The 55,013-nt window shown below is 33.3% G+C and carries 47 protein-coding genes; 17 read left to right on the top strand and 30 right to left on the bottom strand.

Features of this window, described 5'->3' with window-relative positions:
• Nucleotides 1–128: 128 nt before the first annotated feature.
• The 6 genes from DG508_RS10905 to tamL form a co-directional block, all read right to left on the bottom strand.
• The gene (locus tag DG508_RS10905; protein ID WP_108868165.1) at nt 129–2,321 is read right to left on the bottom strand and encodes a polyribonucleotide nucleotidyltransferase; all 2,193 of its coding nucleotides are present in this window, start codon (nt 2,319–2,321) and stop codon (nt 129–131) included.
• 222 nt (nt 2,322–2,543) lie between these two features.
• A complete protein-coding gene (rpsO, locus tag DG508_RS10900) occupies nt 2,544–2,813 on the bottom strand; it encodes a 30S ribosomal protein S15 (RefSeq protein ID WP_103864267.1) in 270 nt (89 codons plus the stop codon).
• Nucleotides 2,814–3,040: 227 nt separating this feature from the next.
• A complete protein-coding gene (locus tag DG508_RS10895; RefSeq protein ID WP_108868164.1) occupies nt 3,041–5,911 on the bottom strand; it encodes a GNAT family N-acetyltransferase in 2,871 nt (956 codons plus the stop codon).
• Nucleotides 5,912–6,160: 249 nt separating this feature from the next.
• Nucleotides 6,161–7,018 (bottom strand): acetyl-CoA carboxylase, carboxyltransferase subunit beta, encoded by an 858-nt coding sequence (accD, locus tag DG508_RS10890; RefSeq protein ID WP_108868163.1) that lies wholly within the window; start codon nt 7,016–7,018, stop codon nt 6,161–6,163.
• Between the two features lie 61 nt (nt 7,019–7,079).
• Nucleotides 7,080–8,147 carry a class II fructose-bisphosphate aldolase gene (fbaA, locus tag DG508_RS10885; RefSeq protein ID WP_108868162.1) on the bottom strand — a complete coding sequence of 356 codons (1,068 nt, stop codon included), beginning with the start codon at nt 8,145–8,147 and terminating at the stop codon, nt 7,080–7,082.
• A gap of 151 nt (nt 8,148–8,298) precedes the next feature.
• A complete protein-coding gene (gene tamL, locus DG508_RS10880; protein ID WP_234418219.1) occupies nt 8,299–10,881 on the bottom strand; it encodes a translocation and assembly module lipoprotein TamL in 2,583 nt (860 codons plus the stop codon).
• Between the two features lie 23 nt (nt 10,882–10,904).
• Between tamL and DG508_RS10875 the strand changes: the two genes are divergently transcribed.
• On the top strand, nt 10,905–11,636 hold the full coding sequence (locus DG508_RS10875; RefSeq protein ID WP_108868161.1) for a TrmH family RNA methyltransferase: 732 nt from the start codon (nt 10,905–10,907) through the stop codon (nt 11,634–11,636).
• 7 nt (nt 11,637–11,643) lie between these two features.
• Here the strand turns inward: DG508_RS10875 and porT are convergent, their stop codons facing one another.
• Nucleotides 11,644–12,354, bottom strand: a complete 711-nt coding sequence (porT, locus tag DG508_RS10870) for a type IX secretion/gliding motility protein PorT/SprT (protein WP_108868160.1) — start codon at nt 12,352–12,354, stop codon at nt 11,644–11,646.
• A gap of 78 nt (nt 12,355–12,432) precedes the next feature.
• The gene (gene ubiE, locus DG508_RS10865) at nt 12,433–13,164 is read right to left on the bottom strand and encodes a bifunctional demethylmenaquinone methyltransferase/2-methoxy-6-polyprenyl-1,4-benzoquinol methylase UbiE (RefSeq protein ID WP_108868159.1); all 732 of its coding nucleotides are present in this window, start codon (nt 13,162–13,164) and stop codon (nt 12,433–12,435) included.
• Between the two features lie 415 nt (nt 13,165–13,579).
• Here ubiE and trkA point away from each other — a divergent pair, with 415 nt between their 5' ends.
• Both trkA and DG508_RS10855 read left to right on the top strand, forming a co-directional pair.
• Nucleotides 13,580–14,929 (top strand): Trk system potassium transporter TrkA, encoded by a 1,350-nt coding sequence (trkA, locus tag DG508_RS10860; protein ID WP_108868158.1) that lies wholly within the window; start codon nt 13,580–13,582, stop codon nt 14,927–14,929.
• A gap of 1 nt (nt 14,930) precedes the next feature.
• Nucleotides 14,931–16,427 (top strand): TrkH family potassium uptake protein, encoded by a 1,497-nt coding sequence (locus DG508_RS10855; protein WP_108868157.1) that lies wholly within the window; start codon nt 14,931–14,933, stop codon nt 16,425–16,427.
• Between the two features lie 26 nt (nt 16,428–16,453).
• On the opposite strand, the gene DG508_RS10850 is transcribed toward DG508_RS10855, so the two are convergent.
• From DG508_RS10850 to DG508_RS10840, 3 genes are all read right to left on the bottom strand, one after another.
• A complete protein-coding gene (locus DG508_RS10850) occupies nt 16,454–16,738 on the bottom strand; it encodes a hypothetical protein (protein ID WP_159090793.1) in 285 nt (94 codons plus the stop codon).
• A 231-nt stretch (nt 16,739–16,969) separates the two neighbouring features.
• On the bottom strand, nt 16,970–18,178 hold the full coding sequence (locus DG508_RS10845; protein ID WP_108868155.1) for a pyridoxal phosphate-dependent aminotransferase: 1,209 nt from the start codon (nt 18,176–18,178) through the stop codon (nt 16,970–16,972).
• Between the two features lie 31 nt (nt 18,179–18,209).
• The gene (locus DG508_RS10840) at nt 18,210–19,304 is read right to left on the bottom strand and encodes a fatty acid desaturase family protein (protein ID WP_108868154.1); all 1,095 of its coding nucleotides are present in this window, start codon (nt 19,302–19,304) and stop codon (nt 18,210–18,212) included.
• A 143-nt stretch (nt 19,305–19,447) separates the two neighbouring features.
• On the opposite strand from DG508_RS10840, the gene rsmG reads away from it, so the two are divergent.
• Nucleotides 19,448–20,077, top strand: a complete 630-nt coding sequence (gene rsmG, locus DG508_RS10835; RefSeq protein ID WP_108868153.1) for a 16S rRNA (guanine(527)-N(7))-methyltransferase RsmG — start codon at nt 19,448–19,450, stop codon at nt 20,075–20,077.
• 130 nt (nt 20,078–20,207) lie between these two features.
• Here the strand turns inward: rsmG and DG508_RS10830 are convergent, their stop codons facing one another.
• Both DG508_RS10830 and pruA read right to left on the bottom strand, forming a co-directional pair.
• Entirely contained in the window at nt 20,208–20,666 is a 459-nt protein-coding gene (locus tag DG508_RS10830) for a GNAT family N-acetyltransferase (protein ID WP_108868152.1), read from the bottom strand.
• Nucleotides 20,667–20,757: 91 nt separating this feature from the next.
• Nucleotides 20,758–22,386, bottom strand: a complete 1,629-nt coding sequence (gene pruA, locus DG508_RS10825; RefSeq protein ID WP_108868151.1) for an L-glutamate gamma-semialdehyde dehydrogenase — start codon at nt 22,384–22,386, stop codon at nt 20,758–20,760.
• Between the two features lie 319 nt (nt 22,387–22,705).
• Between pruA and DG508_RS10820 the strand changes: the two genes are divergently transcribed.
• The gene (locus tag DG508_RS10820) at nt 22,706–23,425 is read left to right on the top strand and encodes an NRDE family protein (RefSeq protein ID WP_108868150.1); all 720 of its coding nucleotides are present in this window, start codon (nt 22,706–22,708) and stop codon (nt 23,423–23,425) included.
• A gap of 23 nt (nt 23,426–23,448) precedes the next feature.
• Complete coding sequence (locus DG508_RS10815; protein ID WP_108868149.1) at nt 23,449–24,438, top strand: DUF6695 family protein; 990 nt, start codon at nt 23,449–23,451, stop codon at nt 24,436–24,438.
• Here the strand turns inward: DG508_RS10815 and apaG are convergent.
• The 3 genes from apaG to DG508_RS10800 all read right to left on the bottom strand — a co-directional run bounded on the left by apaG (nt 24,435) and on the right by DG508_RS10800 (nt 27,326).
• A complete protein-coding gene (gene apaG / locus DG508_RS10810) occupies nt 24,435–24,821 on the bottom strand; it encodes a Co2+/Mg2+ efflux protein ApaG (RefSeq protein ID WP_108868148.1) in 387 nt (128 codons plus the stop codon). The two genes, DG508_RS10815 and apaG, sit on opposite strands and share 4 nt — an antisense overlap.
• Before the next feature lies 1 nt (nt 24,822).
• Complete coding sequence (locus DG508_RS10805; RefSeq protein WP_108868147.1) at nt 24,823–25,977, bottom strand: DUF3667 domain-containing protein; 1,155 nt, start codon at nt 25,975–25,977, stop codon at nt 24,823–24,825.
• A gap of 80 nt (nt 25,978–26,057) precedes the next feature.
• Entirely contained in the window at nt 26,058–27,326 is a 1,269-nt protein-coding gene (locus DG508_RS10800; protein ID WP_108868169.1) for a type IX secretion system plug protein, read from the bottom strand.
• A 231-nt stretch (nt 27,327–27,557) separates the two neighbouring features.
• Here DG508_RS10800 and DG508_RS10795 point away from each other — a divergent pair, with 231 nt between their 5' ends.
• The 9 genes from DG508_RS10795 to DG508_RS10755 all read left to right on the top strand — a co-directional run bounded on the left by DG508_RS10795 (nt 27,558) and on the right by DG508_RS10755 (nt 36,117).
• Entirely contained in the window at nt 27,558–28,913 is a 1,356-nt protein-coding gene (locus DG508_RS10795) for a Na(+)-translocating NADH-quinone reductase subunit A (protein WP_108868146.1), read from the top strand.
• 4 nt (nt 28,914–28,917) lie between these two features.
• Complete coding sequence (locus tag DG508_RS10790; protein WP_108868145.1) at nt 28,918–30,144, top strand: NADH:ubiquinone reductase (Na(+)-transporting) subunit B; 1,227 nt, start codon at nt 28,918–28,920, stop codon at nt 30,142–30,144.
• Between the two features lie 3 nt (nt 30,145–30,147).
• Nucleotides 30,148–30,903: a Na(+)-translocating NADH-quinone reductase subunit C gene (locus DG508_RS10785; RefSeq protein ID WP_108868144.1), complete on the top strand. Its 756-nt coding sequence runs from the start codon at nt 30,148–30,150 to the stop codon at nt 30,901–30,903.
• A gap of 3 nt (nt 30,904–30,906) precedes the next feature.
• Nucleotides 30,907–31,599 carry an NADH:ubiquinone reductase (Na(+)-transporting) subunit D gene (locus DG508_RS10780; RefSeq protein ID WP_108868143.1) on the top strand — a complete coding sequence of 231 codons (693 nt, stop codon included), beginning with the start codon at nt 30,907–30,909 and terminating at the stop codon, nt 31,597–31,599.
• Between the two features lie 73 nt (nt 31,600–31,672).
• A complete protein-coding gene (nqrE, locus tag DG508_RS10775; protein ID WP_108868142.1) occupies nt 31,673–32,389 on the top strand; it encodes an NADH:ubiquinone reductase (Na(+)-transporting) subunit E in 717 nt (238 codons plus the stop codon).
• A 4-nt stretch (nt 32,390–32,393) separates the two neighbouring features.
• On the top strand, nt 32,394–33,704 hold the full coding sequence (gene nqrF, locus DG508_RS10770) for an NADH:ubiquinone reductase (Na(+)-transporting) subunit F (protein WP_108868168.1): 1,311 nt from the start codon (nt 32,394–32,396) through the stop codon (nt 33,702–33,704).
• Nucleotides 33,705–33,817: 113 nt separating this feature from the next.
• On the top strand, nt 33,818–34,696 hold the full coding sequence (locus DG508_RS10765) for a DUF4846 domain-containing protein (RefSeq protein ID WP_108868141.1): 879 nt from the start codon (nt 33,818–33,820) through the stop codon (nt 34,694–34,696).
• A 38-nt stretch (nt 34,697–34,734) separates the two neighbouring features.
• The gene (locus DG508_RS10760) at nt 34,735–35,112 is read left to right on the top strand and encodes a Na(+)-translocating NADH-quinone reductase subunit F (protein WP_108868140.1); all 378 of its coding nucleotides are present in this window, start codon (nt 34,735–34,737) and stop codon (nt 35,110–35,112) included.
• 6 nt (nt 35,113–35,118) lie between these two features.
• The gene (locus DG508_RS10755; protein WP_108868139.1) at nt 35,119–36,117 is read left to right on the top strand and encodes an FAD:protein FMN transferase; all 999 of its coding nucleotides are present in this window, start codon (nt 35,119–35,121) and stop codon (nt 36,115–36,117) included.
• A gap of 85 nt (nt 36,118–36,202) precedes the next feature.
• Here the strand turns inward: DG508_RS10755 and DG508_RS10750 are convergent, their stop codons facing one another.
• The 5 genes from DG508_RS10750 to gpmI all read right to left on the bottom strand — a co-directional run bounded on the left by DG508_RS10750 (nt 36,203) and on the right by gpmI (nt 43,819).
• Complete coding sequence (locus DG508_RS10750) at nt 36,203–39,715, bottom strand: CHAT domain-containing protein (RefSeq protein WP_108868138.1); 3,513 nt, start codon at nt 39,713–39,715, stop codon at nt 36,203–36,205.
• 200 nt (nt 39,716–39,915) lie between these two features.
• The gene (locus tag DG508_RS10745; RefSeq protein ID WP_108868137.1) at nt 39,916–40,683 is read right to left on the bottom strand and encodes a class I SAM-dependent methyltransferase; all 768 of its coding nucleotides are present in this window, start codon (nt 40,681–40,683) and stop codon (nt 39,916–39,918) included.
• 47 nt (nt 40,684–40,730) lie between these two features.
• Entirely contained in the window at nt 40,731–41,549 is an 819-nt protein-coding gene (gene map, locus DG508_RS10740) for a type I methionyl aminopeptidase (protein ID WP_108868167.1), read from the bottom strand.
• 152 nt (nt 41,550–41,701) lie between these two features.
• Nucleotides 41,702–42,253, bottom strand: coding sequence for a thioredoxin family protein (locus DG508_RS10735; RefSeq protein WP_108868136.1), 552 nt, complete (start codon nt 42,251–42,253; stop codon nt 41,702–41,704).
• A 48-nt stretch (nt 42,254–42,301) separates the two neighbouring features.
• Nucleotides 42,302–43,819: a 2,3-bisphosphoglycerate-independent phosphoglycerate mutase gene (gene gpmI / locus DG508_RS10730; RefSeq protein WP_108868135.1), complete on the bottom strand. Its 1,518-nt coding sequence runs from the start codon at nt 43,817–43,819 to the stop codon at nt 42,302–42,304.
• 313 nt (nt 43,820–44,132) lie between these two features.
• On the opposite strand from gpmI, the gene DG508_RS10725 reads away from it, so the two are divergent.
• Both DG508_RS10725 and DG508_RS10720 read left to right on the top strand, forming a co-directional pair.
• Nucleotides 44,133–44,516 (top strand): ankyrin repeat domain-containing protein, encoded by a 384-nt coding sequence (locus DG508_RS10725; RefSeq protein WP_108868134.1) that lies wholly within the window; start codon nt 44,133–44,135, stop codon nt 44,514–44,516.
• A gap of 210 nt (nt 44,517–44,726) precedes the next feature.
• Nucleotides 44,727–45,113, top strand: coding sequence for an ankyrin repeat domain-containing protein (locus DG508_RS10720; protein ID WP_103866677.1), 387 nt, complete (start codon nt 44,727–44,729; stop codon nt 45,111–45,113).
• Between the two features lie 62 nt (nt 45,114–45,175).
• On the opposite strand, the gene DG508_RS10715 is transcribed toward DG508_RS10720, so the two are convergent.
• From DG508_RS10715 to DG508_RS21185, 9 genes are all read right to left on the bottom strand, one after another.
• Complete coding sequence (locus DG508_RS10715; protein WP_108868133.1) at nt 45,176–45,940, bottom strand: M48 family metalloprotease; 765 nt, start codon at nt 45,938–45,940, stop codon at nt 45,176–45,178.
• 154 nt (nt 45,941–46,094) lie between these two features.
• A complete protein-coding gene (locus DG508_RS10710) occupies nt 46,095–46,571 on the bottom strand; it encodes a CAP domain-containing protein (protein ID WP_108868132.1) in 477 nt (158 codons plus the stop codon).
• A gap of 57 nt (nt 46,572–46,628) precedes the next feature.
• Nucleotides 46,629–47,354: a M15 family metallopeptidase gene (locus tag DG508_RS10705; RefSeq protein ID WP_103866680.1), complete on the bottom strand. Its 726-nt coding sequence runs from the start codon at nt 47,352–47,354 to the stop codon at nt 46,629–46,631.
• A 34-nt stretch (nt 47,355–47,388) separates the two neighbouring features.
• Nucleotides 47,389–47,964, bottom strand: a complete 576-nt coding sequence (locus DG508_RS10700; protein ID WP_255409465.1) for a ClpP family protease — start codon at nt 47,962–47,964, stop codon at nt 47,389–47,391.
• Nucleotides 47,965–48,385: 421 nt separating this feature from the next.
• The gene (locus DG508_RS10695; protein WP_108868131.1) at nt 48,386–49,777 is read right to left on the bottom strand and encodes a hypothetical protein; all 1,392 of its coding nucleotides are present in this window, start codon (nt 49,775–49,777) and stop codon (nt 48,386–48,388) included.
• A gap of 157 nt (nt 49,778–49,934) precedes the next feature.
• Nucleotides 49,935–51,080 carry a gliding motility-associated C-terminal domain-containing protein gene (locus DG508_RS10690; protein WP_108868130.1) on the bottom strand — a complete coding sequence of 382 codons (1,146 nt, stop codon included), beginning with the start codon at nt 51,078–51,080 and terminating at the stop codon, nt 49,935–49,937.
• 371 nt (nt 51,081–51,451) lie between these two features.
• On the bottom strand, nt 51,452–53,593 hold the full coding sequence (locus DG508_RS10685) for a DUF7933 domain-containing protein (protein ID WP_108868129.1): 2,142 nt from the start codon (nt 53,591–53,593) through the stop codon (nt 51,452–51,454).
• Between the two features lie 21 nt (nt 53,594–53,614).
• A complete protein-coding gene (locus DG508_RS10680) occupies nt 53,615–54,265 on the bottom strand; it encodes a hypothetical protein (RefSeq protein ID WP_234418218.1) in 651 nt (216 codons plus the stop codon).
• Nucleotides 54,266–54,338: 73 nt separating this feature from the next.
• Nucleotides 54,339–55,013: hypothetical protein (locus DG508_RS21185; protein WP_199912779.1), on the bottom strand; the 675-nt coding region annotated here is incomplete at its 5' end.

Below are 55,013 nucleotides of genomic sequence, written 5' to 3'. Positions count from 1 at the left end.
AAATTCAAGATTTAAGATACAAAAAAGGAGCGAAAACATTGTCGTTTTCACTCCTCGTATTTTAATCCTTTTAAAGGACTTTTTCAGTGCCCTCAAAATTTTGAGGGCTTTTTTATTTTGATAGATAATTAATTATCTTTTTGCTCTTTGCGAGGAGGTCTTTTGTCTCCTCTTGGCTTGTCACTACCTTCAGGCCTAGGAGGTCTTGGTAGTAATGCTTTTCTAGAAACTTTTTCTTTACGTGTTCTAGAATCGATACCAAAGTATTTTACATCAAAAACGTCACCCATGTTTACAACATCGCTAACATTCTCTGTGCGTTCCCACGCTAATTCTGAAACGTGAAGTAAAACTTCATTACCAGGAGCTTCTAGGTATTCTACTACAGCTCCAAAATCAAGCATTTTTATTACTTTAACTTCATATACACTACCTACTACTGGTTTGAAAGTAATAGAGTCAATCTTGGCTAATACAGCATCGATTCCTTCTTGATCTGTACCAAGAATCTCTACATTTCCTTCTTCTGTAACAGGATCTTCATTGATAACAATAGTAGTGCCTGTTTCTTTCTGTAATTCTTGAATTACTTTTCCACCAGGTCCAATCAATGCACCAATATATTCTCCAGGAATTGTTTTGGTAACCATTTTTGGAGCATGTGCTTTTACATCTGCATTTGGTGTTTCGATAGTGTCTGTTAATTTCTCAAGAATATGCAAACGACCATCAGCAGCTTGTTTCAAAGCATTTACAAGAATTTCATAAGAAAGTCCTTTTACTTTGATGTCCATTTGGCAAGCAGTAATACCATCAGCAGTACCTGTTACTTTAAAATCCATATCCCCTAAGTGATCTTCATCACCAAGGATATCAGATAGAACAGCATATTTTCCTGTTTCACCATCAGAAATTAATCCCATGGCAATACCAGAAACTGGTTTTACCATTTGTACACCAGCATCCATCAAGGCCATAGTTCCCGAGCATACGGTTGCCATAGAAGAAGAACCATTAGATTCTAAAACTTCTGATACTACACGCACAGTATATGGGCAATCTGCAGGGATCATACCTTTTAAGGCACGTTGTGCTAAATTACCGTGACCTACTTCTCTACGAGAAGTTCCTCGAATAGGTCTTGCTTCACCAGTACAGAAAGGAGGGAAGTTATAGTGAAGGTAGAATGTTTCTTCTCCTTCATAAGATGGCATATCAATTTGATTTGCTTCTCTAGAAGTTCCCAAAGTAACTGTAGCCAGTGCTTGAGTTTCTCCTCTGGTAAAAATAGAAGAACCGTGAGTTGAAGGTAAATAATCAACCTCACACCAGATCGGTCTAATTTCATCAGTCTTACGACCATCTAAACGTAATCCTTCGTTTAAAGTAAGATCACGAATAGCAGCTTTTTCTGCTTTGGCGTAATATTTTGAAACTAGATCACCAAAATCTTCGAGTTCCTCTTCAGAAAAAGTTGCAATTATTTCTTCTTTTATTTCAGAAAAAGCTAAACCTCGTTCTTTTTTAGAAGATCCTCCTTTTGCAACAGCATATACTTTATCATACGCCATTTCATGAATTTTCTTAGCTAAATCTTCATCCTCTCTTTCTGGATCGTATTCTCTAACTTCTTTTTTTCCAAAGGCTTCTGCTAGCTTAAGCTGAGCAGCACATTGTATTTTTATATGATCATGAGCAAATTTGATAGCTTCTACCATTTCTTCTTCGCTAATCTCTTTCATCTCACCTTCAACCATCATTACAGAATCTGCAGAAGCACCAATCATCATATCGATGTCTGATTCTTCTAGTTGCGCTCGTGTTGGGTTGATGATAAATTCACCATTTACACGTCCAACACGTGCTTCTGAAATAGCACATTCAAAAGGAAAATCTGATAATTGTATTGCTGCAGATGCCGCTAATCCCGCCATTGCATCTGGCATAACATCTTCATCATGAGACATTAATTGGATCATTACCTGAGTTTCAGCATGATAATCCTTTGGGAATAATGGTCGTAATACACGATCTACTAAACGCATTGTTAGTACTTCACCGTCACTTGGTCTAGCTTCTCTTTTGAAAAAACCACCAGGATAACGACCTGCGGCTGCAAATTTTTCTCTATAATCTACAGTCAATGGTAGAAAATCAACATCACTTTGTTTGTAATTTGAAACAACTGTACATAATAACATACACTTGCCAGATTGTACAACAACAGAACCATGAGCCTGTTTTGCTAATTTTCCAGTTTCGATAGATATCTCTCTACCGTCACCAAGGTCTATGACCTCTTTATAAACTTTTGGAATCATATTTTTTTGATTCTAACATATCAGTTTTAATCATATAGATAAAATCTGATATAGTTAATTAAACATTGGTTTTCCGTCTTACTTGGACGGACAAGGTTGTGTTGTTGTTGTAGTAATTGCGCAACCAATGAAAAACTAAGGCATGCATCTAAACTTCTGAAAAAGAATAGATGTTTTTTAATTTATTACAATAAAAAAAAGAGGCGCGCAGCCTCTCTTTTATTACTTTCTCAATCCTAATTCTTTTACAATAGCACGATATCTCATGATATGTTTCTTGTTAAGGTAGTCAAGCAAGTCTCTACGTTTACCTACTAGTTTTACTAAAGAACGCTCTGTATTATAATCTTTACGATTCTTTTTTAAGTGCTCAGTAAGGTGAGTAATTCTGTGTGTAAACAATGCAATCTGACCTTCTGCTGAACCAGTATCGCTTTTTGTCTTACCGTGTTTTGAAAAAATTTCTTCTTTAACTTCTTTTGTTAAATACATTCCAATATTATTTAAATGATTTTTATGTATTGATAACGTTTTGCTATCAGCGTGCAAATATAGTGTTTTTTGAATTATGATTTACATCTTATGTCAAAAAATGGCGAAGCTTATTAATAACTATACAGATTATAAAATGCTATCAGTGATGGTTTTAAAGTAGTGACTATAAAACGATTTATTAATGTTTGATACATTCTCTTTTTGATAATGTGTTGTAATAAAATTTATTGAACAGGAAATATCATTTTGGTTTTAGTCTCTAAGACCTCTACTACTCTTGCTCCTAGTTTTTTATAAAACTCTATGAGATTGATTCCTTCTTTGCTATGTGTTTTACAGTAGAATAAAGCCTGAGAATATTTTGATAGTTTAGAAATACGCAGCATACTTTTTACAATCAATTTACCGATTCCTTTGGATTGGTATTTTTTTCTGATACACATGGTGTCAAAAAATATAGTGTGATCTAATAAAGAAGGGTCGTAATAACATAAGCTCGATGCAATGGGGATATTGTTATCTTTTATAATAGCAAGAAATATATCGTTGTACTTTGATCTTTCTTTTAATTCTTCTTTGTTATATCGTAAATCAACATCAAATTCTTTTTCAAGATCAATAACTGTTTGAAGCGCATTGTGGTCTAAATTTAATAATATCTCTACTTCAGGAGATGCAATGGTATTTTTTAAGTTGGCTACAAGTTCTTTTTTTAACAGATCAAAATAGACTGTGTTTTCTGGTATTTTTAATGAAAGTGATTTGATTAAAAGATTGCTGTTTGATTTTGAATAATTAGAAGTTACTTCAAATCCATTCTTTTTATAAAATTTAAGTAGGTTTTCAGAATTATTTCCTTTTTCTGTAAGAACATATATTTGCGAGAAACCTTCAAAAAGTGAAAGCTTTGAATATAACTGCAATACAATTTGTCCTAACCCTAGATTTTGTTTTTCTGCAATTATACCTATAGTGTCTAGATATATAATGTCATTTGGTAGGTATGGACTTATGTAGGACAAAATAAAGCCAATAGGTGTTTTGTTCTCATAAATCATTAGTATTTGAGATGCTTTTTGTTGCAGTCTTTTTTTAATATCATCAGAGCAGTATCTTAATTCATTAGAGAAAGAACTTTTTTCAATAGACATGAGTTTGTCTATTAATGCATCATCAAATGTTTTGTCAATAATTTCAATGGAAGGGTTAGAAATTTTTTTACCAAGTGTGATGGTGTATTCATCGATGACTTCTTTTTTTCTTTCTTTAATGGTCATTTCATGATAATCAGGACGGCAATCAATTGACATTGCTGGATTATAAAAACTCGTTTTTTCTTTTTTAGGGATCTGTGTGGTTAATTTATTTTCTTTAATAAAAGCATCTACATCGATTTCAAATACTCCTGTATTTCCATCCTTTAGTTTCTCTACTTTGTTTATGCCAACTTGAGTAAAACCATAATCTATAATGCCTTTTAATGGAACATTATACCCTAGAGCAACGGTGTAGTGATGTTTGGAGGTGTAAGAAGAATGAAGAGCTGTGTTGTTGGGATCTACAGACTCAAAATAGTACTCTTTATGATATGTGATGCTAGATTGTTTCTCTCTATGGTTTTTTATGTAGTTAACAAAATTTATTGGTTTGCCATAGGGAGCGGCAAAGACAATTACTTTTTTACTTCCTGCTTGGTGAGCATCAATTACTATTGAGTTTAGAATAAATTTCATAGTACCATTATTACCTCTTAATTCAAGAAGGCGATTATCATACTCTACCGTATCTACTAATATAGTTTTTTGATCAGATTTGTTTACTCCTAGGTACAATGTGGCTATTCCTAGAAATTCCTGATAAGGTTCCAGCCAAAATTCAATGATTGGGGTTGTTGGGTTAAGAGCTAAACGTGTTATCTCTCCATGAAAAAGCCCTGAAGGCTTGAATATACAGCAAGATAATCGCTTGTTATCAAACAGTAATTCTGGTAAGCTTTTTGAACTTCGGGTTGCATATAGTTTTCTTGGTTTTGGGAGTTCACCATCATAATTTTGAAGAATGTCTTTGAGGTAGTCTAATTCTAACTTAAGATTGTTGATTTGAGTTTCATCATTAAAATCATCTTGTTTTTTTAATATAGAATGACCTTTGTCTAGGGCAGGGGTAATACAATGAATGATTTCTAAAGCTGCATTTTTATCTTTTTTCTCTTTGAGTAAAGAATAAGGTTCTTTGATTGTATTGAATAATTTGTTTCTATTTTGTTTAATGTCTATTTCTGGTTTTTCGTTTTTACCTCCCAATATTTTTTTGATAATGTCTAGTAATCTTATATCCCATTCAGTTTGTTTTTCTAGTTTACTGGGGCCAATACTTTGAATTAAAGAAGAGTTGAAAACTATATAATCTGTGTCATAGCCTTTATAAGATATTTTTCTTAATACTTCTTGGATGATTTTGTCATTTTTATAATAGGAATGTAAGTCTCCATAAGTGCTGATTTTTTGAAAATAAATACCAATAGTAGGATCTTCTGATAGAAATGATCCAATTGATTCCAATAATCGTATTTTACTTCGCAATGTAAGATTGATGTTTTTTGAGAGGGACTCTGTTTTACCAGATAATAACCCCATATATTGAAATAAAACTTCATCAATAACTCTTGTTATTTTTTCACTTTTAATAAAAGCTATTGTATCTTCAGAAAAACTACTATTGTAATAACTCTCTTTGATAAATTTTGATAACGCTTTATAGTGTTTAGAAGGAATTATACTTAGTAGTTTATAGTGTAACAACAGGTTTTCAGGATGATAGTCTTTTTTATTGGTTACAATATTAAGGTAGCCAATGATTTCTGAAATATCATTTAATTCATAATTGGATAGTGAGTTCAAGAATTGTAATGAAGAGATTCCTACACTTTGCAAATCTTCAAGTAGGTTTTTGAACGTGTTTTTATTGTAATTATTTGGGTCTGTAATCTCTGGTTTGGTGAGTAAGGTCTTAAGTGTATTGCGTCTTCTATGAGGTAGAAGTTTTGATTTTAAAATATATGAATCAGATTTCGTGATAAGAGTGCTTCTTTTCATGGTCTTATTATTTTTCGAATTATGAGTAAAATTCTAGATAGGGGACTATGATAAGGGGAGGAAGCTATAGATGAGAAAATAATATTTCTCTTATTATCTAAATGCTTTAGGTAGCAAAAATATAAGATAAATAGTTGATAAGTAAGAGTTTAATATCCCTTTTAGAAAGGGGGAAATCACTGGTTTTGTGATGTTGTCAATAAAAAACCCGGCATAAAGCCGGGTTGCTACTATATAAAAGTAATATATTTAATTTGCTAAAGGTCTGTTTAGAATCAAATCTAAGTACAAATTTATCTTTTGTTTTAATTCATGTCTTGGGGTTATAAAATCAAGAAACCCATGTTCTTTTAGGAACTCAGAAGTTTGGAAACCTTCTGGTAATTCTTTTCCTGTAGTATCTCTTACAATACGAGGACCTGCAAAACCGATTAAGGCTCCAGGTTCGGCAATATTGATATCACCTAGCATTGCAAAAGAGGCAGTAGTACCTCCTGTTGTTGGATCTGTACATAATGATATATATGGTATTCCAGCATCAGCTAATTGTGCTAGTTTTGCAGATGTCTTTGCTAATTGCATTAATGATAATGCAGCTTCCATCATACGAGCACCTCCTGATTTAGAAATAATCATAAAAGGAACTTTGTGTTTGAGTGAATAGTCGGCAGCACGGGCAATTTTTTCACCTACAACGCTTCCCATTGATCCTCCTATAAAAGAAAAATCCATACAAGCAATAACTAAATCTTTACCATAAGATTTTCCTACAGCTGTTCTTACAGCATCTTTAAGGTTTGTTTTTTCTTGTGCTTCTTTGATACGATCGACATATTTCTTTTTGTCTTCGAATTTAAGAGGGTCTTTTGAAGTAATATTTTTATCAAGTTCTTTGAATTTATTGTCGTCAAATAATATCTCGAAATATTCTTTACTACCTATTCTCACATGATACCCATCTTCTGGGCTTACATAGAAGTTTTTTTCAAGTTGTTCTGCATCTACAATTTTTCCTGTAGGAGATTTGTACCAAAGTCCTTTAGGGACATCTTTTTTATCTTCGGTAGCGGTCTGTATACCTTTTTGTGTTCTCTTAAACCAAGCCATAAAGTTATAATTAAAAAAAGCTGAAACGTCATAAATGAGTTTCAGCTTTGGTTTTCAATAGTTATAATGTGTTTACATTATTTAAATCCTCGAATGCCTTTTTTAGACGGTTTTTGAAAGTGACTTCACCTTCTCTTAACCATTTTCTAGGATCATAATATTTTTTATTAGGCTCTTCAGACCCATCAGGGTTTCCTATTTGCGTCTTTAAGTATTCGATATTATTTGTCATATAATCACGAATCCCTTCATTAAAGGCAAACTGAAGATCAGTATCAATATTCATTTTAATAACACCATATCCAATTGCTTCTCTAATCTCCTCTAGTGTAGATCCACTTCCTCCATGAAATACAAAATCGATGTGGTTATGTTCGACTCCATATTTTTCTGAAATATGTTCCTGAGAATTTTTAAGAATTTTAGGTGTTAATTTTACATTACCAGGTTTGTATACACCATGTACATTACCAAAAGCAGCAGCTACCGTAAATTTATCACTTACTTTGCTTAGCTCTTCATATGCATAGGCAACTTCTTCTGGTTGTGTGTATAACTTAGAGTCATCTACATCACTGTTGTCTACTCCGTCTTCTTCTCCACCAGTGATTCCTAGTTCTATTTCTAAAGTCATACCCATTTTACTCATACGAGCTAAGTATTCTTTACAAATCTCTATATTTTCTTCGATTGACTCTTCAGACAAATCGATCATATGAGAACTATACAATGGTTTTCCTGTTTCTTTGTAAAAGATTTCTCCAGCATCTAATAAACCGTCAATCCAAGGTAGTAGTTTTTTTGCACAGTGGTCAGTATGCAAAATTACAGGTACCCCATAGGCCTCTGCCATTAAATGTACATGTTTAGCTCCTGCAACAGCTCCCGCTATTGCAGATTTTTGATTCTCATTAGACAGCCCTTTTCCTGCATTAAATTGGGCGCCACCATTAGAAAATTGAATGATAACAGGAGAATTTAAATCTGCAGCAGTTTCTAAAACTGCATTAATCGAATTAGAACCGATTACATTAACTGCAGGTAACGCAAATGCTTTTTCCTTGGCATATTTAAAAATAGCCTGCACTTCGTCTCCTGTAGCAACTCCTGGTTTGATGTTGTGACTCATAATTTAGTTTTGGTTTATAAGGCTACAAAAATAGTAAAATAATACAGAAACCGACACGATTAGAAGAATCATTGGGTATTGGTGCTAATCTATTGATTTTTAAGTAAAAAGCAATTAGGTTTTTATACTTGTATTATTTGATTGATAAGAATTAAAATGGATAATTGATTCCAAAATTATAGACGGCCTCAGAAAAATTATATCCCTTAAACCATCTTTTGTCTTCATCACTAGCAGGGTTAAATGTCTTGAAGCCAACATCAAGCCTTAGAACAAAAAAGTTAAAGTCGTACCGAAACCCAAAACCAGTTCCAACAGCTATTTCTTGTATGTCATCCAGTCTAGAAAAGACAGCATCTTCTTCTTCTACACTATCAAGAGCGTTCCAAATATTGCCAGCATCAATAAATAATGCTCCATGTAGAGACCCTAAAATATTATAACGATACTCTGCATTTAATGCAATCTTCATATTAGCTTCATTAAATTCATCTCTTCCGCCACTACTTCCTGGTCCTAAATCATAGACTAGCCATGCTCGGTTATCATTAGGTCCTCCTCCAAAGAAACTTCTTGCAAAAGGAATGCTATTGGCATTGCCGTAAGGAATCGCAATACCACCAAATGCTCTAAAAGCAATTATATTTTTTCTTCCCAGATCCCAATGTTTTATATAATCCAGTTCTGTTTTTGCATATTGAGAGAACTCAACACCAAATATTTCAAAACGATCATTAGAATTTTCTTTTAAGCTAGCAATATTAGAAATAGTACTTAGTACATTTCCTGCGAGTTCTACTTTTGCTCTGAATCTAGAATAGCTTTCGTCGTATAAGTTTTCTCTATTGTTTTTTGTGTATGTGTAGCTAGAAGCAAAAATTAAGTTGTCTTCAGTAAGGCGAACTTTTCGTTCATTGATATTGCGTATTTCTTGTATTTGACTAGCAATTAAATCAGAATTAGGATTTGGACTTAGCGATTGAGCAATAAACCCATTAGCGCCTCCAGGAATACTTAATGAGGTAGAAACGCCATCATTTGGTTGAGAAAAGAATGCAGAATTTGGCTCAAGAACTTGATTGGCAATATTGTTTAGTTTGTTATAGGAAGCATTATAGATATTGAAGTAATTGCTAGTGTTTAGGTTTCTAACATACTGTACATTTACAATATCAAGCTGATTAGTTACTATGTTATTAGGTTTCCATCTATAATTAAAGACTCCTGTGGCATTCTGTTTATCAAGGCCAATGTTTTGTTGAACATTCATCCCAAAAATAAGATTGGTAACAGGAGACATGTATTTGGGAATAATTTTATTAGTTTTTATAGGGAATATTAATTTAGGGAAAGTTAGTTTTACATCAGTACCTACTTCAGATATATTAAAGAACTTCTCTCCTCCATCTACAGCATCACTAGAGGAACCAATACTTCCTCTCGCAGAAATCTCTAAAATTTCAGCCCCTCCAAAAACATTGCGTATTAGAAGAGAGCCTCCAAAACCAATACCAAAAGCTTGGATGTTTGAAGTTGAGATATCAAAATCTATATTGGTGCTATATTTTTTTCTAGGAGTTAATAGAATATTGGCAACAAGGTTTTTTCCTGTTGGATCTTTTGGATCGTTCTCATACCTTATGTTTGGATATTTAAACGTTCTTAGGTTGTTGATTTGATTATGAGTAAGTGTGCGATCTTTATCTCTAAAAATTTCACCAGGAGTAATTAAGACAGAATTAGTGATTGCTTTGCGAGTATATTTTATCTTATCAAAACCATATATATGATAGCCTTTGTATGAAGTGCTATCTTTAGGTTTTTGATTTCTGTTTTGATAAGAGTAATCGGTAAAAACATTTACTTTGCTTATTTTGTGTACCTTAAAAGGGGTTCTGGTAGTAGAGTCTCCAATGGTAACAGGGCGATTTTTTATTAATAGATTAAGATTTACTTTATGGTTGGTGCCAATAGTATCGGCATCAAATTTTATAAACTGTTTCTCAAAATGAAATAATCCTGAGTTTCTATATAGAGAGGTTAGTCGTTCGCGTTCAGATTCTAGATCCAGAGTTTTGTATTGTTGTCCAGAAATGATAGCAGATTTGTTTATATGAAGCTGGTATATAGAGTCTGCAACTTTAGAAGCAATTTTGGTGTTTAGAGAATCAATAAAATAAGGATGATGAGGTTTTACAAAATAATCTACAGAAGCTTTTTTATCCTCCTCTTTTGTAATTTTATAATCTATTTCATTGTTAAACCATCCATTGTTCCAATAATATGACTGAAGTCTTTTTACAGAACGTTTGACTTTGGATTCGTTTATTATAGAAGGAGGTTCTCCTGTGCTTTTGAGCCACTCATTAATACGGTGCAATCCTACACCTAATCGGTCTACTTGTTTTTTAGATAGAAATTTTGTTAATTTTTTTTCTCGATTTGGTGTTCTGGTAAGCCAATCTTGATACAGTGAATCTTGATTTGTTCTGGCAAGATTATAGATGTGTAATCTAATAGGGATTCCTAGTAGTTTGATATTTGGTTTTTGGTATAATTGACTGTATAATTTAGGGTCCTTACTTTTAGTACTATCAACAAAAATTTGATTGCTGTCTAGTAGGTACTTTTTTTCTGGTACTCTTTTTACCGCATTACATGAAAATAAAAAAGCGATAGTTAGCGTAATTAATAATATTTTTGTCAGAAAGTGTTTCAACCCGAATTTATTCATTGATTCAAAAATACATTATTTGTATGGTTAGCAAAAACCAAAAGAAACTAATAAATAGTTTATATCAAAAAAAGTACCGAAAACAACATGGGTTGTTTGTTGTAGAAGGTAAAAAGGTAATAAAAGAACTGCTAGAAGCTGGATTTAAGCTTCATTCTATTTATACAACAGAAGCAAATATCTTTGATTGCCCAGAAGAATTAATGTGGAGTATAACCAAGGAAGAATTAAAACAGATTAGTTTTTTGGCAACCCCTCAGGTGGCTGTAGCACTTTTTTATGTGCCTAAATCTGAAGAAGTAAGATTAGAAGGGGTTGTTTTGGTATTAGATGATATACGTGATCCAGGTAATTTGGGAACTATCATTAGATTGTGTGATTGGTTTGGAATTAAAGATTTGGTTTGCTCTAAGCAAACAGTAGATTGTTATAATCCAAAAGTTATTCAAGCAACTATGGGGTCAATAACAAGAGTGAATATTAATTATTTGGATTTGAAAGATTTTTTAAATTCAAAACAATCAAATGTGAGAGTTTTTGGAACTTTTATGGATGGACGCTCTATTTATGAAGAGAAACTGACTGATAATGTAGTAGTTGTTATGGGGAATGAGGCAAACGGAATTTCTTCTGAAATACAAAAATTGATTACTGATAGGATTACAATACCACGATTTGGATTAGATAAAAAAACAGAGAGTCTAAACGTAGCTACGGCAACAGCCATAGTTCTCAATGAATTCAAAAGACCTTGATTTATAACTACTGAAAAGTAAAGTTTATAAATACCCCTCTTGTAGACATTTTATCTATAGTAGAAGTGTATGGGCTATTAGGGTCATTATCTTTTACGAGCTCATCAGACATTGCAAAGACGCCTCTTATTGATGGTGTGAATTTAAAATAGTATAAATATAAATCTATACCAAAACCAATTTCATAGTAATTGGTGTTTGTTTTCATCCTAAATTGCCCAGCACTATTATCATCTGGGTTATCCTCATTACTAGATAAATTTATAGAAGTAGAAACACCTCCAACGATAAAAGGTTTTATGTTGTTGATTCTTTTTGTTGATACCTTTAATAATAGAGGGATGTGAACATATGTGGATTTGACTTCTCTTACAGACTCAAGGTTTGAAGTGAATTGGGGGTTAGAAAATTCTAAATTTCTAGTATTAAATGTTACCATTGGTTCTAATCTCAAATCCAGATAATCATTTATTCTCATGTTTCCTAAAAGTCCAACACTAAATCCTGCTGAAGCATTGTGTATAATATCTGTATCTAGTGGAGCATCTGCAGTATAGTCAAAATTAAAATTATAAAAATTAAACCCAAGAATATAACCATAACTAAATCGTGGTTTGTCAAAATTCTGGAGATTTTGTACTTTTTCTTTAGTAAATAGCTGTGCGCTCAGGTTTTGAGTACATGCTAAAACAATTAGTAAGATAAATATTCTTTTCATGTAAATTAAAATTAACCTTTTACTAGTTTATATCTTCCTTGTTATTTGTTTTGGAGCTACTATTGTTTTAATCCTTTTTTATTTCTTTGTTGCCGTGTAAATAGTTGCAACACCAAAAGTTCTAGGATTATCTTTGACTTCTATAAACCCGATTTTTTTCAAAATATTGTTGAATGCTTCTCCATAAGGAAAAGCAGCAGCACTTTTACTTAGGTATGAATAAGCCGTTTTATCTTTAGAAAACAGCCGTCCGATAAGAGGTAGTATTTTTGTAGAATAGAGGTTGTAGCCTTGTTTATAAGGAGTCTTAGTTGGTATAGATGTTTCTAGTACGACAAAAATACCTCCTGGTTTAAGTACTCTAAGAATTTCTGAAAGACCTTTTTCAAGATTTTCAAAATTTCGTACTCCAAATGCTACTGTAATTGCATCAAAATAATTTTCTTCATAAGGTAAGTTCTCACTATCCCCTTGAACCATATTAATAATGGTGTTTAATTTCTTTTCTGCAATTTTATACTTCCCTATTTCTAGCATTCCACTAGAAATATCCAGACCTATAATTTCAGAAGCACCTGTTTGTGATAGATTGATCGCAAGATCTCCAGTTCCTGTAGCAACATCCAGTATTCTTTTTGGATTTGTTTTGCCTACAAGTTGAACTACCTTCTTACGCCATTTGATGTCAATACCAAAAGAAATAACACGATTTAGTCCGTCATAGTCTTCTGATATAGTATCAAACATCTCAGCAACCTGTTCTTTTTTAGATCTGGTTTTGTCTTTGTATGGAGTTATTTTTTCTGACATTCAAAAAATTTAGGCAAATATACATTTTTGATATTGAACTTATCCTGAGTTTTTCTCTTTAAGCAAAAAATATACTATGTAGTAGAGTGTCTTTTACATGATTTTTTATTAGTTCAAAGAAAAAAAATAGTAAAGTTTATTCGTAAAAAAAAGAGCTTTCCTTCTGATAGAAAGGAGGTTTTGTATTCATTTTTTTGATGAATATAGATTGATTTTATGGTAAATAAATAATGATATGAGCTATGTTATAGGTATTTAGGTGCTAGTGTATGTATAGATTTTATCAGTTGGTCAATTTACATTATCTTTGTAGACTTTTATATACTAAGATATAGATTTTTACTATTTCAAAATAAATAATATGTCTTGGTTTTACTTTACCTATAGATTAGATGAAAAACAATAAACTTAACCAATGAAAATCATTATTGCCGGAGCTGGTGAGGTAGGATTTCATTTGGCCAAATTTCTCTCGTTTGAGTCTCAGGATATCACACTTATAGATACAGATAAGGAATGCCTTAACTATGCAGATACGCATTTGGATATTAGGGTTATCAAAGGAGATTCTACTTCTATTGCTATTCTAAAAGAGGCAAGAGTAGATAATGTTGATATGGTGATCAGTGTTACTTCTAGCGAGACCACAAATATTACGATATGTGTATTAGCAAAACAACTTGGAGCTAAACGAACGATTGCAAGGATTTCTAACACAGAATTTATAGAAAACAAAGAAGAAGTAGGGTTTATTAAGTTTGGTATAGACGAGCTGATTTCTCCAGAAGCACTAGCAGCTAGTGAGATAGAGCTTCTTCTTAACCAATCAGCATTTCATAATAGTTACGAGTTTGAGAATGGAGCATTAACTATGGTAGGTACGACCTTATCAAAAGAAGCTTTATTTGTTGGAAAAACTGTAAGAGAGGCAGCAGAAGTGTTTCCAGAACTACATTTTATGCCTATAGCTATTCAACGCTATGGAACGCAATATACTTTGATACCAAGAGGAGATACAACTTTCAAAGAAAATGATCAAGTATACTTCGTGACTTCAAAAGGAGGAGTAGAAGAACTTTACAAACTAACAGGAAAAGTAAAAGAACAAATCAAAAATGTTATGATTCTAGGAGGTAGTAAGATAGGTTATAAAACCTCTCTCGATCTCTGTGATCATAAATTTAGAGTAAAACTGATAGAAAAAGATAAAGAAAAAGCTTTTGATTTGGCAGATGATTTGCCTAATGCAATGATAATTAATGGTGATGGACGCAATGTAGAGCTATTGCAAGAAGAAGGTATTAATGCAATGGATGCATTTATTGCAGTTACTGGTAATTCTGAAACTAATATTATGTCTTGCTTGGTAGCAAAATCCAAAGGAGTGAGAAAAACAATTGCCCTTGTAGAGAATATGGATTATTTTCAGTTGTCTCATTCTATTGGGATAGATACATTGATAAATAAAAAACTGTTGGCGGCCAATAATATTTTTAGGTTTATTAGAAAAGGAGAGGTTGTTGCGATGACCAAACTTAATAATATGAATGCTGAATTATTGGAGTTTATTGTAAAATCTACGTCAGAAGTGAGTGATAATCTGATAAAAGACTTAGACTTTCCAAGGTCGGCTATAATTGCAGGAGTTATCAGAAATGGTGAAGGAATGATCCCTCTGGGAGATTTTTATATTCAGGCAGGAGATAGAGTAGTAGTGTGTTGTTTGCCAAAATCAATAAAAAAAATAGAAAAGCTTTTCCTCTAATATGTACAAGGTAAACTATAGGATTATTTCGCATATCATGGGGCTCTTATTGCTCTGCAATGGTGGGTTTATGCTGATGGCAACAATTATTAGTTTTATATATAAAGATGGTGTTACATTGCAAATTATGATGGCATCTTTAGCTACTATGTTTGTAGGGATTGTGTTGATGTTTGTGACAAGAGATCACCAAAAAGTAATCAATAAAAAAGATGGATATATCGTAGTGACATTTGGTTGGATATTTATGTCTCTTAGTGGAACTTTGCCGTATTTATTTTCTGGAGCAATACCATCTATTACCAATGCATTTTTTGAAACGATGTCTGGGTATACTACTACTGGAGCGTCTATTCTTAATGAAATTGAGATTATTCCTAAAGGAGTTTTGTTTTGGCGTAGTTTGACTCATTGGATTGGGGGGATGGGAATTATCGTACTGGCAATTGCTATTTTACCTCTTTTAGGGATAGGAGGGATGCAGTTGTTCGCAGCAGAGGCTCCAGGGCCTAGTGCAGATAAACTACACCCTAGGATTACAGATACTGCAAAGCGATTGTGGTTTATTTATGTTGGATATACCATAGCAGAAACTATTCTTTTAAAACTTGCAGGGATGAATTTCTTTGATGCAATTAATCATGCATTAAGCACTTTGTCTACTGGCGGGTTTTCTACCAAAAATGCCAGTGTAGCCTATTGGAATGATCAACCAATAATACAATACATTATTATATTGTTTATGTTTTTGGCAGGGATGAACTTTGTACTTAGTTATTTTGGGTTTAAAGGAAAAGTTCAGAAAATAATCAAAGATGAGGAGTTTAAGTTTTATTCTCTCTTTGTGATTGTGTTTACATTGATAGCTGCGGTAGTAATATATTATAGAGCAGATGTAACGATTTCCTCCATAGATCATCCTATGGTATGGGGAAGAGCAGAAAGTGCTTTTAGGCATGCATTATTTCAGGTATTGGCTGTGATAACCACTACGGGATTTGTGAGCGCCGATTTTACCATGTGGACTCCTTTTTTAACAGTTTTTTTCTTCGGAATCATGTTCTTAGGGGGATCTGCTGGATCAACATCAGGAGGAATAAAAGTGATGAGACACTTGATTACAATTAGAAATGGGATTTTAGAATTTAAACGAACCTTGCATCCAAGAGCAGTATTACCTGTGCGATATAATACTAGAGCGGTTTCTAAAGAGATCGTATTCAATATACTTGCCTTTTTTATACTGTATATGCTTTCATTTATAATTGGAGCTGTTGTGTTGGGGGCATTAGGGCTAGATTTTGAAACCGCAATAGGAGGGGCGGCTTCTTCTTTAGGTAATATCGGTCCAGCTTTTGGTAAGCTTAGTCCAGTTAATAACTTTGATGTATTACCAGATTTTGGAAAGTGGTGGTGTAGTTTCCTTATGTTGATAGGTAGGTTAGAGCTTTTTACAGTGTTGATTCTTTTAACCCCATTTTTCTGGCGTAATAGATAACATTAATAAAATAATCTGTATTTATATTATTGCATCTGCCATTCCCATGAAGAATTTGGGATCATAGGCCATAATTCTGTAACTTTTTTGATAGTGTCTTTTACGGTGCCTTTGATACTCTCAGGTTCCATGTCTTCAATAAAAAAGATATCCAATATCGATTCATAGTATACAGCATAATTGATGCTTAACTCTTGGTCTGGTTTGATGTTTAAAATTTCATCATCTGTTGTTTGAGAAACGTCAAAATTTTCTTTAAAGATTTGAAGGATGTTTTTTTTGACGATACGTTCTTTTTCTAGAGTATTCATAATGATTGTGGCGTTAAGTGGTTTTTTTGAATACATGCTTTGTGGTGAAAAACAAGTATTCATGGGAATAATAAAAGTATAACTCTAATTTCGTTTTTTTAGTATCAAAAAATGTTTTTTTATGTTATAAAATAAGGTTAAAATTTGTTTAGGTTTTCTTAAATAAAATTAAAAACCGATTACTTCATCATAAAGTAATCGGTTTTTAAAAATGTATTTTGTTAGCTGTGTTTAGCTTACAGCTTTCTTTATTCGTTTGATTGCTTCTTTAATCTCTTCTGTGCTGGCAGCATAAGAAATTCTAATACTGTTGTCATTTCCAAAAGCAACACCTGTTACAGTTGCAACATTAGCTTCTTCTAGCAGAAACATAGAGAAATCTGTAGCATTTTTGATAGTTGTTCCTTCTATAGTTTTTCCAAAATAATATGAGATATCAGGAAAAACATAAAAAGCACCTTCAGGCTCGTTGCATTTAAAACCAGGGATTTCAGCTAATAAGTTTAAGATTAGTTTTCTTCGTTCTTTAAACTCATCTACCATGTATTGAATTTTACTTACAGGAGCTTCAAGAGCAGTAATTACAGCACGTTGAGCAATACAATTTGCTCCACTGGTTACTTGTCCTTGTATTTTGTTACAAGCTCGAGCGATAGTAGTTGGTGCTCCGATATAACCGATTCTCCAGCCTGTCATAGCAAAAGCCTTGGCAACTCCATTTACAGTTACTGTTCTGTTGTACATATCATCAAATTCAGCCATTGATGCATGACTACCTATGTAGTTGATATGTTCGTATATTTCATCACTTACTACAATGATATCTGGGTATTTCTGTAACACGTCAGCTAAAGCTCTTAACTCTTCTTTGCTATATATAGATCCACTAGGGTTGCAAGGTGAGCTATACCATAACATTTTTGTATTAGGAGTGATTGCTTTTTCTAGTTGTTCAGCTGTCATTTTAAAATCAGTATCAATAGAAGTTTTGACTTCTACAGGTACGCCACCAGCAAGTTTTACGATGTCACTATAACTTACCCAATAAGGGCAAGGTAGAATAACTTCATCTCCTGGATTAAGATACACTTGTGCGACATTATAAAGTGATTGTTTGGCCCCTGTTGATACTACAATTTGAGATCTATCATAAGTAAGGTTATTATCACGTTTGAATTTTGTGATAATTGCATCTTTTAGTTCAATATAACCATCGACAGGAGTGTATGAGTTGTAGTCATCATTTACTGCTTGTATAGCTGCTTCTTTGATGAAATCAGGCGTATTAAAGTCAGGTTCTCCTAGGCTTAAACCAATAATGTCTTTTCCTTCTCCTCTTAGTTCACGTGCTTTTGCTGCCATGGCTAGAGTAGCTGATGCTTTTAAAGCATTAATTTTGTCTGATAACTTGATGTTTGTTTGTGATACTTGTGTGCTCATTTGTTAATCTGGTAAATAAAAGTTATGATTATTATATGGCTGGTTTCATTCCCATTTCTTTAAGATGTCTAAAGTGTGCAATAACAGCCTTACGTGTCGTTTTATATTCATTATAAGGGAGATTACATTCTAAGGCAGTTTGTTTTACAATCTTAGAAATTTTGGAATAATGAATATGACTTATATGCGGGAAAATATGGTGTTCTACTTGGTGGTTTAAACCACCAGTAAACCAATTGACTATTTTGTTTTTTGTTGAAAAATTAACAGTAGTGAATAATTGGTGTATGGCCCAAGTGTTTTTCATAGTTCCTGTTTTATCTGGTACAGGCATTTGCGCTTCTTCTACCATATGTGCTAATTGAAATACTACACTTAATATCAGTCCAGCTACATAATGCATGATAAAAAATCCTATCAAAATTTTCCACCAAGCAACAGACATAATGATCATTGGAACTACGATCCAGATCATAAGGTATATTATTTTGGTAATGACTACCGTGCTCCATTGTTTTAATGGACTTGGTAGTTTGCCATAAGAAAGTTTGCGAGCAAGGTAATTTTTTGTTTGTTTGAAATCTGTAGTTAATGCCCAGTTAAAAGTTAATAGACCATATAAGAATATAGAGTAATAGTGTTGAAACTTATGAAAACGTCTCCATTTTGAATGTTTAGTGAAACGAATAATTCTACCAGCATCCATATCTTCATCATGACCGTGAATATTGGTATATGTATGATGTAGTACATTGTGTTGTACTTGCCAGTTGTATACATTTCCTGCAAGAATATACATACTACCTCCCATCAACTTATTAATCCATTTTTTTGAAGAATAAGATCCATGGTTACCATCATGCATAACATTCATTCCTACACCAGCCATTCCTACTCCCATTACAATCGTAAGTAATAACATCCACCATTGCGAAATATCTAATGTGAGAATTAAAAAATATGGAGTTAAGAATAATGAGAACATAACAATTGTCTTAAGATGTAATCTCCAATTACCTGTTCGTTTAATGTTATTTTCTTTAAAATATAGATTGACACGTTTATTTAGTGTCTTAAAGAATTTAGCAGAATCTACTCTGCTAAAACGTATATCGGGTGTAGTCATAAGTCCTGTGATTTAGGACAAAACGGTGTTTGTCATAATAATATTGGGTAAAGTTAGGTATTTAAATTTTTTTAAGTCTTTAAAAAGAAGTAAAATATATCAGTTTAACACGTATTTTTACACTTTAATTTATTTTGTTAAAAATGGATATTTTACTCAAGCACTTTCCTGAACTTACAGATGAGCAGGTGATTAAGTTTTCGAAACTAGAAGAATTATATAAAGAATGGAATGCTAAGATTAATGTTATTTCTCGTAAAGACATAGAATCTTTGTATGAACGACATATTTTACACTCTTTGGGAGTGGCAAAGATTATGCGGTTTAAGTCTGGTGCACATGTATTAGATGTAGGGACGGGAGGAGGATTTCCTGGGGTGCCATTGGCTATTTTGTTTCCAGAAACTCAGTTTTATTTAGTTGATGTTATTGCAAAAAAAATAAAAGTGGTGAATGAAGTGGTGCAAGCACTGGAGCTACCAAATGTAAAAGCAGAACAACGCAGAGCAGGAACGTTTGATGATCGTTTTGATTTTATAGTAAGTCGCGCTGTAACCAACATGCCCGATTTTGTGAAATGGATACGGAAAAATATTGCAAAAAAAAGCCAGCATGAATTACCGAATGGTATTTTGTATCTCAAAGGAGGAGATTTGACTGAAGAATTAGCTCAGTTTCCAAAAGCTATAGAACATAACCTTTCTGATTATTTTGAAGAGGATTTTTTTGAAACAAAGAAAGTGGTGTACTTGCCTTTGAAATATAAAATTTAAAAAAAAGTAAATACTTTTTTGAGTGTATCACTTGTAGATTTTTGGAGTCTGCAATAAAAGTGGTGTAGATAGAAGTTTATATCAGTTACACTTTGAATTTTATTACGGTAAATTCAAGGTGTAAATGGTATCACTCATTTAGATTTATTCGCATTTCTACAAAATGTTTTTCGAATCCTGCTTTTTCGTATGCTTTGATAGCTCTTGGGTTTTTCTCATATACAGTAAGCCTGATTTCTTCAATGCCTTTTGTTTTAAACCAGTTGTTGAGTGTTTGTAGTATTTGTTGACTGATGCCCTTTCCTCTATGAGCTTCTTCAACATAGATAAATCCAATATATCCTAATTGTCTTTGTTTAAAAAAATCTTTTCTATCTCTAATTTGACCATATCCACTTCCTATCACTTTGCCATCAATTTCTGCAACGATAACCTCAGTGTGCTTTGCGGTTATATAAGATTCAATATCATAATAAGATATTTTTCCTTTTTTTAGTGTTGGATCCATAGGGCGTTCCGTCTCAATGATTTTTTGCTCAAAATGTAATAGAACAGGAAGATCTTCTGTATGTGCGGGTCTTATAATCATAACTATATAAAGATAAAGAGATGTGTAATAATTTTGAATAAAGAGTAAAAAAGCGCCAAATAGGCGCTTTTTTACTCTTTATAAATGTTGATTACTCTCCTAAGAAAGGATATCTGTAGTCAGCTGGAGAAACAAATGTTTCTTTTATCATACGAGGAGATACCCAACGTAATAAGTTAAGGTATGATCCTGCTTTATCATTTGTTCCAGATGCTCTAGCACCACCAAATGGTTGTTGGCCTACTACAGCTCCTGTACATTTATCATTTATATAGAAGTTACCAGCACAGTTTTCTAATGCTTTGGTAGCTTCAGCAGCAGCATAACGATCTGTAGAGAATATTGCCCCTGTTAAAGCGTACTCACTTGTGCCGTCAACAAGCTCCAATGTTTCGTTCCATTGGTTGTCATCATACACATAAATAGTAATTACAGGTCCAAATAGCTCAGTACACATTGTTGTGTATTTAGCATCTTTGGTAACAATTACGGTTGGCTCAATGAAATATCCTTTGGATTTATCATAGTTACCACCAGCAATAATCTCAGCATTAGTATCATTTTTTGCTTGATCAATGTATTTAGCGATTTTATCAAATGACCCTTCATGGATTACAGCAGTGATAAAATTACTCATATCCTCAGGAGATCCCATTTTGAAAGATGCAATGTCTTCTTTTAAGAATTTCTCTACATCTGCCCATAAACTTTTTGGGATATATGCTCTAGATGCAGCACTACATTTTTGTCCTTGAAACTCAAAAGCTCCACGAGATATTCCTGTAGCTACTTGTTTAGCATTAGCGCTTGGGTGAGCCATGATGAAGTCTTTACCACCAGTCTCTCCTACAATTCTAGGATATGTTTTATAGTTATGGATATTAGCTCCTATTTTTGCCCAAATATCTTTGAATACATGAGTACTTCCTGTAAAGTGAACTCCTGCAAAATCAGGACTAGCTAAAACAGTATCAGTAATCATTACAGGGTCTCCGTATACTACATTGATTACTCCGTCAGGTACTCCAGCTTCTTTAAAAATATCAACAATAACTTTTGCAGAATATATTTGGCTGTCACTAGGTTTCCATACAACAGTATTCCCCATCAAAGCGGCACTAGCAGGAAGATTACCTGAAATTGCTGTAAAATTGAATGGAGTGATAGCATATACAAAACCTTCAAGCGGTCTGTATTCTAGTCGGTTCCATGCAGCAGATGTAGAATATGGCTGGTCTTCATAGATTTGAGTCATAAACTCTACATTAAAACGTAAGAAATCTATAAACTCACATGCAGCGTCAATTTCTGCTTGGAATATATTTTTAGATTGAGCAAGCATCGTTGCTGCATTGATTTTTGCACGGTATGGTCCAGCAATAAGTTCTGCAGCTCTCAAAAATACTGCCGCACGTTGCTCCCAAGGGAGATCGGCCCATTTTTTTCTTGCTTCAATAGCAGTGTCAATAGCTTGTTGTATGTGTTGTTTTTCTGCTTTATGGTATGTTCCTAATGAGTGTTGGTGATCGTGAGGAGGATTCATGGTAGCTGTATCCCCAGTTTTTATTTCTTCACCATTAATGTATAGAGGTACATCTACTGTTGAGTTGTACATTGCTTTGTATGTAGCTAGAACCTCTTCTCTTTCTGGTGTTCCAGGAGCATACGATTTTATAGGCTCATTTATTGCAGTAGGAACTTGAAAAAAACCTTTTGCCATGATGTGATGTGTTAATTTAAATTAGTAAGAATGTATTTGTCTAATGAATTAGTCATTTAAGATCGCAAAGATAGAAAATTATATAGGCTAAATTTTATTTTAACTTAGATTATGTATTAGAACTTTAGCATGAGAGCAAGAATCACAATAAAATAGCTTGTTTTATTATGGTTTCAGTGTTAAATTGGAGTTTCTAGTGTGAAATCTGAATTCGGTGTTTCATGTAAAAAAAAATAGCATTGTATTTTGATTTAAGAACATATTTAAGGAGTTTTTTTTTTTTTGTAAGTTGTATAATGTTTAACAGACTCAATTGCCTATGTGTACAGTTACTTTAATTCCAATTCAGGAAAATAATTTTATATTAACCTCAAATCGAGATGAAGCGATCAATCGAAAAACACTACTGCCTGAGTTCTATCAGGTCAATAAAACTAGGATGTTATTTCCCAAAGATGCTGTGGCTGGAGGTACCTGGATAGGGGTTAGTGATAAAAATACGATGATATGTTTACTTAATGGTGGTTTTGAAAATCACAAACGATTATCATCCTATAGAAAAAGTAGAGGGGTTGTAGTAAAAGATTTGCTAGAGTCAGATCATCTAGAAAAAACAATTTCAGAATATTCTTATAGAGGTATTGAACCTTTTACTATTGTTGCGGCTAATTGGAAATCTGATCTTTTGTTTTTTGAACTGGTTTGGGATGGAAAACAAAAACATTTTAGACAATTAGAGAAAAATACCTATATATGGTCTTCTTCTACATTATATACCAAAGAAATGAAAGCCACACGTAGAGAGTGGTTTGCTTCATATGAAAAGCAACATGTGCTTACTTCTGACTCACTTTTAGATTTTCATAAGAATGCAGGAGTGGGAGATAAAAATGTTGATTTGCAGATAGATAGAGGGGTTTTGAAAACTAGAAGTGTAACCCAGATTGTAAAAAATGAAGAAGCACTTGCTATGCGATATGAGAATTTACATAATCAAGAAGTTAGTACAGTGGTTTTTGAAACTATTACAGCTCAATAAGGTTAGTTTTTAAATTTAAAAAATTGAATTATACAGGTAAAATAATTTCACTTGCTTATCCTGATACTTTTGTAAAACACTCAGATGAGTCTTCAACAAAAGTACTGTTAGCTCTTGGTTTGGGTAAGCATAATTATATTAAAGCGGGGCATGCTGCTTTTGTGCTTATTGATAATAAAACGGGTAATGCAGAATATTATGATTTTGGAAGATATATTACTCCTCAAGGGCATGGTAGGGTAAGGAGTGCGATTACAGATGTAGAATTAGAAATTCCTTTTAAAGCTGTTTTTGAGTCAGGACAAAAATTAGCGAATACCGAAGAGTTTTTGCTTTGGCTAGAAGCAAATCCAGATAAAACTCATGGGGATGGTAGGCTGGTAGCTTCTGTCTGTGATTATATCAATTATAAGGATGCAAAGAAATTTGTGCTATCTGTTCAAGATAAAGGAAGTATTCCGTACAAAGCATTTGGGAAAGAGGGAAGTAATTGTTCAAGGATTGTAACAGATACTATCTTAGCTGGTACAGATTATGCAAAAATAAGAAAGCCACTATTACGTAATAAATTGTTTACACCTAGCCCTCTGGGGAATGTGCAAAAAGCAGCTGCAGGAAACCCATTGTATCAGGTAGAACTAGGAAAAGTAAAAGTGTATCCAGGATCAATTTTTAGAGAGAATCTTACTAATTATTTTGATAAAAACATTCCTGATTTTAAAGGGAAGTCTTCTGTAGATGTAAAAGAGGTTTTAAAAGAAGCTCATTTTCTTTCGGGTACAGGAAGTAGTGCTTATTTTATATTAGACCAATCTATAGGAAATGATACTTTTGAAATAAAAAGATATACAGCTAGTGGTCAAAAAGATTTTAAAGGTCTTTTTAAAGCTGTAGAAAATAAGTTTGATAGCACCAGAAAGTATAATTTTGTGTATGATTCTAATTGTAAATATTGCCATATAGAGCAAAACGGCAGAAAAATACGATTAGAACTTGTAAAAAGGATTGATTAATTAAGGGCAAAAGGAGCGCTTAATTTAAAACGAGGAATTGTAACTTTAAACCTTCTGGTAGATGTAAAGTTTACCATATTATAATGTCCCTGCATAGCACCAAAAGGAGAGCTTAATAAGCAACCACTATTATAAGAATGAGATTCACCAGGTTTCAGTACTGGTTTTTTGCCTATAACACCCTCTCCTTCAACCACTTCTGTGTTGTTTAGAGCGTCTCTGATCTCCCAAAAACGAGAAGTGAGTTGTACAGAATCTTTGCTTTGATTCTCTATAGTAATTCGATAACCAAAGGCAAAATGAATCTTATGGTTCTTATAAAAAGTACCTTCAAAGGTGGTGTCCACCGAAATTTTTATGCCTCTGGTGATTTGCTGTACCATATTAAAATATAAAGATAGATCCTACAATAGTTAATATAGAACCAATGCCTGCTAAGATAAAGAATAATATATTTACTAACAGAAATTTAACAATAGTTTTTCCTCTTCTTTGATTATAAAATTTTCGCATTGCCTTATATAAGTAAAATAAAAAGACAAGCATTGCAATCCCTAACATGCTATTGATGTTGGTGATTTTGGTGATCAAAATAGAAAAACCTATTACAATAAAGAACATGGTTTGGGTGTGAAATATGAATACAAGGTGTTCCATGTAATTAAAAGATCTTCTAGCATATAAAAGCCACATGCTTAAGGCGAAAAATGGCATGAAAAAGAATATTATGAAGGGTAGTTTATTGAATATAAACTCAAAAAATTCTTGGCCATAGTTTTCTTCAATCGAGTTGGTCTTTAAAACTCTATGGTAAATGTATTTGTTGAATTGATTTTTAGTATGCTTTAGTTCTGATAGTGCTTTATAGGTAGATGTTTCTTTTGTTTTTTTATAATGATCATTATACATAGACCATAGTTTTAAACCTCTGTTGAAAAAGCTGATGCTGTCTATTTGTTCTTGTGAATAGTAGGTGACCTTTTCGGGTTCTAGTTCTTCATCATTCAATAAGGAGAGTTCTTCTATCTTTAAGATTTCGTTGCTGATGGCTTCTTTATTAGACTTAGGAATTCCTTTAGTTGCCAATATCTGATTGCTAATTTTTTGCTTTAACGAATCATCCATTGTAATGTTTTCTTTGATTGCGTTAACAGCATCTTTCCCAACGTTGACTTTACCTTCGACTTCTGTTCTGAAACCATCAAAATCAATGAATAAACCATTAATGATAAAAAAGATAATAGAAACACTCAGGTAAAATCTAAAAGGATTGGCATACTTTACTCTTTTACCTTGAATATATTCTTTAGAGATTTTTCCTGGTTTAAAGAGTAATGCTACAATAGTATGTCTTAAACGAGAATCATAAGAAAATATACTGGCAAAAAACTCGTTAAAAAAATCTTTAAGTGATAGTCTTTTGTTGGTGTTAATTTGACCGCAATTATGACAATATCTATCAATAAGATCTAATGGCACTCCACAATTAAGACATTCATTACCTCTGTACTCTTTTAAGAATCTCCCTATTTCTTTCATTGTTCTTGGCTGATGATGTTTTCTAAAGGGGCTAAAAGTAATAGTATTTTATTACAATCTAAAAAACCAAGGGAATATTCCTAGTTTGTGATGGTAGAGGAGTTTCCTGTGCCTTTTCCTATAGCTCTGTCATAGCGCGCTCCAGGGGCTCTGTAGTAGGGGATCACGGTGTATTCATTTTCTGTTTCATCAAAATTACCGCTAATAAATCCAGGGTCTATGGTTCCATCTGGTTTTAAAAGAACATACTTGTAATTATAAAACCCTTGTTTAAAAAGTCTTTTGTTATAGTACATTCCATTTTCCTTATTGTATTCAAGAAGGGTAGAGTCATCCAGATGATAATTGTTGAAATTTCCATAAAGGTGAATTTCTCCGCCACCTAAGGGCTCATAACATTCTAGAGAAAAGTGCATCCATACATAATCGGCTTCTACAGAATTGTCATCAGCATCCAGATTACGAATAACAAAATTACCATTAATATCAGGGTTGTAAGTATATCTGCGATTGGCTCTTACTGTATTGGTGTATAGGTAGTTGTGGTATAAATCTTTAAGGTCTATGCTTCTGGTGCTTGTGTTAGATGCTCTTACATCTTTGCTGTCAAAAAAAAGATATTCATTACCGCCCCAAAAACTGGATTCTTGGTCATATTTGTAAACTAGTTTATCTGCGATAGTGAATTGAGGGGTTAAATTTGTGATCGAGTAGTTTAGGTTATTGTTTTGAATAACCAAAGTTTTTATGTTTTGCCTAGGATTTCTTATGATTTGATTAGGAGAGCTTATTTCAAACTGAATAGATTGTTTGGTGTCGATAAAATCTAAATTCCTAGATCTTTTAGTGTATACTTTTACAGAAGAAAGGGGTTCATAGATGATGAATTTTCGTGAGAACACCACTTCGTCATAATCATCATATACCTCAATAATATAGTTGCCACTTACTTTAAAGCCTCTAGTATCTTCATTGGGGATGCTTAGCCTATAATGGCTATACATTTGTAAAGTGTTGAAAGAATTTTCATAATTGAGAATTCTGATTTCATCAAAACCATTTAGATATTCGTTTTTGTATAAAGAGGAAGGAGACCAGTTAAAATTGCAATGACGAATTCTATAATAATAATCTGCCTCATCACCGTTGATATCATCAAAAGAGAGTTTTAATGGTTCTCCTAGCTTGAGAATAGGTGTTCCAGAAAACTTAGCATCAGTGTATAGACGAATAGTTCTTATGTGGTTGGCTGTAGGAGATATGTTTGCAACTGGCTGAGCAAAAAAATAATAAGTAAAGAGGAATGTAAAAATGTAAAAAAATAGAAGTTGTTTTGATCTTACAGGCATGATATGATGATTGTTGGATGTAAATATAGGTAAAAAGCATTCGTTATAAAAAACAGATTCAATACAGAATTTATTGTTTGTTTTACTTTTTTTGTCTTTAAAAATTAAATTCAGCATTCTTTATTTAGAAAGAATATAAATAAAAATCTTATACCAATACCAGCTTTCAGGTACGTGTTTTAATTAGTAAATTTGCACGATTTTTTTAGTTAATTAACATAGACTACAAATATGTCAAAAGACATTCGTATCAGAAAAGGCTTAGACATTAAGCTTGTTGGCGAAGCAGAGAAAGTTACTGCAAATGCTACCAGAAGTAATGTTTATGCAATAAAGCCTGACGATTTTCACGGTATAGTGCCAAAGGTTATTGCTAAGCAGGGCACAGAAGTTAAAGCCGGCGAACCACTTTTTCACTCAAAGTCCAATGAACAAATGCTGTTTCCTTCTCCCGTAAGTGGTGAAGTAGTAGAAATTGTACGTGGAGCCAAGAGGAAAATTTTAGCTTTCAAAATACTGGGAGATAAAGAGCAGAAGTATGCAGACTTTGAAATAAAGGACGTGAACTCAATGAATAGAGATGAGGTAAAGTCTCATCTTCTACAATCAGGTTGCTGGCCTTTTATCAAACAACGCCCTTATGACGTAATTGCTAATCCAGAGGTAGCTCCAAAAGCTATTTTTGTATCTGGGTATACTACAGCTCCATTGGCTGCAGATAGTGATTATGTACTGTCAGGTAAAGAAAATGAAGTTCAGGCTGCAATTACAGCGTTGAATAAATTAACAGACGGCGAAGTACATGTGTCTGTTGGTAAAAACAGCGATTCACCTCTTTCAGGTTTAAACAACGTTACAACTCATACTGTTTCTGGGCCACACCCTGCAGGTAATGTAAGTGTACAAATAGCAAATGTAGATCCAATTAATAAAGGAGAAGTTGTATGGGTGGTAAACCCGCAAGACTTGGTTGTTATAGGAGAATTGTTGTTGACAGGTAAGTTTAATGCAGAAAGAGTAGTGGCATTAGCTGGTTCTTCTGTTAAAAACCCAAAATATTTTAGAACAAAAATAGGAGCAGAGGTATCTTCTGTAGTATACGACTCTGGGGTGAATGATGAAGGAAATATAAGAGTTATTAGTGGTGATGTGCTTACAGGAGAAAATGTAAAGCCTGATGGTCACTTAGGGTATTATCACAATACCATAAGTGTTATACCAGAAGGAGATGATTATGAGTTCTTTGGTTGGAATAAACCTATTTTTAATAAGATATCACCATCAAGAGCACTTACTTTTTCATGGCTGTTTCCTAATAAGAAATATGATCTTACTACAAATACAAATGGAGAACACAGAGCTTTTGTAGTAACAGGAAGTTATGAGGATGTTTTTCCATTTGATATATATCCTTTACAATTATTAAAAGCTTGTGCGGTAAATGATCTGGATGCGATGGAGCAACTCGGAATGTATGAAGTGGCTCCCGAAGATTTTGCTCTTACAGAGTTTATATGTGTGTCAAAACAACCACATCAGCAGATTATAAGAGAAGGATTAGACCTAATGTTAAAAGAAATAGGATAGTGCAATGGGATTAAAAGATAAATTACATAAACTAAAACTTAAGTATAAAGATAAAAAAATGGCCCCTGCATTCAATGCAATCCATACGTTTTTATACTTACCTAATGAGACAACGCATTCTGGAGCTCATGTTCGTGGAGCAGATGATTTGAAGCGTACAATGAATACTGTTATTATGGCGTTATTGCCATGTTTGATATTTGGTATATTTAATGCAGGGTATCAACACCATGTAGCAGCAGGAGAAATTGATAAAGTAAGCAGTGGTTTTTTTAGCCCAGAATTTTGGTCTTTTGCTAACCTTACAATAGGATTATGGAAAGTGTTGCCACTAGTCATAGTTTCTTATGGAGTAGGGCTTGCTGTAGAAGTTTTGTTTGCAGTAATCAAGAAACATGAGGTAGAAGAAGGATATCTTGTAACAGGGATGTTAGTGCCATTAATTGTACCGATAGACACTCCGTTATGGATGTTAGCAGTGGCTGTTATTTTTGGTGTTGTAATAGGAAAAGAAGTGTTTGGAGGAACAGGGATGAATATTCTTAATCCAGCATTGACTATAAGAGCATTTTTATTCTTTGCATATCCTACTTGGATGTCAGGGGATAAAGTATGGGTTCACGGTGCGGTAGAAAGAGCAAGTGAGATAGCAGGAGGAGCAAAATTAGATGCTATATCAGGAGAAACAGTACTAGGTAGTTTAGCCCAAGGAAAAGAAATTTCATATTCAGTATCAGATATGTTCTTAGGATTTATACCAGGTTCAGTTGGAGAGACCTCTGCAATATTAATTCTATTAGCAGGGCTATTTTTGGTTTTTACAAAAATTGGTAGTTGGAGAATTATGCTAAGTGCTGTGCTAGGAGCTCTTGCCATGGGATTAATTTTTAATGGAACAGTGAGTGCAGGATGGATTAGTGAAGGTAGTAAGTTTTATAGCTTAATGAGTACAGAATTCTGGCATCATTTGATTATTGGTGGTTTTGCATTTGGAGTTGTATTTATGGCAACTGATCCTGTTACGGCATCTCAAACGAATAAAGGAAAATGGGTATATGGATTCTTGATTGGGTTTATCTCAATACTGATTCGAGTATTTAACCCAGCATACCCAGAAGGAGTAATGCTTGCAATCCTGTTAATGAATGTATTTGCACCAACTATAGATCATTATGTAGTTCAAGGGAATATTAAGAAGAGAATGAAACGTTTAAAACTTAAAACGGCGTAGATCATGGCTATTAATACAGATAAAAATTCGTATACAATTATATTTGCCGTAGCAATGGTGGTAGTAGTAGGTTCTCTATTAGCATTTACGGCATCTTCATTGAAAGGCAAAATAAATGCCAATAAACGTACAGAGAAACAGCAAAATATCTTATTTGCTATGGGGGTTACAGATACAGAAGACCCTAATGAGTTTGTGCCAGCAGAAAAAGCTCAAGAGTTGTTTGATAAATATGTAGGAGATGAGCAGTATATTATTACTGGTAGTTCTGCAGAGAAAACTACTGATGCTTTTGGTATAGAAGTTAAAAAAGAGAATGATAAGGTTAAGCAAGATGCTAATTATGTAAGGAAACTTCCTTTGTTTATAGGAAAGAAAGAAGGACAAGAGTATTATGTTATACCTATGAGAGGAAATGGTCTTTGGGATGCGATCTGGGGATATGTTTCTTTAGACAAAGAGTTCAAAACTGTAAAAGGAGCATTTTTTGATCATAAAGGAGAAACACCTGGACTAGGAGCGAATATCAAGGAAGCATATTTTAGAGATGATTTTATAGGTGAAAAAATATTAGATGCATCTGGAAACTATAAAGGAATTACAGTAAAAAAAGGAAATGCAGATCCTAAAAATGTTGATAAAAGTGATAATGAGGTAGATGCTATGGCAGGAGCAACAATCACAGGTGATGGTGTTACTGCAATGGTAAAGAAAGGGATAAAAATGTATCAACCTTATTTCCAAACTTTAAAAAAATAAGAGATGGCTGAAGTAACAGAAGAAAAAGTTAAAGTAAAAGAGCCTAAAGAACCTTTGTTCTCTAAGAAAAATAAAAAATTATTAACAGATCCACTAGCAGATAATAATCCAATTACTATTCAAGTATTGGGTATCTGTTCTGCATTAGCAATTACTGCTCAGTTAAAGCCATCCATTGTTATGGCAATCTCAGTAATCTTTGTTTTAGGAATAGGTAATGTGGTGATTTCTCTAATGAGAAATATCATCCCTTCCAAAATTAGAATTATTGTTCAACTAGTAGTAGTAGCAGCTTTGGTAATTGTGGTAGATCAAGTATTAAAAGCTTTTGCTTATACATTGAGTAAAGAACTTTCTGTATTTATCGGTCTAATTATTACCAACTGTATTATAATGGGGCGTTTTGAAGCCTTTGCTCTTGGTAATGGCCCATGGAAATCCTTTTTGGATGGAGTAGGGAATGCTGCAGGATACGGATTGTTATTGATTATAGTAGCTTTTTTTAGAGAGTTATTAGGATCGGGTACGTTGTTTGGTGTTAAAGTGTTAGGAGATCCAATAGAAAAAACGGGACTATATGCAATAGGATATGAGAATAATGGTTTTATGGTCTTAGCTCCAATGGCATTGATTACTGTAGGAATCCTTATTTGGATACAGAGAAGTAGAAATAAAGCATTAATTGAAGATCACTAGAGAGTTGCAAAATTGTTAGTTGATAGCATAAAAAATATCAACCATCAATCATCAACTAAAAACTGATAAAAAAATGGAGTATTTAGAATTATTTTTAAAATCGATATTTATAGACAACATGGTTTTTGCATTCTTCTTAGGAATGTGTTCATACCTTGCTGTTTCTAAGAAAGTTTCTACAGCGGTTGGTTTAGGAGCTGCAGTCATATTTGTACTTGCAATCACAGTGCCACTGAATTTTTTACTTGATAAGTATATCCTTAAAGAAGGAGCTTTGGTATGGTTGGGGGCTGAGTATGCTGATTATGACCTAAGTTTTCTTACCTTTATTTTGTTTATTGCTACCATTGCTACAATGGTACAATTAGTAGAGATTATTGTAGAAAAATTCTCTCCATCATTGTATAATTCGCTAGGGATATTTTTACCTTTGATAGCGGTAAACTGTGCAATATTAGGAGGGTCATTATTTATGCAACAAAAAGAGTTTGCAACTATATCTCACGCAGCGGTATATGGAGTAGGATCAGGGATAGGATGGTTTTTAGCTATTCTTGCGATAGCAGCTATTCGTGAGAAAATTAGATATTCTAATGTGCCAGCTCCTTTGAGAGGATTAGGAATCACATTTATCCTTACAGGATTAATGGCAATAGGTTTTATGAGCTTCGGAGGAATGTTGACAGGTGGAGATGAAGAGGAAAAGAAAGAATCTAAAACTGTTCAGGTAGAAAAAGAGAAGACTACAAAAAAAGTAGCCGAAAATACTAACGTTACAATACTTAAATAATATGATATTTTTAGCAGCATCTACAGCTGGAACAATAGCGATAACCATTATTTCGTTTTTGGTGCTGATTCTTATATTAGTAGGAATCTTATTATTTGCAAAAGATAAATTATTACCGTCAGGACCAGTAAAGATTACTATAAACGGAAAAAAAGAAATTGAAGTTGCCTCAGGAGGAACATTATTATCTACCTTAGGTAATCAAAAGATCTTTTTACCATCTGCCTGTGGTGGTGGTGGAACCTGTATTCAATGTGAGTGCCACGTCCTAGAAGGAGGAGGCGAAGCACTGCCTACAGAAACACCGCATTTTTCTCGTAAAGAATTACAGCACGGAGCTCGATTAGCTTGTCAGGTAAAGGTAAAACAAGACATGAATGTCGAGATTCCAGAAGAAGTATTCGGAATTAAAAAGTGGGAAGCAGAAGTAGTACGTAACTATAATGTAGCCTCTTTTATCAAAGAATTCGTAGTGCGTATTCCAGAAGATATGGGATACAAAGCAGGAGGATATATTCAGATAGAAATTCCACAATGTGAAATTAAATATTCTGATATTGATATTACTGCACATCCAGAGGAGCATGAAACACCAGATAAATTTCAAGCAGAATGGGATAAATTTGGTCTATGGCCATTAGTAATGAAAAATGCAGAGACGGTAGAACGTGCATATTCTATGGCCTCTTACCCTGCAGAAGGAAGAGATATCATGCTTAATGTACGTATCGCTACTCCACCATGGGACCGATCAAAAAATGGTTGGATGGATGTAAACCCAGGAGTTGCATCTTCTTATATCTTCTCTAGAAAACCAGGAGATAAAGTTGTGATCTCGGGGCCTTATGGAGAATTCTTTATTAATGAATCTGATGCCGAAATGTTATATGTTGGTGGTGGAGCAGGTATGGCGCCAATGCGTTCTCACTTGTATCATTTATTTAGAACACTAGAAACTGGTAGAACTGTTACTTATTGGTATGGTGGTCGTTCTAAAAGAGAATTATTCTATTTAGATCATTTCTATCAATTAGAAAAAAAATTCCCTAATTTCAAATTTTTCTTAGCACTTTCAGAGCCTTTAGAAGAAGATAACTGGAAAGTAAAGAAAGATATTCATGATACAGAAGGAGATGGTTTTGTAGGGTTTATTCATAATTGTGTAATAGATAATTATCTTAGTCTGCATGACGCGCCAGAAGATATTGAGTTATATTTCTGTGGCCCACCATTAATGAATAAAGCTGTTCAGAAAATGGGTGAAGATTTTGGTATGCCAGATGAGAATATTAGATTCGATGACTTTGGAGGATAAATAATTGATCCTAAATGTATATACATCTATAAAAATGATGTAAATAATTCACTGTAAACCGGTATAAGCAATTATGCCGGTTTCTTTATTTTTGAAAGTATATTGCTGTACTTATGAAAAAATATATTGTATCGTTCGTAGTTATTCTTGTTGTATTTCTAATCCTTAGAAATACAAGTAAAGGTAGGTTGGTTACAAATCACCTAAAAGGAGTGGTGACCAATACAGTTTTGACTCCAAGTTATATAGATACAGAGAAAGACTCAATCTCTACACGAGTTATTGTTCCTGATGGATATAAAAGAGTGTCTTATCCAAAAGGTTCTTTTCAAGAATATTTACGACATTATCAATTAAAAACATATGGTAGTAAGATCATAAACTATGATAATACCGAGTATTTTGCGCAAAATTGGCATGAAGCTATTTTAGAGATTCCTGTTCCTTCAAATGGATTACAACAATGTGCAGACGCACTAATGAGGATGCGGTCAGAGTATTTATGGAAGAAAAATAAGAAAAGTAAGATAGGTTTTAATTTTACCTCAGGACATTATTGCTCATGGAATAAGTATGCAGAAGGATACCGCCCCAAAATAAAAGGAAATAAAGTAACTTTTCATAAAACAGCAACAGTAAACCATTCCAAGGCTAACTTTTATAAATACCTGAATCTTATTTATACATATGCAGGAACCTTGTCTATGTATAATGAATTACCAAAAGTAGCTGTAAAAAATGTTCAGATTGGAGATATGCTGGTTAAACCTGGTTCTCCTGGGCATATAGAAATTGTAATAGATGAGATTATAGACCAAAAAGGTAATAAAATGTATTTGTTGGCACAGGGTAATACCCCTGCACAAAATGTATGTTTACTTAAGAATTTTGAAAATACAGCGATCTCTCCATGGTATCAATTTGTAGAAAATGAAGCTGTATATACTCCTAGTTATTCTTTTAATAAAGCTAGGTTTATACGTTTTAAATAATTTAGATTTAAAGATTAAGATGTTATCTTTGTTGCGCTATGGGGAAGATACTTACTAAACAAGAATTACATAATCTTGCAATGAATATTGTAGGAGAAGAATTAGAAAAAAAAGGATTTGAGTTTATTGCAATTAATAGTACACTCGGAAAACATCCTCAGTTTGTCTGTATAGATAAATCAAATCAAAGATACTTTGTGCTAGTCAAAGCAATTCCCTATCCAGATAATCCGCATAATTATGATGTGATCTGGATGGAGTCTTTTAAGAAACATGCGGTAGAACAAGAAGCAAAAGTGTTCTATGCAGGGGTTGGTTTACAAAATGCAGAGAACCCAAATAAGCCAGTCTTTTTAAATGAAGATTATGTGCTAGAATATGCAGGATTACAACCTATAGAAACACATTTGAATTAACTAGTTATGAGTAGAAAAATAAGCAGTATTATAATACTGATAATAGTATGTGTTTCATGTAAAAGTGAACCAGAGGTACATCTTAATTATTCAAAAGGAGAAGCTTTTGGTACTACCTTTTCTGCTCAGTTTATAGATACAAAAGAGTTGGATTTATCAAATTCTTATGATAGTATCATAGACGTAATTAATACCTCGATGTCTACATATATACAGAGTTCTGATATTTCTAGAATAAATAAAGGAGATACCACAGTTGTTATCGATATGCATTTTGAAAAAGTGTTTACTACCTCAAAGCGAATTTATAAGGAAACTGCTGGTGTTTTTGATCCAACTATTGGAGTTTTGGTGAATGCATGGGATTTTGGTCCAAAAGGAAAAATAAAGTCTTTAGACAGTCTTAAAATAGATAGTTTATTGGGGTCAGTTGGATTGCAAAAAGTAGTATTAAGTAAAAGGCGAATTGTAAAAGAAAACCCAGATACATTTATAGATTTTAATGCATTGGCAAAAGGATATGCAGTAGATGTTTTTGCAAATTTCCTGGAAGATAAAGGGGTTCAAAATTATTTAGTAGAAATAGGAGGAGAAATTAGAGGAAAAGGAAGTAATGTAATGAAGCAAAAGCCATGGAGAATTGGGGTGGAAGACCCTAATTTTGATGATACACAATCCTATAGCAAAATATTATCTCTACACGATGAAGCAATGGCTACCTCTGGGAGTTATCGTAAATATAAGATGGATGAGCAAGGAAATCGATATGCCCATATAATTAATACAGAAACAGGATATCCTCTTAAGTCTAATTTACTAAGTGTATCGATATTAACGAATACCTGTATGGAAGCAGATGCCTATGCTACAGCTTTAATGTCAATGGGGTTAGAGCGTTCAAAGAAATTTCTAGAAACACATCCTGAACTAAAAGTATATTTTATATATGAAGATCAGGATAAAGAATTAAAAACACTTTCTGTAAATGGTTTTCCCAAAGAGTAGAAGGAAAATTAATTATCTACATGATTACCAAAATAGTACTAGCCTTTACAAATTCATTAAAACTTGTAAAGGCTGTTTTTTTATACTACTTAGTTTTTATGTACCATCTCATGCCAAAAAGTAATACCCCTAAAATAGCAATACCTAGAACCCAATACCAGACAGTAGTACTTTTAAAAGGTATAGGGGTTGTATCTCCAACCAAATAAAACCCACCCCAATAAAAAGGTTGCATGCGATTTATATTTGCAGTAGCTAGGTATTGTAATTTAGCTTGTTGTAAAGCTTTAGCTTTATTCATGCCTGCTTTTAGATTCGTATAAAAGTTTTTCATTAATTCTGGGGTAGTACTATCTGATACCTCCCAACTACTTAAGACTAAGCTTTTGGTTCCCGCGTACTGAAAAGCAGTTCCTAAGCTTATAATACCTTCACCTTTTGCAATTTTACCTGAGCCAGTGTTACAAGCACTTAGTACTGTAAGTTCTGCTGGGATATCCAACGCAAATAATTCATGGCTATATAAATAATTGTCCTCTATAGAATCGTTGCTTTTTGTGAATAAAAGTTTAGAGTTTTCAGGATGTTCGTTGTCTACTTCTCCATGTAGTGCCAAATGTAAAATATCGTAATTCTTAGCATTTTCCTTAAAATTAGCCTCTATTGCCTGAGAACCAAAATAATATTGCCCATCAATAATATCGGCAATCGCTTTGATTTCTTTACGAGTACCAGGTAAATCTTCTTGGCTATCTCTTAAGGTTGCCAAACTCATTGTGTTTGTATCCAGTGTAGTAATGTCTGAAAAAGAAAAGGCAAGACATTTTTGTCGTTTTTTTGATGCGGAATTTATTGTATTCAATCCAAATAATACATTTGCTGAATTGGCATATGAAATTGCGTAATCTTTGAGTAAATAGGATAAAATCGCAGGATTATTAGATATATCTTTTTGAGTAAGTAGTAACTCAAAATTACAATGCCAAAGAGGGCCATCTGGAATCATAATAATTTCTTCACCTACAAGTTTATCTGCAACAGGAGCAATGATTTGGTTATATACGGTATGGCTAATGCTTTTGTATTCTTGTATCTTTTGTTTAATAATCGATTCTCTAAGTTTTTTTATATTAGAAAGTAAGGTTGTTGTAGTCAATGGTTGTACCGCTATGTTGTGTTTAGAAATCGTAAATACATACGAAATACTATCTGTATAGAAATACTCTAACAATGTTGTGTTCATGTCCAGATTATTCTGAATATCATCAACAGTAAGGGTATTGTTTTGATATTTTAATTGATAATATTTAGGGTAATTGTTTTCTACAACGTTGGTTAGTGAATCTTGTTTTTTAGTAATATCAAATAAATGATTTTCATAAGAAGTGATCATAGCAGTGTCTTTGCTTTTCTCTGATCGTTTATTTATAATCTCTGAGGTATAAAAAGCATGTTCAGACTTTAAGTTTCTCTCTAGGTCAAGAATTTTTTTTGGAAATCCTGCAAAGTTTTTAGCGTTGGATTCTGCCAGTAACCCTTGTAAGGTGTTTGCCTTACTTTTTTCAGCATAATAAAATGCCTGTTCTAGAGATTGTTGTTGTTGATTAACTTGATATTGTAGTATATGTACTTGTATAGCATCTGTATATACCTTCTTACTTTGTTTAGCAAAAGTAAGCTTATCACTATAAGTATGTAGACGTTGTCGGATATAGTGAATCAAAGTATCTGCTTTTTTGTAGTTATTGATACTTGCTGTTAGTGCGGTTGGGTGGTTGGTGTGTTTGTATTGTTCTTGCAAAATAGTTGCTTTGCCATGTAAGCTAGCTAATAAGGCATTTGTGTCTAGGTACGTATCAAAAGTTGTTTTGCTTTTATTGCTTAGAGTTTTATCAGGGAGCTCATTTGCAGTAATCGCCTTGTCATAATATAATATAGCTTCATCATATTTTTTGATTTGATGATATACTTCTGCAATCTGATTATACGATTTTGCAGTTCTAGGATGGTGCTTTCCGTCTGTTTGTAGTCTAATAGAAATGCTTTTATGTAGATATTCTAAAGCTGTATCGTACTTTTTTTGTTTGGCATATGTATCTGCTATGGCATTATAAATATCACAAATGTAATAGAAATGCCCTCTGTGTAATTTTTCTTGTATTTTTAAAGCTTTTTGATAATAGTTTAAGGCAATATTATATTCTTTTTTTTCAGCGTATAACCTCCCAATGTCTAGATATGATGCGGAAATATCTGAATGATATTCTCCAATAGAATTAACACGTATTTGTATTGCTTTTTGATAATAGGATAACGCCACATCGTACTCTTCTTTTGCTTTATAGGTATTAGCCATATTATTATAGGTACGTGCTACGGCACTATGATTTTCTCCTAAAGAATATATAAAACTGACTATCACTTTTTTGTAATAAATTATTGCATTATCATATTCTCCTTTTAGTTGATAGGAAAGTCCAATGTGGCCATAACAACTTCCCAGAAAAGGATGTTTCTTTTTGAATTTTTTTTTAATAATCGCTAAAGTCTTGTTGTAACATTTTAAAGATAATTTATACAATCCCTTTTTGTAATATGCATACCCTATATCAATATATATGTCAGCAATCTTGGTATGTGTTTTTCCTAATGTAGAAGACAATATTGCTAAAGCTTTTTTAGAATATAATAAAGCTGTGTCATTTTTCCCTTTGGATAGTTGAATTACCCCAAGGCTTTCATAACATAAAGCAGTATTAGGGTGATGCTCTCCAAAGGTATCTATCATAATAGATAATGCCTTTTTTTGGTGTTTTATTGCCTTGTCGTAGTTATCTTGTCTTGCAAGAATATTTCCTATATGATGATAGCAAAAGGCTACTTCTGGACTAGTTTTTCCAAAAATGGTAGTTCTTGTCTGTAATGCTTTATGGTAGTAATCTAAAGCAAGAGGAAGTTTCCCAAGATGGTAATTGGTGGTGCCAATATCGATATAGCTGTCTGCTATTTTTTCATGCTTTTTACCAAAAGTATTGATGCGTATTGCTAGTCCTTTTTGGTAATGTTGTAGTGCTTTATCATATTCTGCAAGAACATGATGTATTGTACCAATGTTATGGTAAGAATCTCCTATTTGAGGAGCTCCCTGTTTTAAAACCTTTAATTGTATTGCCAAAGCTTTCTGGTAATACTCCATTGCTTTTTCAAACTCATCTTGATTTTTATAAATATGCCCCATACTAGTATAAGAAGAGGCTACTTGTCTATGAGAATTGCCAAAAATACCTAATCGTATAGTGAGTGCTTTTTCAGCATTTTGTAGGGCTTGGTCAAAATTGTAATTACTATTGTGGGTTGTAGCAATTTTGGCATAGCAATTTGCTATTTGCTCAGGAGTATTTGCTTGTTTATAAATAACAAGTGCTTTGTTGAAGTACTTGAGAGCGCTATTTGATTCTCTAAGGGTTAATAAGCTATCTGCTTTAGTGATATACGTAGAAGCTATATTAGTACCTTGTGCAATTATAGATGAAGGAGATAGCAGGTAGAGAAGGATATATATGATTGGTATAGAAAATAGAAATGGAGTGCGGTTCATAAAAATAGGCCTATACAATTAATCTCAAAGATCGTAAAAATGATAATTTTTGCGAGGATAATAATTATAATAAATATGGTTAAAGTTTATTACAGGCGTTCTTTTATTAGCGGAAAATTTTTAGAAATAAGAAAATTAGGGTAAAATACTAGATTTTTTTTGAAACCAATGACGGAAGATATTGCTTTTTTTATGTAGAACTACAGTTTATAACAAACAGGAAGTATTTCTCCAGAAGCTAAGCAATATTTGGTAACTTCTTCTTTAGATAAGGTTTGAGTGTAGTCGATCTCATCAACCTTAAAACCAATGGATCTGAGTTTTTCAAAATAATCACGACCATATACTCTTACATGATCATATTGTCCAAATATTCGGGCTCGTTCTTTGCGATCAGTAATAGTGTCATCCTCAAAAGTAGTAGCGCGACTTAAATCCTGAGGGATTTGTAGAATTGCCATGCCACCAGGTTTTAATACTCTTAATAGTTCTTGCATTGCTTTGGTGTCATCAGGAATATGCTCCAAAACGTGATTACAAAAAATAATATCATATTTATTATCTTCAAAAGGAAGATTACAAATATCAGCTTTAATATCTGCTAGAGGAGAGTTAAGATCGGTAGTAGTGTACTTTAGATTTTTCAGGTTTCTGAATTTTTTATAAAAAGCTTGCTCAGGTGCAAAGTGAAGTACTTGTGCAGGAGAAGTAAAAAAATCAGTTTCGTTTTTCAGGAATAACCAAAGTAATCTATGGCGTTCTAGTGATAATGTAGAAGGTGAGAGTACATTATCTCTTTGTGTACCATACCCATAAGGTAAAAACCGAGAGAAACTTTTACCATCAATAGGATCAGTATAGGTTGTACCTCTTAATAAGAGAGATATTAATGGACGTACCAAATAGCTCAATCGAATTAATAGAGGGCGTGGAATACTATTTAGTATAAACTTAAAGAGTTTTTTCATTGTGTAGTTTTATCCAAAACAGACTTAAAGCTGTGTAGGGCCATAAATCAAACAGATAGCAACTCTTGTCTAAAAGCATCTTCTTCATTAGACTCTATTCCTAATGCTTGATAGATATATTTAAAAGTAGATAGTATTTCAGGTTTTCCATCTATTATAGCCACATCATGTTCAAAATGAGCGCTAGGTTTACCATCTGCAGTGAGGATAGTCCAACCGTCTTTTAATTGTTTGATTCGGTGCGTTCCCATATTGGTCATTGGCTCAATGGCAACTACCATACCTTCAATAAACTTTTTTCCTTTACCACGACGGCCATAGTTTGGCATTTCGGGATCTTCATGCATTTTTCTTCCTAAGCCATGACCAACAAGTTCTCTTACAACTCCATATCCTGCATCTTCTGTGAATTTTTGTATAGCGTAGCCAACATCACCCACTCGTTTTCCTACCTTGAATTCTGCAATACCAACATATAGAGATTCTTTGGTAATACGAAGCAAGCGTTCTATTTCTTCAGATATTTCACCTACTGGAAATGTATACGCATGATCTCCATAAAAACCATTTTTGATAGCACCACAGTCTATAGAAATGATGTCACCATTTTCTAGAGGAGTGTTATTGGGGATACCATGAACTACTTGAGCATTAGGGCTCATGCATAGCGTATTTGGGAAATCGTATAGTCCCAAGAAACCAGGGATAGCATCGTGATCTCTTATAAATTCTTCTGCAAGTTTGTCTAATTGTAGCGTAGTTACACCAGGTTTTACCTCTGAGGCCAACATTCCTAATGTTTTAGAGACAATCAATGCACTCTCGCGCATTAATTCTATTTCTTCACGTGTTTTGGTAATAATCATAAGCTTATATACAATATCGGTAATAAAAGAAGGCAAATTTACAAAGAATAATACTTGTTCTGCTCAATAGATAGGGTCTATTTTAAGATTTAATCGTTCTAATTAGATAGGTATGATAGTTTTAACGTGTTCTTATATAGTGCAAGAAATCATTAATCTTCATAAGAATGTTTGTATGATTGATTAGATACAATTGCAAGGATATCTTTTTCAAGAGTTTCTCTGGCAAACTCTACATAACGCCCTATTTCTTTTCCATCTTTGTAAAAGATAAAAGTTGGAACTCTCATAATATTTGCACCTTTTTCAAAACCTTGAGGAGTGTCTTTGTCTTTTGATACAGTGATTAATTCAAGGTTTTCAAAATCAAAAGATGCATTATCTAATATTTTATAAAAAGCAGGAGTTTCTCTTTTACTATCACCACACCAAGTACCCATAAAAGCCTTAATAGTTATATTTTTAAGATAGGGAGATAGTTTTTTGACTGTTGCTGTATCAAAAGAATACTCCTTATAATTTGTGTTAAACCAACTGCTATATGGCTCTTGTTCTAGAGCGCTACGATTGTGTTTTCCAACAAGGATTTCGGGATTTTCTGGTGTTTTTGCAGAATCTACATTATTGGTAGATGCATTGATGACCTTAGAGCTCGAACAAGAACTTGTAAGGATCAAAACGAAAATAAAAAGTATTCTTTTCATACAGATACTATAATTATATAAAACAGGTTTCAGTATATAACACTTCACTTATTTTAATAATGAGTGTTGAGTCATTGCTTCTGGTTTTTTAATTCCCATAAGGTGTAAAATTGTAGGAGCAATATCTCCTAAAACACCATTATTTACATCAATCTTCTCATTATCAATCATAATAAAAGGAACGGGATTAGTGGTATGCGCAGTATGTGGTGTGCCGTCTGGGTTAATCATCGTCTCACAATTACCATGATCAGCAATAAGAATGATAGAGTATTGATTTTCTAGGCCTGCAGTTACGACATCTTTTACGCATTGATCTACTGCTTCACAGGCTTTGATTGCAGCATCCATTACACCAGTATGACCAACCATATCTCCATTAGCAAAATTTAAACACACAAAATCAACCATTGCTTTTTGTAATTCTGGTACCAAAGCATCTCTTAATTCGTAGGCGCTCATTTCTGGTTGTAAATCATAAGTGGCTACTTTTGGAGAGTTGCGTAGTATTCTGGATTCTCCTTCAAAAGGTTCTTCTTGCCCTCCTGAAAAAAAGAAGGTAACATGTGGGTATTTCTCGGTTTCTGCAATTCTAATTTGGGTCTTTCCTGCATTAGAAATAATTTCCCCCAGTGTTTCGGTGATGTTATCTTTATTATAGATGACATTAATCCCTTCAAAATTTTCATCATAATTTGTCATGGTAACATAATACAAGGGTAATTTATGAGTGTTATACTCATGCATATCCTTTTGAGAAAGCATTTCTGTTAATTCTCGTCCACGGTCTGTTCTAAAGTTAAAGAAAATTATAACATCATCATTCTGTATTGTAGCTACAGGAGCATTGTTTTCCTCTAGTAAAATAGGTTTGATAAATTCATCAGTAATATCATTATTGTAACTATTTTGGATACTGTTTAATGCATCTGTACTTGATTCTCCGACACCATTCACCAAGAGATCGTAAGCTAATTTTACACGCTCCCATCTTTTATCTCTGTCCATAGCATAATAACGACCTATTACAGAAGCTAGTTTACCAGTCGTTTTAGTCATATGATTTTGAATATTCTCAATATGCTTTTTTCCTGATTTAGGATCTACATCACGACCATCGGTAAAGGCATGTAAAAAAACATTGTCTAGCTCATAAGAATGTGCAGCATCAAGCAATCCTTTGATGTGGTTGATGTGAGAATGAACACCGCCATCGCTTACTAAGCCTAGTAAATGAATGTTCTTATTGTTTTCTTTTGCATAGCGAAAAGCATCTTTGAGTGTAGACTCATCTTTAAGAGTATTGTTTTCTACTGCAATATTGATTTTGGCTAAATCCTGATAAACAATTCTACCAGCTCCCAGATTCATATGTCCTACTTCACTATTTCCCATTTGCCCATCTGGTAGCCCTACATGAAGACCATCTGTGCGTAAAGAAGCATTAGGGTATGTTGAGTATAGACTATCAATATACTCAGTGTTGGCATGATCGATAGCCGATACTTTTGGGTCAGGAGATGTACCCCACCCATCTAGAATCATTAGGATTACTTTTTTATTCATAATGTACTCTTAAAATTAAGTTTTTGGTTGGTTATTATTTTGTTTCTAAAATTTTTAAAAAATGAAACAAGAAACAAAGTTACAATTTCAGGAAAGAGCATACAAAAGCAATGATTAATCCTATGTAAATTATATGTTTTGAAAACATTGTTTAAAATGTAGTTTTTGTGAAATCATTAACGAATTTGTGTATGTAAGGTTAAAAATAAGTTATTCTTAAGATTTATGTGTTTTTTGTAAGAATAATGTAATTTATTTGCGCTGTCAAATTAAAACACAATTAATAAATAAACATTGTAAAAGTAAAAAACAAATGAAAAAGCTTTCAATTTTAGTAATGTGTATGACGGTCAGTCTTGTTTTTGCAATTGACCCGGTAAAAGATCTGAGTAGCTATAAGGTTGCCAAAACAGAAATCACTAATGTTTCTCCTTTTTGTATTTCAATTGTAAGAGGAGACTATGAAATGGTTAAAAAAATGGTTGAATTAGGTTCTGAAGTAAATAAAATCTCAGAAGGAATGACACCACTTATGTATGCTGCTCGTTACAACCGGTTAGAAATAATTAAACTTTTAGTTGCTAATGGCGCTAAAATCTCTACCCAAAATGATAAAGGGTATTCGGCAATGAAATATGCAGAAATTTCTGGTGCCGAAGATGCAAAATCTTTATTGATGGAGCTTAAAGCGAAGTAAAACCTTCGTAATTAATCTAAATATGTGGGTCCGCTAAACATCTAATGTTTAGCGGATTTTTTTTGCTTTATGATTTCTTGTAAATGCAAAGTTCGTTTTAAGAGAAAAGGTTAAAATTATGTTATTTGATATGATGGCTGTAACAAAGTATAAAAGATAGATGTCTTACCTATAATACGTCAATCAAAATAAATTAAAAATCAATTCATCATGAAAAAAACAATTTTTGCAACCTTACTAATTATGTGTGTTACTACTATTAGTTTTGCTAATAAAGAAACAAAGATAGTTTCGGATTCTCATCACAATTACGAACTAAATTCTTATAGCACTAGTCCATTCTGTATGGCAATTGTAAAAGGAGAGGTAGAAATGGTAAAAAAACTAATCGAATACGGAAGCAATGTAAACCAAAAATCAGATGGGATGACACCGCTTATGTATGCTGCACGATACAACCGTACAGAAATTATTAAAATGCTTATAAAAAAAGGAGCTAATGTAAAAACGAAAGATGCTAAAGGGTATACTGCAATGAAATTTGCAGAATTATCAAACGCCAAGGAGGCAATTGCTCTTCTAAAAGAGATGTCATAATATCTCCTTAATTAGTTTTAATAAAAAAATGCTGTTTGTTTAAAGAAACAAACAGCATTTTTTTATTTACGATGTTCTTGTATAGCTTCTTTTATTTTTTCTATTCGATTTTCTGGATCGGGATGTGTACTTTGAAACTCAGGAGTACGATTTGGCCCTCCAGCAGCTTTCAGAATTTTCATTACCCCAATCATTTCTTCAGGATTGTATCCAGAATTAATCATGAATAATACTCCTAGGTTATCACTTTCTAACTCATCATCACGACCATTGCCTAATAATACATTTTGACCAATACTATTTACAATACCTCCTGCATCTGCACCAACCGAAGCTCCTGTAGATATAGTTTTCCAGAATTCATGTTCTGCTATTCTCTCTGCAGAGTGTCGACCAAGAACATGACCAATCTCATGACCTAATACGCCAGCAACTTGGTCTTCATTTTCTAATTTGGATAACAGGGCATATGTTATAAATATTTGACCTCCAGGTAATGCAAAAGCATTAATGGTGTTAGGGTCAGACAATAAATGAAATTCATATTTATAAGGAGTCTGCTTTGCTATACTCGAATTGACCAGTTTGTTACCAATCTTATCAATATAATTTTGTAGTTTTTGATCAGGGTATAAACCACCGTGTTGTTGCGCCATTTGAGGGGCGCTTTGTAATCCGATAGCAATTTCCTGATCGCTAGTCATATTTATATTTTGTACTCGATCTGTATAGGGGTTCATTGTTTTGTTATTGCATTTTTTGAAAAAAGCAAAAGCTACAATTGCTAACCCTATAAGAATTCTGATTTTTAAACCACCACGTCTCATGAGTAATTATTTTTGATGTCAAATTTAAAGTTAGTAAATATAAAAATTGCTAGCTAATAAAATGTTAAATTGACTATTTAATGGTTTTAATTACAGGTAGATATGTGATGAAGAAGTGTCAGATTCATAAACGGGATATAGGTTTTTACAAAATTTACCTATAGAAAATTTGAGTATAATAATATTTGCCTTTTTCATCTTTGATAGCGGCAATACCAATATGGGTATAGTTTCCTTCCATATTTTTTCTGTGAGGTGGACTGTTTATCCAGCTGGTGACAACAGATTGAGCTGAATTTTGCCCTGAAGCTACATTTTCAGCTATTCCAGTAGCATTTTCTTTTTCTTTAAGGGTGTTGAATTTATCTTCAAAATTGTCATGTCCAATAATGCCTTGAGAAATCATATGTCGTGTATGATCTATAGCTAGTTGCTCTGCTGTTTCGTTTTTCTGTAATGCAGGAAGATTTTTACTTTGTCTATACTCGTTTACTAGTTTTAGAATTTCATCGGTAATAGAGATTTCATTAGGGATATTATTATCAGCAGCCGTGTCATCATCGCTAGAGCATGAAACGGCTATGCTTATAAGAATAAAGATGCAAAAACGTTTGATTAAAGAGGTGTTCATTTTATGGGGTGTTATAAGATTATTTGGATAGCATATAATTCTGAAAGACTATATGTTTTAAAGTAATTTTGGGTTGATGTCATTTATATTTTCTGTAATATATCTTTCTATAAAATCAGCTGTAAAGAAAGTACTGCCCATAAGTTTTGCTTTTTTTAACTCTGTTGCAATATCTAATTTTCGGTACGATTTTAATAAAGGAATAGAAAGTGGCGCATAAGAGTAATGCCAAGGCTCATATTTAAACCCTTTTCTGCTAGGTTTATCTGTGTATACAAGATAAAAACCAAAAGAATTAGCATGTTGATCCATCCATTCTTTGAATTTGCAGAAAGGGCCATCACCTTCAAAATTTTTGGCAAGAAGAAGTCCTCTGGGTTGTGGCGCATTGCCATCAACAATATCTAGGTCAGTACCCCAGTGATGTCTAGATGTACCTGGTATTGTAGAGTATTCTACAATTTTTTGTATTGCTTTGATAGGGGATAACCCTTCAGCTGTAAACTTTTTGTATTTACGTTCCCAGATTCGATTTTGATGCGCATAATTTCTGTAACTAGAAACTACCTTTATTTTGAATCCACTTTTTAGTGCTTCAGCTTTCATTTTTAGAAAAGCATCATATGCTTCTTTTCGAAGCTTATACCCATCTCCAAAAAGAGAAGGATTGCTTTTTCCCATTAGATCATCTTTTGAAAAATCTGACTGTAGCATAGAAAAAGAAGATAATGAAGCTCCAATCGTTGCTAGAATGCTCATGCCGATAAAATCTCTTCTTACCATAAATGTTAATTGCTGTAATTGTATTTAGAATCTATTATTCAAGAATTCCATCTATAATCCCATACTCCAATGATTCTTGAGCGTCCATCCAATAATCACGATTAAAGTCTTTTAAAACCTTATCAATATCTTGGCCACAATTATCAGCAAGAATCTGAGCGCTTAATTCTTTAGTTTTTAATATCTCTGCAGCTTGAATTTCTATGTTAGAAGCCTGACCTCTTGCTCCTCCGCTTGGTTGGTGAATCATTACTTTTGCATTTGGTTGAATGAATCTGCGCCCTTTTTCACCAATACTTAAGAGAATAGACCCCATAGATGCAGCAAGTCCAGTACATATAGTAGATACAGGGCTTTTTATACTTTTGATAGTGTCATACATAGCAAAACCAGAGGTAACATATCCTCCTGGACTATTGATATATAACTTAATCTCTTCATTACTTATCATATCAAGATACATAAGTCTATCGATAACATGCTTAGCTGATTTATCATCTACCTGTCCCCAAAGAAATATACTGCGTTCTTCAAGAAATTTTTTATCAATCAAATCCTGTACTTTTCCTGATTTTTCTTTCATCTTATTAAATGATTTATGTTTTTTTATATTTTTTGTAGTAATTAAAAACTCTTTCTGAAACGATTATAATAGTATTAAAGAGTTAGCTCTTATGTTTTAAAAAAAGTGTTTTTATCATTGATGATAAATGTATAATTATTTTCGTAGAAAAGCATCATGTGAATTTAACATTTTGCAAAATTTTAAAGAGGAATTTTGACATTGTTGTACTATTACTAGATGAATCATTGTTCAAATAACATAGTAGAGTAATACTTGGTAGTTCATTGTATAAATGGAATTATGAATAAAAAAATAGTTGTTTGAGAATTCAATTCAGATGATAGTTATTTCAAATTAGGTTGATATAATCCAGATTGAACGAGTGATAACTATTGAAATGTAGGTGACCAACTGAAAGGTATTGATGGTTTAAGTTTACTCTTATACTTTGAGAAATAGGATGTTGTTAGCGGGGACCTAAAACTATAAAAGAGAAAAAAGAGTCCTCAAAAAAATTCCCATTACTATCCAAGGTGCTGACAGTACATTGACTAGTAGATATTTGAGAGATATCTACAATATTATCATCCAAAACTCCATTTAGATCTCCAGCAGTAGCTGTTAAACTCGGTATTCCTGTGAATGCAGTAGAAAAATTTATTCGATATCTACCAGTTCCTATTTTTGTAATAGTAAAGCCAGTTCCCTGCGCAATGGATCCATTTGGATTAATATTACCTCTCATCATGCGCAAACTTTCTTCTCCCTCTACAGAATTAGATGAAGAGGATGAGGCATTTGGACTAATTTGTTGCCAATTTGTACCATCACTTTTAATCCATAATACAGAGGTGCTAGCGATGATTGTTTGATTTGAATTAGATAAATCACGATATGTACTAATTGTTCTATTGGTATTAGTACTATTTTTTAAAATATAAATTCTTCCTTGACAGGTGTTAGGATTTGGTAGTGTTATAGTATGTGCGCCAGTGATATGTATTGTGTGGTGATTTTCTGTCAATGTTAAATTAGTAGTAGTGCTTAGAATTGAAGTAGAAAAAGAACCTTCTAATTGTAAGGTAGAATTTGCTATATTGAAACCAGTCGTTGGATCATTATAATCACTATCTACTGGCACTTCTTGTGGATTAAGGTTAATCCCAAATCGAGTAGTTGCATCAGCCGTATTGTTGCTACCTTGTACTCTAAAAAATTCTCGATGAAATTGCCCTCGTCTGTAATCATATCTTTTGAATACCATAGGTTCAGGGCCATCATCTCCAATAATAAATTCTAGTTTTCCATCATTTGCTGGTCCTGCTGAACCTATTTCGAATAAATCTGTTCTTCCTGTGCTTCCTTTTAATCTGAAATTTCCATTTGCTGTGGTAAAAAACATGGGTTTATAAAATGAAGCCCCAGAAGCAGCAAATTGTAATGCTGCAGTATTTCCGTCTCCATTAATATACATTAGAGGTTGATCATTATCAGTATAATCAGGGAATGTTTGAACCAGACCTAGAGTTTGTCTTCTTCCAAATTGTAGTAAAGGAAGATTGTTTGATCTTATCTCCATTTTTACATCATCAATGTGACCTAGAAAAGAAGAGGAGGGAAGTCCTGTATTACCATCTATGAGCCAATTATCATTACTGGTCGATACCCAGGTTGTGCCATCAAATACAAAAACTTTACTTTCTTCAATATTGTAAAGCATGGAGCCAATAGACGCGGCAGTAACAGCATTCATTTCAGCAGAAGTAGTAGCTGTAGGGAGTCCCATTACTGAAAATTCATCGATTTGACTAAAAACGATTCTAGGTAGAATTAATAAAAGAAATACTATTTTTCTCATTTAATAATAGTTTTTGTAGTTATTTGGATTGTAAAAACAATTACAACATAACTTTGAATTTACTATGTATTATTTGACAAGTATTATGTTTACTCTAGTAGCCTTTTTGAGTGTGAAGTATTATTTATAATCCTGATAACAAGATTTTTTGGTGAATTTATCTATTAATGTATAAATATCCAGCTCGATCTTTTTGATCATGAATTTTAAGTACATAGTAATAAGTACCTACTGGTAGTTCTTCGTCTTTGGCGATAGTAGCTCTTCCTTCAGAGATACCAGACCATGTGTTATTGTATCCTTTTTTGTGATAAACTTCAACTCCCCATCTATTAAAAATAGTAAGTTCATTATTTGGAAATTGAGCAATACCTTGAATTGTAAAAGTGTCATTCACACCATCTCCATTTGGAGAAACAGCCGTGAATATTTCAAGATCACCATCTAGTATTATTTCAGAACTACCAAATGTTAATACTACATAATTATCTGGGATAATAAGTTCAGAAGTAATCTCGCCATTATCTAAGTTTCCAGATGTAGCAAAATTTCCTAGGCTTACCCATTGTTCTAGATTTCTATCCCACCCAGCAACTCTAAGGTCATCAAGTGAATCCACTAGAGTAGGGATGTTACTGTTATCATCCCAAGTAAGGGTTACTCGAGTTTCAGTAGCTCCATCAAGATCCCAAAATTCAAAAGAACTTACAGCAAATAATGTGTTACCAAAATTATCAGTATTGAAACTTCCAGGGAAAAAATTAGGGGTATTTGGATTTTCAAAGAAATAAGCTCCTCTTGCTGTGTTTGTAGCAGCTTGTGAGTCAATACGCATTGGGCGCAGTCTGAAATCATCTCCAATTGGAAAAGTAAAATCTAGTTGCCCAGTGATAGAGGCATAACCATCTACATATCGCTCATCGTTTTCACCTAAATATGGAGAGTCATTAATATAATCTAAAGAAACAAAACGTCTATCTCTTGGTGTTTGTACTTTGCCATTTATAAATTCTTGAAAATGGGTAACACCTACTGCAATTTCTAAAAACAAATCGTTTATAACATCTATTTCTACATCATAAAATACAGGACGGTTATTTCCAGATACGGTAAGGTCACCAGTAGTATTATAAAAACCAGCAAGACCTAAGTTTTGATTAAAGTCTCCATCATTAATTACATCAGAATGAAAACCTATCTTTGCTTCGTCATGCATTTGGATATCTCCAAAATTGTGAAAAGCCTGCTGTGCCATGGCTACATGAGATAAAAAACAAACGGTAATAAGAATAATTCTCTTCATAAATATATTGGGGCAGTATTGGTTTTACGGTTTTACAGTAAATCTGATATGGCAAATATATTCTTTTTTATTGAAAATCAATGGTTTTTAGTGATAAAAAGTAAAATAATATCGATAAAGAGCGTGTTTGTTCCGATTAAATGAACGTATTTTTCGATTAAAACATACCCGTTTAGAAAAATATTATTTAACTGACAAACATAAGAAAATTAATTAATTGATATTGAATGATGTGATGAAATAATTAAAATTAGTAAGTTTTTTTATGAAAGATAAATGACTATTAGTAAGATCTTTGTGTTTTGTTTTTAAACTAGTGCTGATTGACTCTTTGATGGGCACTATTTGTTAATTTCATAGATGTTTTTATTCTAATTATTAACTCGATATGTAATTCTTCGATTTGTAACAACTGTTTTTACGATTACATTAAGGGTTCCTGTGGTAGTACCTGCCAAAGGAATATTTTGGTCATTAGTAATATCAGCCGATGATACGGTATTGTCAAGACTACCTAACTCTGTTCCAATTACATCAAATGTAAATGTACAAGAGTTTCCAGCAAGTAGATTAACTCCTGAAACCGAAAAATTATCAGACCCTGAAACAGCATTAATGGTTCCTCCACAAGAACTATTTGCGTTTGGTGAGGTTGAAATAGTCATTCCAGAGGGTAAATTGTCTGTAATAGATAAATTAGTAAGATCCACTCCAGTAGAAGGATTTTCTAATACAATTGTTACAGTAGATTCTTCACCATATCCAATAGTTGTTGGTGAAAAGTTTTTACTAGCTACTGCAGGGAAAGCTACTTCTGTAGATACAGCAAAAACACCCCCCCAAATTCCTTCATTAGCACTTCCTAATCCTACATTGAGTGTAGTAGCATTGTTAAGTACAAGTCCAGAAGCATCAAAAATATCAATATCTATTCCCCAGTTAAAACCCAAATTAGGACTTCTGCCACCTACATCAGTTCCAAACTTTGATATGGTACTATTTAAAGTGTTATTTGCGGGATTTAAACCATTAGCAAGAGCTGTACCATTTATAGAAACAAAATCTCCTACTTGATTAGCTTCACCATCAAATCCAAAATATCCTGCATGTGTATCAAAGGCTCCAGTTGATGGGGTTAATAGCCCTGTAACTGTAAAAGCAGAATTTGCTCCAAACCCAAAAAAGTCAAAGCCATCCCAGATACTTACACTACGTGTAATATCAGAAGGATCTTCGAATATTATTACCATTGTCCATCCACCATTAGGTCCTGTAAATGCACTTCCAGTAGTTAGAGGTATATCTGCCACTGTGTACGTTCCTGATCCTGCCGCTTGAACTATAGAGGTTACATTGGCAAAGGACATAAAGGTATTCCAACCAGCAAAGTTTGCAGTTTCAATATTTGTAACACTTGCATCAACAGTAGTATAACCTCCTGCACCAGGCTCTCTAAATTCTACTTGTTGAAGACTTAATGTGGGATCAGGATTAGTGATTCCACCAAAAGTAGAATTATATGTTCCTCCCCAATATAATCCTGCCCAGCTTACAGTAGCTCCTGCGGGTAAAGTAAAGTCAGAGCTACTGGAATTTATTGTGGAAGCATCTACACTGGCGTATCCCATTACTACAGAAGGATTGTTTGAAGTAGGAGTTCCTGGGCAATTGGCTACACAAATAAGATTTGTATTACCAATCATATCAAAATTTCCTCTTACATTAACAGAAAAACGTTCTTCATAAGGCCTTGGATTTTCTATTTCAATATCTACAATTGTTCCTATTCCCTGATCTGTAATATCTACAGATAAATCACTTATGTTAGAGAAGTCAACAAAGAAAGTCTCATCCCCCTCTGTACTAATGTCATCTAATATTGGAACTGTTATACTTTCTGTATCACCAGCAGTTCCAGAAAATGATAAAGTCCCATTTGTTGTTATGTAATCTGTTCCAGCAGTAGCAGAGTTGTTAGTCGTTGTAAAGTCAACAGTAAAACTACCTGCAGTATCTATACCTGTATGTGTTACGGTAAATGTGGCTGTCCCTTGGTCTTCATCAACCGAAATATCATCTATAGTTATTTCTGGTATTGGTTGAATAATATCAAATGTAAGAGTGGTATTTGTGAAAAAATTCGGAAATGATTCTAAAATTAATACACCGTCTTGATATACTCTTACATAACTTCCAGCTCCATTCCAGCCATCACCAAACCAATCCTCTAATAGTAAAGTGTATCCAGTTCCATATGGCACACCAGCATAAGCCTGGGGAGTACCAATATTGTTATACGCCGTATTTGATGCTCCATTAAAACAATCGAAAGGATTGCATATTGTAGGTAGTATCGGGGTACTAGAAGGGTTTCTAAAAGTAACTCTGTTTTCAGATGACCATGCTTGCCAGTTGACCTCAATCTCTATAAGTGCTTGAGAATAAGAAGCATACCTCCCGAATACTAACATACAAAGTATAATCAGAAATCTATTATGTAGATATTTTTTCATTAAGGTTTAGATAGTGTTGAATTATTTTACAACAAACACCACATTAATTAGGGTGTTGAAGTCCACTGGTTGTCCAATTACAGTATATGTAAGAACACCATTTGCATCAATACTCATTGATGAAGTATTAAAAACACTAGGGTCAGCAAAAGTTACATAGTAATGTAGCTCATTTGCAGCATATACAGGTATGTTCGGAGCAGAAGGGCTCGTTGCTGTAGGTGATGAAAACTGAGCTGTATACTGTGTATATAGATTTAAAGTAAATGTACCGTTTGTAGCAACAGGAACTTCAATAGAAGGAGGGTAAAAAACCCTAGCTGCTCCAGATGTAATAGGAGCAATGGCCTGAATAACCTCTTGTACATTAGTTTCTGCAGTAGGAGCTGCTTCTCCAGATTGATCTACATCTATAGGGGTAGCTAGATTTACTTCAGAATCAAGTTGATCGTCTGTAGCAGCTAACCACCCATTGGTAACTCCAGTATAACGGTAGATTTCTTCATCTCCTAAATTATAAACAATAGAGCCAATTTGTGGACTGGCAATACCATTTATTTCGGCCATGTCTGTGGCAGTTGGCAAACCCATTAGTGAATTTGCATCTAATTGACCAAAGATTACTGTTGACCAAATAGAAAATAAAAATAGTGTTAGGGGTAATTTTTTCATCATCAAAATTTTTATCATTTACAACTTTATTCTTATGTAAGTTGACTTTGCTTTATTAGTTGAGTAATTGTTGTTAAAAGTCAAGTACGGTGAACATAAATTCTAGATCGATATCATCCTTTTGATTTGCACCATTATCACTATCTCCAATATTGATTCTAAATCCAGAAGCAGTTTGATTATAATATGAAATACCAGGATCATCATAATCTGCTCCACTATTACCAGGGCAATCACCACCACAATCAATCGTTGCTAATTGTATAATATAATTATCGTCTGGCATAGGTGTTGTAAATGTTACTTGATAATCACCTTCATTTATTCTAGACACTGTTGCATTCATTATTTTAAATGCAGTTCCGTTACCTGCTACTTTCCCCATTGCCTTTACAGGGCTTGCAAAGAATGCTCCTCCATCAGTACCTACTGTAATCTGATTTCCAGTATTTGTACTCACAACATTAGCTGTTTGTGTACCAGTACTTTCATCGGTATGTGTAATTACACCTGTTGTTGTATTTTGATTTAGATTAGTTACAGTTTCATCGATATCAACTACAGTTCCTCCTGTAAAGTTTACTGTGGCGATCCTGTTACCTGCAATTGTATTTGTAACGCTTTCAATGTAGCTAGGTCCAGTTGGTCCAGTACGTCCAGTTAATCCTGTTCTACCCGTTAAACCAGTGCGTCCTGTAAGACCAGTACGTCCAGTTAATCCTGTTCTCCCTGTTAAGCCAGTACGCCC

It is taken from the genome of Aquimarina aquimarini (assembly GCF_900299535.1).
In the GTDB taxonomy this organism is placed as follows: Bacteria; Bacteroidota; Bacteroidia; order Flavobacteriales; family Flavobacteriaceae; genus Aquimarina; species Aquimarina aquimarini.
This window is presented reverse-complemented; position numbering and strand designations above follow the sequence as displayed.

Coding starts and splice junctions, on each gene's coding strand:
- DG508_RS10905 (WP_108868165.1), bottom strand. CDS start 2,321: ATGATTCCAAAAGTTTATAAAGAGGTCATAGACCTTGGTGACGGTAGA.
- rpsO (WP_103864267.1), bottom strand. CDS start 2,813: ATGTATTTAACAAAAGAAGTTAAAGAAGAAATTTTTTCAAAACACGGT.
- DG508_RS10895 (WP_108868164.1), bottom strand. CDS start 5,911: ATGAAAAGAAGCACTCTTATCACGAAATCTGATTCATATATTTTAAAA.
- accD (WP_108868163.1), bottom strand. CDS start 7,018: ATGGCTTGGTTTAAGAGAACACAAAAAGGTATACAGACCGCTACCGAA.
- fbaA (WP_108868162.1), bottom strand. CDS start 8,147: ATGAGTCACAACATCAAACCAGGAGTTGCTACAGGAGACGAAGTGCAG.
- tamL (WP_234418219.1), bottom strand. CDS start 10,881: ATGAATAAATTCGGGTTGAAACACTTTCTGACAAAAATATTATTAATT.
- DG508_RS10875 (WP_108868161.1), top strand. CDS start 10,905: ATGGTTAGCAAAAACCAAAAGAAACTAATAAATAGTTTATATCAAAAA.
- porT (WP_108868160.1), bottom strand. CDS start 12,354: ATGAAAAGAATATTTATCTTACTAATTGTTTTAGCATGTACTCAAAAC.
- ubiE (WP_108868159.1), bottom strand. CDS start 13,164: ATGTCAGAAAAAATAACTCCATACAAAGACAAAACCAGATCTAAAAAA.
- trkA (WP_108868158.1), top strand. CDS start 13,580: ATGAAAATCATTATTGCCGGAGCTGGTGAGGTAGGATTTCATTTGGCC.
- DG508_RS10855 (WP_108868157.1), top strand. CDS start 14,931: ATGTACAAGGTAAACTATAGGATTATTTCGCATATCATGGGGCTCTTA.
- DG508_RS10850 (WP_159090793.1), bottom strand. CDS start 16,738: ATGAATACTCTAGAAAAAGAACGTATCGTCAAAAAAAACATCCTTCAA.
- DG508_RS10845 (WP_108868155.1), bottom strand. CDS start 18,178: ATGAGCACACAAGTATCACAAACAAACATCAAGTTATCAGACAAAATT.
- DG508_RS10840 (WP_108868154.1), bottom strand. CDS start 19,304: ATGACTACACCCGATATACGTTTTAGCAGAGTAGATTCTGCTAAATTC.
- rsmG (WP_108868153.1), top strand. CDS start 19,448: ATGGATATTTTACTCAAGCACTTTCCTGAACTTACAGATGAGCAGGTG.
- DG508_RS10830 (WP_108868152.1), bottom strand. CDS start 20,666: ATGATTATAAGACCCGCACATACAGAAGATCTTCCTGTTCTATTACAT.
- pruA (WP_108868151.1), bottom strand. CDS start 22,386: ATGGCAAAAGGTTTTTTTCAAGTTCCTACTGCAATAAATGAGCCTATA.
- DG508_RS10820 (WP_108868150.1), top strand. CDS start 22,706: ATGTGTACAGTTACTTTAATTCCAATTCAGGAAAATAATTTTATATTA.
- apaG (WP_108868148.1), bottom strand. CDS start 24,821: ATGGTACAGCAAATCACCAGAGGCATAAAAATTTCGGTGGACACCACC.
- DG508_RS10805 (WP_108868147.1), bottom strand. CDS start 25,977: ATGAAAGAAATAGGGAGATTCTTAAAAGAGTACAGAGGTAATGAATGT.
- DG508_RS10800 (WP_108868169.1), bottom strand. CDS start 27,326: ATGCCTGTAAGATCAAAACAACTTCTATTTTTTTACATTTTTACATTC.
- DG508_RS10795 (WP_108868146.1), top strand. CDS start 27,558: ATGTCAAAAGACATTCGTATCAGAAAAGGCTTAGACATTAAGCTTGTT.
- DG508_RS10790 (WP_108868145.1), top strand. CDS start 28,918: ATGGGATTAAAAGATAAATTACATAAACTAAAACTTAAGTATAAAGAT.
- DG508_RS10785 (WP_108868144.1), top strand. CDS start 30,148: ATGGCTATTAATACAGATAAAAATTCGTATACAATTATATTTGCCGTA.
- DG508_RS10780 (WP_108868143.1), top strand. CDS start 30,907: ATGGCTGAAGTAACAGAAGAAAAAGTTAAAGTAAAAGAGCCTAAAGAA.
- nqrE (WP_108868142.1), top strand. CDS start 31,673: ATGGAGTATTTAGAATTATTTTTAAAATCGATATTTATAGACAACATG.
- DG508_RS10765 (WP_108868141.1), top strand. CDS start 33,818: ATGAAAAAATATATTGTATCGTTCGTAGTTATTCTTGTTGTATTTCTA.
- DG508_RS10760 (WP_108868140.1), top strand. CDS start 34,735: ATGGGGAAGATACTTACTAAACAAGAATTACATAATCTTGCAATGAAT.
- DG508_RS10755 (WP_108868139.1), top strand. CDS start 35,119: ATGAGTAGAAAAATAAGCAGTATTATAATACTGATAATAGTATGTGTT.
- DG508_RS10750 (WP_108868138.1), bottom strand. CDS start 39,715: ATGAACCGCACTCCATTTCTATTTTCTATACCAATCATATATATCCTT.
- DG508_RS10745 (WP_108868137.1), bottom strand. CDS start 40,683: ATGAAAAAACTCTTTAAGTTTATACTAAATAGTATTCCACGCCCTCTA.
- map (WP_108868167.1), bottom strand. CDS start 41,549: ATGATTATTACCAAAACACGTGAAGAAATAGAATTAATGCGCGAGAGT.
- DG508_RS10735 (WP_108868136.1), bottom strand. CDS start 42,253: ATGAAAAGAATACTTTTTATTTTCGTTTTGATCCTTACAAGTTCTTGT.
- gpmI (WP_108868135.1), bottom strand. CDS start 43,819: ATGAATAAAAAAGTAATCCTAATGATTCTAGATGGGTGGGGTACATCT.
- DG508_RS10725 (WP_108868134.1), top strand. CDS start 44,133: ATGAAAAAGCTTTCAATTTTAGTAATGTGTATGACGGTCAGTCTTGTT.
- DG508_RS10720 (WP_103866677.1), top strand. CDS start 44,727: ATGAAAAAAACAATTTTTGCAACCTTACTAATTATGTGTGTTACTACT.
- DG508_RS10715 (WP_108868133.1), bottom strand. CDS start 45,940: ATGAGACGTGGTGGTTTAAAAATCAGAATTCTTATAGGGTTAGCAATT.
- DG508_RS10710 (WP_108868132.1), bottom strand. CDS start 46,571: ATGAACACCTCTTTAATCAAACGTTTTTGCATCTTTATTCTTATAAGC.
- DG508_RS10705 (WP_103866680.1), bottom strand. CDS start 47,354: ATGGTAAGAAGAGATTTTATCGGCATGAGCATTCTAGCAACGATTGGA.
- DG508_RS10695 (WP_108868131.1), bottom strand. CDS start 49,777: ATGAGAAAAATAGTATTTCTTTTATTAATTCTACCTAGAATCGTTTTT.
- DG508_RS10690 (WP_108868130.1), bottom strand. CDS start 51,080: ATGAAGAGAATTATTCTTATTACCGTTTGTTTTTTATCTCATGTAGCC.
- DG508_RS10685 (WP_108868129.1), bottom strand. CDS start 53,593: ATGAAAAAATATCTACATAATAGATTTCTGATTATACTTTGTATGTTA.
- DG508_RS10680 (WP_234418218.1), bottom strand. CDS start 54,265: ATGAAAAAATTACCCCTAACACTATTTTTATTTTCTATTTGGTCAACA.